This window comes from Janthinobacterium sp. Bl 1 (assembly GCF_058215535.1).
Window position 1 is genome coordinate 3,530,991 of the sequence record NZ_CM177086.1, and the last position, 56,573, is coordinate 3,587,563.

At 63.1% G+C, this 56,573-nt stretch carries 51 protein-coding genes (2 of these 51 cut by a window edge); 34 read left to right on the forward strand and 17 right to left on the reverse strand.

Translation table 11 applies throughout. The features are described 5' to 3' along the window. Together AC4BCN_RS15705 and AC4BCN_RS15710 are read right to left on the reverse strand one after the other, a co-directional pair. Positions 1 to 170 carry the beginning of a toll/interleukin-1 receptor domain-containing protein gene (locus AC4BCN_RS15705; protein WP_219329057.1) on the reverse strand. It extends 604 nt beyond the left edge of the window, so the window shows 170 of its 774 coding nt (coding positions 1-170); its start codon is at positions 168 to 170; its stop codon lies off the left edge, out of view. Positions 171 to 183: 13 nt separating this feature from the next. Next, positions 184 to 960, reverse strand: coding sequence for a hypothetical protein (locus tag AC4BCN_RS15710; protein WP_219329056.1), 777 nt, complete (start codon positions 958 to 960; stop codon positions 184 to 186). A gap of 1,120 nt (positions 961 to 2,080) precedes the next feature. Here AC4BCN_RS15710 and AC4BCN_RS15715 point away from each other — a divergent pair. Beyond that, the gene (locus AC4BCN_RS15715) at positions 2,081 to 4,240 is read left to right on the forward strand and encodes a TonB-dependent receptor (RefSeq protein WP_490491171.1); all 2,160 of its coding nucleotides are present in this window, start codon (positions 2,081 to 2,083) and stop codon (positions 4,238 to 4,240) included. Positions 4,241 to 4,283: 43 nt separating this feature from the next. Here AC4BCN_RS15715 and AC4BCN_RS15720 read toward each other — a convergent pair whose 3' ends face one another. Then, positions 4,284 to 4,697 (reverse strand): MerR family transcriptional regulator, encoded by a 414-nt coding sequence (locus tag AC4BCN_RS15720; RefSeq protein ID WP_485882790.1) that lies wholly within the window; start codon positions 4,695 to 4,697, stop codon positions 4,284 to 4,286. A 194-nt stretch (positions 4,698 to 4,891) separates the two neighbouring features. Here AC4BCN_RS15720 and AC4BCN_RS15725 point away from each other — a divergent pair, with 194 nt between their 5' ends. Together AC4BCN_RS15725 and AC4BCN_RS15730 are read left to right on the forward strand one after the other, a co-directional pair. After that, on the forward strand, positions 4,892 to 6,121 hold the full coding sequence (locus AC4BCN_RS15725; protein ID WP_490491172.1) for an NADH:flavin oxidoreductase/NADH oxidase family protein: 1,230 nt from the start codon (positions 4,892 to 4,894) through the stop codon (positions 6,119 to 6,121). 43 nt (positions 6,122 to 6,164) lie between these two features. Then, entirely contained in the window at positions 6,165 to 7,148 is a 984-nt protein-coding gene (locus AC4BCN_RS15730) for an acetoacetate decarboxylase (ADC) (protein ID WP_490491173.1), read from the forward strand. Between the two features lie 19 nt (positions 7,149 to 7,167). Here the strand turns inward: AC4BCN_RS15730 and arsH are convergent, their stop codons facing one another. Then, entirely contained in the window at positions 7,168 to 7,899 is a 732-nt protein-coding gene (gene arsH / locus AC4BCN_RS15735; protein WP_490491174.1) for an arsenical resistance protein ArsH, read from the reverse strand. Between the two features lie 186 nt (positions 7,900 to 8,085). Then, entirely contained in the window at positions 8,086 to 9,351 is a 1,266-nt protein-coding gene (nhaA, locus tag AC4BCN_RS15740) for a Na+/H+ antiporter NhaA (protein ID WP_490491175.1), read from the reverse strand. 505 nt (positions 9,352 to 9,856) lie between these two features. Between nhaA and AC4BCN_RS15745 the strand changes: the two genes are divergently transcribed. The 3 genes from AC4BCN_RS15745 to AC4BCN_RS15755 all read left to right on the forward strand — a co-directional run bounded on the left by AC4BCN_RS15745 (position 9,857) and on the right by AC4BCN_RS15755 (position 13,786). After that, a complete protein-coding gene (locus AC4BCN_RS15745) occupies positions 9,857 to 10,894 on the forward strand; it encodes a zinc-dependent alcohol dehydrogenase (protein ID WP_230515961.1) in 1,038 nt (345 codons plus the stop codon). 92 nt (positions 10,895 to 10,986) lie between these two features. Next, the gene (locus tag AC4BCN_RS15750; protein WP_490491176.1) at positions 10,987 to 11,700 is read left to right on the forward strand and encodes a hypothetical protein; all 714 of its coding nucleotides are present in this window, start codon (positions 10,987 to 10,989) and stop codon (positions 11,698 to 11,700) included. Between the two features lie 142 nt (positions 11,701 to 11,842). Further along, positions 11,843 to 13,786: an FTR1 family protein gene (locus tag AC4BCN_RS15755; RefSeq protein ID WP_490491177.1), complete on the forward strand. Its 1,944-nt coding sequence runs from the start codon at positions 11,843 to 11,845 to the stop codon at positions 13,784 to 13,786. A gap of 40 nt (positions 13,787 to 13,826) precedes the next feature. Here AC4BCN_RS15755 and AC4BCN_RS15760 read toward each other — a convergent pair whose 3' ends face one another. Continuing rightward, positions 13,827 to 15,215 carry an amidohydrolase family protein gene (locus AC4BCN_RS15760; RefSeq protein ID WP_490491178.1) on the reverse strand — a complete coding sequence of 463 codons (1,389 nt, stop codon included), beginning with the start codon at positions 15,213 to 15,215 and terminating at the stop codon, positions 13,827 to 13,829. Positions 15,216 to 15,363: 148 nt separating this feature from the next. Here AC4BCN_RS15760 and AC4BCN_RS15765 point away from each other — a divergent pair, with 148 nt between their 5' ends. From AC4BCN_RS15765 to AC4BCN_RS15795, 7 genes are all read left to right on the forward strand, one after another. Further along, positions 15,364 to 16,887, forward strand: a complete 1,524-nt coding sequence (locus AC4BCN_RS15765) for a LysR substrate-binding domain-containing protein (RefSeq protein WP_490491179.1) — start codon at positions 15,364 to 15,366, stop codon at positions 16,885 to 16,887. A gap of 104 nt (positions 16,888 to 16,991) precedes the next feature. After that, complete coding sequence (locus AC4BCN_RS15770) at positions 16,992 to 17,801, forward strand: oxidoreductase (protein ID WP_490491180.1); 810 nt, start codon at positions 16,992 to 16,994, stop codon at positions 17,799 to 17,801. Between the two features lie 35 nt (positions 17,802 to 17,836). Further along, positions 17,837 to 18,844: an NADP-dependent oxidoreductase gene (locus AC4BCN_RS15775; protein WP_490491181.1), complete on the forward strand. Its 1,008-nt coding sequence runs from the start codon at positions 17,837 to 17,839 to the stop codon at positions 18,842 to 18,844. A 132-nt stretch (positions 18,845 to 18,976) separates the two neighbouring features. After that, positions 18,977 to 20,134: an ABC transporter substrate-binding protein gene (locus AC4BCN_RS15780; protein WP_490491182.1), complete on the forward strand. Its 1,158-nt coding sequence runs from the start codon at positions 18,977 to 18,979 to the stop codon at positions 20,132 to 20,134. Between the two features lie 37 nt (positions 20,135 to 20,171). Then, positions 20,172 to 23,822 carry a response regulator gene (locus AC4BCN_RS15785; RefSeq protein ID WP_490491183.1) on the forward strand — a complete coding sequence of 1,217 codons (3,651 nt, stop codon included), beginning with the start codon at positions 20,172 to 20,174 and terminating at the stop codon, positions 23,820 to 23,822. Beyond that, positions 23,819 to 26,359, forward strand: a complete 2,541-nt coding sequence (locus AC4BCN_RS15790) for an EAL domain-containing protein (protein ID WP_490491184.1) — start codon at positions 23,819 to 23,821, stop codon at positions 26,357 to 26,359. The genes AC4BCN_RS15785 and AC4BCN_RS15790 overlap by 4 nt, the downstream gene beginning before the upstream one ends. Positions 26,360 to 26,378: 19 nt before the next feature. Next, the gene (locus AC4BCN_RS15795; protein WP_485882759.1) at positions 26,379 to 26,753 is read left to right on the forward strand and encodes a hypothetical protein; all 375 of its coding nucleotides are present in this window, start codon (positions 26,379 to 26,381) and stop codon (positions 26,751 to 26,753) included. Between the two features lie 28 nt (positions 26,754 to 26,781). On the opposite strand, the gene AC4BCN_RS15800 is transcribed toward AC4BCN_RS15795, so the two are convergent. Continuing rightward, complete coding sequence (locus AC4BCN_RS15800; RefSeq protein ID WP_485883332.1) at positions 26,782 to 28,287, reverse strand: anion permease; 1,506 nt, start codon at positions 28,285 to 28,287, stop codon at positions 26,782 to 26,784. A 287-nt stretch (positions 28,288 to 28,574) separates the two neighbouring features. Between AC4BCN_RS15800 and lodA the strand changes: the two genes are divergently transcribed. The 4 genes from lodA (at position 28,575) to AC4BCN_RS15820 (ending at position 33,703) form a co-directional block, all read left to right on the forward strand. Further along, a complete protein-coding gene (gene lodA / locus AC4BCN_RS15805; RefSeq protein ID WP_490491185.1) occupies positions 28,575 to 30,785 on the forward strand; it encodes a CTQ-dependent lysine 6-oxidase LodA in 2,211 nt (736 codons plus the stop codon). Then, positions 30,782 to 31,897, forward strand: coding sequence for a tryptophan 7-halogenase (locus AC4BCN_RS15810; RefSeq protein WP_490491186.1), 1,116 nt, complete (start codon positions 30,782 to 30,784; stop codon positions 31,895 to 31,897). The genes lodA and AC4BCN_RS15810 overlap by 4 nt, the downstream gene beginning before the upstream one ends. 245 nt (positions 31,898 to 32,142) lie before the next feature. After that, positions 32,143 to 32,916 (forward strand): ferredoxin--NADP reductase, encoded by a 774-nt coding sequence (locus AC4BCN_RS15815; protein WP_034748152.1) that lies wholly within the window; start codon positions 32,143 to 32,145, stop codon positions 32,914 to 32,916. Positions 32,917 to 33,127: 211 nt separating this feature from the next. Further along, positions 33,128 to 33,703: a type 1 glutamine amidotransferase family protein gene (locus tag AC4BCN_RS15820; protein ID WP_128141450.1), complete on the forward strand. Its 576-nt coding sequence runs from the start codon at positions 33,128 to 33,130 to the stop codon at positions 33,701 to 33,703. Here AC4BCN_RS15820 and AC4BCN_RS15825 read toward each other — a convergent pair. The 3 genes from AC4BCN_RS15825 to AC4BCN_RS15835 form a co-directional block, all read right to left on the reverse strand. Next, positions 33,700 to 35,145 carry a serine hydrolase domain-containing protein gene (locus AC4BCN_RS15825; protein ID WP_490491187.1) on the reverse strand — a complete coding sequence of 482 codons (1,446 nt, stop codon included), beginning with the start codon at positions 35,143 to 35,145 and terminating at the stop codon, positions 33,700 to 33,702. The two genes, AC4BCN_RS15820 and AC4BCN_RS15825, sit on opposite strands and share 4 nt — an antisense overlap. An 85-nt stretch (positions 35,146 to 35,230) precedes the next feature. Beyond that, positions 35,231 to 35,560, reverse strand: coding sequence for an immunity protein Imm33 domain-containing protein (locus AC4BCN_RS15830; RefSeq protein WP_490491188.1), 330 nt, complete (start codon positions 35,558 to 35,560; stop codon positions 35,231 to 35,233). A 7-nt stretch (positions 35,561 to 35,567) separates the two neighbouring features. Continuing rightward, on the reverse strand, positions 35,568 to 35,948 hold the full coding sequence (locus AC4BCN_RS15835) for a hypothetical protein (RefSeq protein ID WP_490491189.1): 381 nt from the start codon (positions 35,946 to 35,948) through the stop codon (positions 35,568 to 35,570). A gap of 302 nt (positions 35,949 to 36,250) precedes the next feature. Here AC4BCN_RS15835 and AC4BCN_RS15840 point away from each other — a divergent pair, with 302 nt between their 5' ends. The 11 genes from AC4BCN_RS15840 (at position 36,251) to AC4BCN_RS15890 (ending at position 43,648) form a co-directional block, all read left to right on the forward strand. Continuing rightward, positions 36,251 to 36,439: a hypothetical protein gene (locus AC4BCN_RS15840; RefSeq protein ID WP_034748143.1), complete on the forward strand. Its 189-nt coding sequence runs from the start codon at positions 36,251 to 36,253 to the stop codon at positions 36,437 to 36,439. Between the two features lie 224 nt (positions 36,440 to 36,663). Further along, a complete protein-coding gene (locus AC4BCN_RS15845) occupies positions 36,664 to 36,858 on the forward strand; it encodes a hypothetical protein (RefSeq protein ID WP_490491190.1) in 195 nt (64 codons plus the stop codon). A gap of 66 nt (positions 36,859 to 36,924) precedes the next feature. After that, complete coding sequence (locus AC4BCN_RS15850) at positions 36,925 to 37,938, forward strand: ATP-grasp domain-containing protein (RefSeq protein ID WP_490491191.1); 1,014 nt, start codon at positions 36,925 to 36,927, stop codon at positions 37,936 to 37,938. After that, a complete protein-coding gene (locus AC4BCN_RS15855; RefSeq protein WP_490491192.1) occupies positions 37,920 to 38,786 on the forward strand; it encodes an SDH family Clp fold serine proteinase in 867 nt (288 codons plus the stop codon). Before AC4BCN_RS15850 ends, AC4BCN_RS15855 begins: the two co-directional genes overlap by 19 nt. Then, positions 38,780 to 39,295, forward strand: a complete 516-nt coding sequence (locus AC4BCN_RS15860) for a MauE/DoxX family redox-associated membrane protein (RefSeq protein ID WP_139089065.1) — start codon at positions 38,780 to 38,782, stop codon at positions 39,293 to 39,295. The genes AC4BCN_RS15855 and AC4BCN_RS15860 overlap by 7 nt, the downstream gene beginning before the upstream one ends. Next, entirely contained in the window at positions 39,295 to 39,849 is a 555-nt protein-coding gene (locus tag AC4BCN_RS15865) for a thioredoxin domain-containing protein (protein WP_490491193.1), read from the forward strand. The genes AC4BCN_RS15860 and AC4BCN_RS15865 overlap by 1 nt, the downstream gene beginning before the upstream one ends. Continuing rightward, positions 39,846 to 41,618, forward strand: coding sequence for an ABC transporter ATP-binding protein (locus AC4BCN_RS15870; RefSeq protein WP_490491194.1), 1,773 nt, complete (start codon positions 39,846 to 39,848; stop codon positions 41,616 to 41,618). Before AC4BCN_RS15865 ends, AC4BCN_RS15870 begins: the two co-directional genes overlap by 4 nt. A gap of 10 nt (positions 41,619 to 41,628) precedes the next feature. Next, positions 41,629 to 42,030, forward strand: coding sequence for a GFA family protein (locus AC4BCN_RS15875; RefSeq protein ID WP_490491195.1), 402 nt, complete (start codon positions 41,629 to 41,631; stop codon positions 42,028 to 42,030). A 160-nt stretch (positions 42,031 to 42,190) separates the two neighbouring features. Beyond that, positions 42,191 to 42,505, forward strand: a complete 315-nt coding sequence (locus AC4BCN_RS15880; protein WP_051990946.1) for a hypothetical protein — start codon at positions 42,191 to 42,193, stop codon at positions 42,503 to 42,505. A gap of 33 nt (positions 42,506 to 42,538) precedes the next feature. Further along, on the forward strand, positions 42,539 to 43,345 hold the full coding sequence (locus AC4BCN_RS15885; RefSeq protein ID WP_139089072.1) for an OBAP family protein: 807 nt from the start codon (positions 42,539 to 42,541) through the stop codon (positions 43,343 to 43,345). Between the two features lie 54 nt (positions 43,346 to 43,399). Further along, positions 43,400 to 43,648 carry a DUF3297 family protein gene (locus tag AC4BCN_RS15890; RefSeq protein WP_010398340.1) on the forward strand — a complete coding sequence of 83 codons (249 nt, stop codon included), beginning with the start codon at positions 43,400 to 43,402 and terminating at the stop codon, positions 43,646 to 43,648. Positions 43,649 to 43,713: 65 nt separating this feature from the next. Here the strand turns inward: AC4BCN_RS15890 and AC4BCN_RS15895 are convergent, their stop codons facing one another. The 7 genes from AC4BCN_RS15895 to AC4BCN_RS15925 all read right to left on the reverse strand — a co-directional run bounded on the left by AC4BCN_RS15895 (position 43,714) and on the right by AC4BCN_RS15925 (position 51,110). Continuing rightward, complete coding sequence (locus AC4BCN_RS15895) at positions 43,714 to 44,565, reverse strand: HvfC/BufC family peptide modification chaperone (RefSeq protein WP_490491196.1); 852 nt, start codon at positions 44,563 to 44,565, stop codon at positions 43,714 to 43,716. After that, positions 44,555 to 45,484 carry an MNIO family bufferin maturase gene (bufB, locus tag AC4BCN_RS15900; RefSeq protein WP_490491197.1) on the reverse strand — a complete coding sequence of 310 codons (930 nt, stop codon included), beginning with the start codon at positions 45,482 to 45,484 and terminating at the stop codon, positions 44,555 to 44,557. The genes AC4BCN_RS15895 and bufB overlap by 11 nt, the downstream gene beginning before the upstream one ends. Beyond that, a complete protein-coding gene (locus tag AC4BCN_RS15905) occupies positions 45,484 to 47,508 on the reverse strand; it encodes a ferritin-like domain-containing protein (RefSeq protein ID WP_490491198.1) in 2,025 nt (674 codons plus the stop codon). Before AC4BCN_RS15905 ends, bufB begins: the two co-directional genes overlap by 1 nt. Before the next feature lie 269 nt (positions 47,509 to 47,777). Further along, the gene (locus AC4BCN_RS15910) at positions 47,778 to 48,425 is read right to left on the reverse strand and encodes a hypothetical protein (protein WP_070302371.1); all 648 of its coding nucleotides are present in this window, start codon (positions 48,423 to 48,425) and stop codon (positions 47,778 to 47,780) included. Beyond that, entirely contained in the window at positions 48,422 to 49,276 is an 855-nt protein-coding gene (locus tag AC4BCN_RS15915) for a hypothetical protein (protein ID WP_490491199.1), read from the reverse strand. The genes AC4BCN_RS15910 and AC4BCN_RS15915 overlap by 4 nt, the downstream gene beginning before the upstream one ends. Positions 49,277 to 49,357: 81 nt before the next feature. Then, a complete protein-coding gene (locus AC4BCN_RS15920; RefSeq protein ID WP_485882720.1) occupies positions 49,358 to 50,176 on the reverse strand; it encodes a glutaminyl-peptide cyclotransferase in 819 nt (272 codons plus the stop codon). Positions 50,177 to 50,201: 25 nt separating this feature from the next. Next, positions 50,202 to 51,110 (reverse strand): LysR family transcriptional regulator, encoded by a 909-nt coding sequence (locus AC4BCN_RS15925; RefSeq protein ID WP_490491200.1) that lies wholly within the window; start codon positions 51,108 to 51,110, stop codon positions 50,202 to 50,204. 103 nt (positions 51,111 to 51,213) lie between these two features. On the opposite strand from AC4BCN_RS15925, the gene AC4BCN_RS15930 reads away from it, so the two are divergent. The 6 genes from AC4BCN_RS15930 to mnmH form a co-directional block, all read left to right on the forward strand. Continuing rightward, positions 51,214 to 51,672, forward strand: a complete 459-nt coding sequence (locus AC4BCN_RS15930; protein ID WP_490491201.1) for a CidA/LrgA family protein — start codon at positions 51,214 to 51,216, stop codon at positions 51,670 to 51,672. Beyond that, complete coding sequence (locus AC4BCN_RS15935) at positions 51,669 to 52,358, forward strand: LrgB family protein (protein WP_139089087.1); 690 nt, start codon at positions 51,669 to 51,671, stop codon at positions 52,356 to 52,358. The genes AC4BCN_RS15930 and AC4BCN_RS15935 overlap by 4 nt, the downstream gene beginning before the upstream one ends. 94 nt (positions 52,359 to 52,452) lie before the next feature. Beyond that, a complete protein-coding gene (locus AC4BCN_RS15940; protein WP_490491202.1) occupies positions 52,453 to 53,544 on the forward strand; it encodes a hypothetical protein in 1,092 nt (363 codons plus the stop codon). A 64-nt stretch (positions 53,545 to 53,608) separates the two neighbouring features. Continuing rightward, complete coding sequence (locus AC4BCN_RS15945) at positions 53,609 to 54,694, forward strand: HBL/NHE enterotoxin family protein (protein WP_485882709.1); 1,086 nt, start codon at positions 53,609 to 53,611, stop codon at positions 54,692 to 54,694. A 5-nt stretch (positions 54,695 to 54,699) separates the two neighbouring features. Then, complete coding sequence (locus tag AC4BCN_RS15950) at positions 54,700 to 55,503, forward strand: hypothetical protein (RefSeq protein WP_490491203.1); 804 nt, start codon at positions 54,700 to 54,702, stop codon at positions 55,501 to 55,503. Between the two features lie 90 nt (positions 55,504 to 55,593). After that, a protein-coding gene (mnmH, locus tag AC4BCN_RS15955; RefSeq protein ID WP_456149806.1) for a tRNA 2-selenouridine(34) synthase MnmH crosses the window boundary here: on the forward strand, positions 55,594 to 56,573 show its 5' portion. The gene runs 112 nt beyond the window's last position; 980 of the gene's 1,092 nt are visible here — the first part of the coding sequence; it begins with the start codon at positions 55,594 to 55,596; its stop codon lies beyond the right edge, outside the window.

The following is a 56,573-nucleotide window of genomic DNA, read 5'->3' on the forward strand; positions in this document are numbered from 1 at the left end:
AAAAATTTACAGCTCGACAATCCGGAATTCATTCTGTCAATAATTCCGTCTCCTGGTTGAATTGACCAGGAATCATAAAAAACTTTCTCTTGGCCGAAAGATTCACTAAGCGCCACGGCAAATCGTTCAACAATTGCTTTATCGTTATAGTTGTGAGAGACAAAAATCATATATCATTCCATTTTAATTATCATCATCTGGGTTATAACGATACTCAACCTTCAAAGGAAGTTCAGACATCGCATAGTGGACAAATTGTGAGCCAAGCTCGGTAAGTTCGTACAGTTCAGACATATCGAATGCCGACATTAATGTTTTAGTACTTCCAGCGGGGCTACGTTTAACTGGTTGCTTTGCCAAGAAATTCCCGTTGTAATCCGTTTCTCTATGCTGGCGCATAATTCCACCAGTCGTCAAATCTCGGAAAAGTAATTTATAGAGATCGGCATCTGCGGAGTCTTCACGCACATTGGGTCTGCCAAGTGAAGTCCAAATTGCCCCCCGTGATGTACCTCGACCTCCGGAACGGTAAATGTTTGCAATAACTTCAAAGTGTAATTCTGAATAAGATCCGATCCAATCGATAAATAACCGAACAACGTCGTCACTAGCCTGGGCTGATGTTGCTGAATTTGATAAAATGTTACGTATCCAAACTCTCTTGGCCTCACTTTCAGCACCGGCCCACTCCCGGAAAGTTTTTCTGACCAAGCTTTGATATTCTCGACTTTCTACTCGATTTGAAATTCTTTCGTCGTGCAAATCAATTCTTGCCATTATTTCCAAAATTGTAGCTTCTTTTTCACGAAGCTCGTCATGCAGCATACGAACCCACTCCTCAATGAAGCGATTAACCTTTTCTTGGTCTTTATCGTTCCATTTTTTCACAACTGTCAATGATAAGGCGCCCAGTATTGCAGCCCCATTTTCTGAATTTATTTCATTAGACTGATTGGTCATAATATATAGAAAGTTAATAGATCAAGAGGTTGTTAAACGGAAATAGCTTAATGCGAAGTCGAAAAATATCAGCGTTACCACTGTATGCTCAGTCTTGCGGAAAAGCAAACAAACTTTCAAAAATCAGTCAAGAAAATTGAAATTTCTACCTAGGTATCGAAATACACTCACGTGCTAAAATCACCTCAATCTTGTGTGCCCCGGCCACACCAAAGCCGAAACGGTGTGGGGGCGCGGACGTGACTTGGCCTAGAAGAACAGCAAGCTGGACTCCAATATGACCATTGTAAAAATGGTCGGGACGGGGGCCGCCACATCAGCTTTTTTTTGGTGGAAATCAGCACGGGTCAAGGCTATGTGGATAAATTCTAATTTGGACAGACGGACTGGCCTGCTGCATTGACAGAGGCGTGACACCAACAGATAAAGATGAGGCAAGAATATGGGCTCAACAATACAACGTGTTGCTCAGTGGGCTGCGCTTCTCGGTGGCATATTCTTCGCCGGTACCTTCGTACTCGGTGGGGCCGTCACAATGCTGACTGATCAGGCACTCTACTCGAAGGCACTGGAACAAATTCCAGCGACAATTGGGCTACCGTTGGCTGCACTGTGTCTAGTGATGGTTCTTGAGAACACATCCGGTCCGATCGAATTTGAAGGCTTAGGATTCAAATTTAAGGGTGCATCAGGGCCGATTGTCCTATGGTGCATAGTGTTCTTATGTATGGCTGCAGCCATTAAGCTGGTGTGGCTGAACTAATCCATCCGTGGTGTATTGAACGGGATATATATCGCCAACCGGGCATGGACAGTTTCATGTTTCGACAAAATGCCTTCCAGACTTTGTCGCGCGTCTGCAGGTCGGCTCTCCGATGAACCAGCCCAATCCGCCACACCTATTATGGCGGCACCGAGACGAGGCACACTGCCTATGCCCCCATGAAGGGAGACGCCGGCAGATCAAACGGAAATTGCTGATCCTTGCAAGGCCAAGCCGAATCGGCTTCTCGACCAGCATTCAGAGCACGTCATGTCAGCAAATATAGAACGTAATGATTCTCATTTATAGTATAGTGCGCACAGTTTTCCTTCTTATAACCTTGCGCCCATGCCATCGATGCCATCCTCACGCCCTACTCCATTCCCAGCCCACCATCCCCTCGCCGCCCGCCTGATCCTCGCCGGCCTGCTCATTGCCAGCGTGCCACCCTCCGTCTACGCGCAAGCAACGTCCAGCGCGCCCAACCCGCTTGCCACCGTGGTCATCACCGGCCAGGCCGAAGCGGATGCCGGCGGGCAGATTGCCAAGAGTGCGCGTGCTGGCTTGCTGGGGGAAAAAGACTTGCTCGATACGCCGTTCAGCGTCAACAGCTACACGAGCCAGCGCATGCTGGACCAGCAGGCGCTGACCCTGGCCGAGGTGCTGGGTGGCGATCCGTCCACCCGCTTCACGGGCCAGATCGGCGGCGTCACGGATTCGTTTTTCATCCGCGGTTTTCCCCTCAACGAGGGCAATCTGAGTGAAGTGGCGTTCGACGGCGTGTATGGCGTGTCGCCCAATTACCATTTGTTTACGGAATACCTGCAAAGCGTCGAGGTGCTCAAGGGGCCGGCCGCCTTGCTGTACGGGATGTCGCCGAATGGCGGCGTGGGCGGCGTCGTCAATGCTGTGCCGAAACGCTCGCTGCCGCGCGATCTGACGCGATTGACGCTCGACTACGGCTCGGGCTCGCAGGCTGGCGCGGCCATCGACGTCAGCCGCCGCTTCGGCGAGGAGCGGCGTTTCGGCATCCGCTTCAATGGCTTGCACCGCCAGGGCCACACGCCGCTCGACCACCAGACCTCGCGCGCGGAAGTGGCGGCCGTCGCCCTCGATTACCAAGGCCAGCGGCTGCGCGCCTCGCTCGACGTGATCGAGCAATACCAGTGGATCGACGCGCCCACGCGCCCTTTCCTCGTGGCCGCGCGCCTGCCCGTGCCGGAAGCGCCTGATGGCCGGCGCAACATCGCCCAGTCCTGGGGCTGGTGGAAGTCCAACGACCTGGCCACCTTGGGCAAGCTCGAATACGATGTGAACGATAAAGTCACCGTGTTCGCCGATCTGGGCGGCACGCGCTCCGACGTGTCGCGCTATTCGGACCAGACGCCGACGATCACCAGCGCGGCCGGCGACATGACGGTCACGCCGATGAACTGGAAATTCCGCGTGCGGCGCGCCAGTGGCGACACGGGCGTGCGCACGCGCTTTCGCACGGGCGGCATCGAGCATGCGCTGGTCGTGATGGGCAATGTCTACCGCGACGAGTTTGGCAGCATAAACAATTCAGGCAAGCTCATCACTTCGAACATCTACCATCCCGTGGCCGTGCCCGATCCCGGCATTGCCGCACCGGCCCGCGTACCGAAACTGTCCGCGTCCACCCTCTCCAGCCTGGCCGTGGCCGATACGCTGGACATGCTGGACCAGCGCGTGCAGCTGACCCTGGGCGTGCGCCGCCAACTGGTCGAATCGAAAAACTACAACGCCATCAGCGGCGCGCTGACCACGCACTACAAGCAAGGCGCCTTGACGCCGCTGGCCGGCATCGTCGTCAAGCCGCTGCGCCACGTGTCGCTGTATGCGAACTATATCGAGGGCCTGAGCAAGGGCGATATCGCCCCGAACATCGCCGACAACGCTGGCCAGGTCTTCGCGCCCTACAAGAGCAAGCAATATGAAGTGGGCACGAAGGCCGATTTCGGCGTCGTGCTGGCGACCCTGGCCGTGTTCCAGGTGACCAAGCCCAGCGGCCAGTTGTACGGCAAGGTCTACAGCATGGATAGCGAACAGCGCAACCGGGGCCTGGAGCTGAACCTGTCGGGCGCCGCCAGCAAGACCGTGCGCCTGCTGGCCGGCATTACCTTGCTCGACGGGCGCCTGGTGAAGACCAACAACGCCGCCACCATGGGCAAGCGCCCCGTGGGCGTGCCGACGTCGATGGCCAACCTGGGCGGCGAATGGGATCTGCCGTACTGGCCTGGCTTGACGGCCACGGGCGCCGTCAGCTACACGAGCAAGCAGTTTGTGGATCAGACGAATCTGCAATCGGTGCCGTCGTGGACCAAGGTCGACCTGGGCTTGCGCTACCGCACGGCCATCGCCGGCAAGGCGACGACCTTGCGCGCCGGCTTGATGAACGCTTTCGACCGCCATTACTGGGCCGGCGTGGCCTCGTATGGCACCGTTTCGCAGTCGGCACCCCGCACCATGCAACTGTCGGCCGCCGTCGATTTCTGACGAGTTCACGCGCTTTCTACGGGCTTGAAAACCAGTCCTTGCTTTAATCTTTACTGCCTATCCCCAGGCTTTCCATCACCCTGGCGGCATTGTCCTTGCAGTCCACATCGTCCGGCTTTGCATCGATCAGCTGAATCAGCGACAAAAGATGGGCCTTGTTCTGCGCCAAGCGCACTTCCAGCGATTCGATATCGGCAATCTTCTTTTTCAGCGCGGCCATCAGTTCATCATGTTTCCATGATGAACTATCCTCGGGCAAGACTTGCCTGATTTCATCCAGGGAAAAGCCCGCCTGCTGCGCGTCGCTGATAATGGACAGTACCGCCACCGCTTCCAGAGGATAGTCGCGGTAGCCATTCGATTGCCGGCTCACGGCTTTCAACAGGCCCCTGGATTCGTAGAACCGAATCGTGGAGGCCGCCAAGCCGCTGCGCTTGGCCAATTCGCCAATTTTCATCACTTCCCCGCTGATTTTTTGTGCTTGCCTGTCTGTGTCATCACGACGCCATGCTCGACTATAAGCTTAAAGCCAGCTTGAATGTCAAGCGGCGGACGAGAGCGAAAAGAATATGGCGGTTTTTCCGATTCAGGGCTTGACCTTCAAGTTAGCTTAAAGCTTATCGTGGGGCTATCGCAACCTTGGAGATCAGCATGAAACCCTTTACCGCACTGACATTGCCCAACGGGACAGTCGTTCCGAACCGTCTTGCCAAAGCCGCCATGGAAGAGAACATGGCCGACAACGATCACGCGCCCTCGGACGAGCTGATACGCCTGTACCAGTCGTGGGCGGACGGTGGCGTGGGTCTGATGATCACCGGAAACGTGATGATCGACCGCCGCGCCATGACGGGACCCGGCGGCGTGGTGCTTGAGTCTGACGAATTTGGCGCCCGCTTCGAGCAATGGTCGCGCACCGCCCGTTCACGCGGCGCGCAGGTCTGGATGCAGATCAACCATCCAGGGCGCCAGATGCCCGCCGCCCTGGGACAGGAAACCATCGCACCGTCAGTTGTGCCCATGGACCTGGGCAACTTTTCAAAGCAATTTTCGGCGCCGCGCGCAATGACGGAGGCCGATATTGCCGACGTGAAGCAGCGCTTTGCCAACAGCGCCCGGCTGGCGGAGCGCTTTGGCTTTACGGGCGTGCAAATCCATGCCGCGCACGGCTACCTGATCAGCCAGTTCCTCTCCCCTCTGACCAACCAGCGCACCGACCGCTGGGGCGGTTCGCTGGAAAACCGGGCGCGGCTGCTGGTCGACGTCGTCAACGAAGTGCGGCAGGCCGTCGGCAAAGGCTTTGCCGTTGCCGTGAAGCTCAATTCGGCGGATTTCCAAAAAGGCGGCTTCAGTGCGGATGACGCCAAGCAGGTCGTTTCCATGCTCAATACCCTGGGCGTCGACCTGATTGAATTGTCCGGCGGCAGCTATGAAGCCCCTGCCATGCACGGCCAGACCCGCGACGGCCGCACCCTGGCCCGCGAAGCCTATTTCCTCGAGTTCGCCAAGGATATCGCCACGGTGGCCAGCATGCCCATCATGGTGACGGGCGGCATACGCCGCTACCAGGTGGTGCAACAAGTGCTGGACAGCGGCATTGCCATGGCGGGCATGGGAACGGCCTTGGCGCTCGACCCGCAACTGCCTGAAGCATGGCGTTCCGATCAATCGGCAAGCCCCTTGCTCCGGGCCATCACCTGGAAAAACAAGGTGCTGTCGTCCATTGCCTATATGGCGATGGTCAAGTATCAGCTGCGGCGCCTGAGCCAGGGCAAGCATACGCGGCCCAACGTGGCGCCTGCGCTGGCGCTATTGATACAGCAATGGGATACCGCCATCCGGAACCGGCAGTATCGCCGCCGGATGCATAGCGGCTTTTAATGGAGTTTTTCCCAATCAAACATGGAAGGTGCAAGCAATGAACATGAACATCGCCGCGGCGGTATCCGCATTGGTATTGAGTATTGCCGCAAGCCCGTCCCGGGCGGAACACGCTGTCGAAAACAGGCAGGTCATCATTGATATCGCCGGCCATGCCGTCCCGGTGGCCGCTGGCGGCCTGTATGACCGCTTTCGCTCGAATCCCCCTTTATCCGTCATCGCAGCGGAAGCGCCGGAGCTTGACCTGAGCTGGTTCAAGGACATGCAAAAAGAAAAGGTGTCCATCGGCTTTGACTCGTACTCGCCGAACTTCTATTACAGGAACCGCAAGATCACGGCCGTATTTACGGCCGACCTCGCGCGCCTGAAGGAGCTGATGCCGGCAGACATACTGAAGCAAGTCCAGCCCCTGCAAGTGTGGCCAGGCCGGGGCGCGGTGGCATTGACGGCCTATGCGTATGAGTACTGCGACAACGACAGCTACAATGAAATTTCACTGGCGATTGTCACCAGCAAGCCCGGCAGCGCCAGCTTTGGCCCGTTCACCTTGCTGGGCCAATCGCTGGCCAAGGATTTCTGGGGCTATGTGCTCAAGCTTCCCGTCAACACGGAACTGGCCAGGGTGCGTGGCGTGGTTGGCTACAATCTGCCCAAGTGGCTGACCGGTATCGAGGTGAGGGAAACTGACGCAAGCGTTTCCTTTGAAGTCATGGATAGCGCAACGGGCAAGCTCGATTTTGTTTTTGCAGGCAAAAAACTGGGCGACCTGTCGCACACGGCCGATGTGGTGAGCAACAGCTTCACCAACAAGGATGGCGCCGGGAAACTCACGTATGGCTATGCCGTTTCCCGCCAGCTCAGCCATGCGTCGAGCACGAGCGCGGAATCGGTCGAACTGAAGCTGGGCGACGGCAGCTTTTCCACCTATCTCAAGTCATTGAAGCTGGGGAAGATGATGAAATATGAATACGTGCCGGAATTTCAAAGCGCGCTGTATGCGCCGAAGCCATTATTGACAGGTCATTAACAAACAGGCCATTAACGGCCTACTCGCCCGGCGTTTCGTGATCCATGGCCGCCGTGGCGAGGGCGCGCACGTCAAGCGGCATGGATTCCTTGCGCTCGCTGTAGCGGCTGGTCAGGTAATCGGAGCGGTCGCGCAACACCAGGGTGAATTTATACAGTTCTTCCATGACGTCGACCAGGCGGTCGTAGTATGGCGACGGCTTCATGCGGTCGTTGTCATCGAACTCCTGATATGCCTTGGCAACGGATGACTGGTTCGGGATCGTCACCATGCGCATCCAGCGGCCCAGCACGCGCAAGCCGTTGACGGCGTTGAACGATTGCGAGCCGCCCGACACTTGCATCACTGCCAGGGTACGCCCCTGCGTCGGGCGCACGCTGCCCATTTCCAGCGGCAGCCAATCGATCTGCGACTTGAACACGCCCGTCACGGCGCCATGGCGTTCCGGGCTGCACCAGACCTGGCCTTCCGACCACAGCGACAGTTCGCGCAGCTCCTGCACCTTGGGATGGTCGGGGCTGACGCTGTCGACCATGGGCAAGCCATGCGGGTCGAACACCCGTGTCTCGGCGCCGAAATGCTGGAGCAAGCGCTCCGCTTCCAGGGTCAGCAAGCGGCTGAATGAGCGTTCACGCAGCGAGCCATACAGCAAGAGGATGCGCGGCGCATGCGTGGACACCGTCGGCGGCGCAAGTTTATCGAGGGTCGGCGTGTCGAGGTGGGCGGCGCTGATGTTGGGCAGCTTATTCATGGTAAATCCTTTCTTGATTAGCTCAGGCGCAGTGCCAGCCAATACGGTGACAGTTAATTCTATAATTCCATAATAATCGAAACATGAAATTAATGTAAACCTGTTTTTCTGCGTACGAGCTACCTGGAAAGACCGTTTGACATGGGATCCGTCGAGACCAGGTGCAGACCTCGACGGAGTGCCGCATTACATAGTCACAACGTCTCCATCGCGACGAATTTCGTCTGCCTGCACACTTTCATGCTCACACTGGTCTTTTGCCTTCGGGGCAAAACGCAGAATCAGGCAAGCAACGATGGCCGACAGGAGAGAGCCAAGCAGGATGCCGATCTTGGCTTCCTCGACATACGCTGGATGGCCAGGAAATGCCAGGCCACTGATGAACAGGCTCATCGTAAAACCGATACCGCAAAGCATCGAGACCGCATAAATTTGCAGCCAGGTGCTGCCGCGTGGCTTGCCAGCAAGTCCACTCTTGACCGCCAGCATGACACCAGCGAACACGCCCAGTTGCTTGCCGAGGAAGAGACCTGCGGCAATGCCAAGCGGGAGCGGCGCCCACATGGCCGATGGCGAGAGTCCCGCAAACGAGACGCCAGCGTTGACGAAGCCGAATACCGGGACGACCAGGAAACCGACCCATGGATGCAAGGCGTGTTCGAGCCGGTGCAGGGGCGAATCAGGCGCATCCGGCGTGCCTGGAGACGAAATGTAGGGGATCAGGAAGGCGCCCACCACGCCGGCAATCGTTGCATGCACGCCCGAGAGCAGCGTGACATACCAAAGCAGGGCCAGGCCGATCAGATATGGCCACAGTTTCATCACGCGAAGCTTGTTCAATGCAAATAACACCACGACGATAGCGGCCGCGGCGGCAAGTGCGCCGGCATTGATGGAGGCGGTATAGAAAACGGCGATGATGGCGACAGCACCCATGTCATCGATAATGGCCACTGAAACAAGCAGCAGTTTCAAGGACAAGGGCGCATGGCGTCCCAGCAGCGCCAGCACTCCCATGGCGAACGCGATGTCCGTCGCGGCAGGTATCGCCCAGCCATTCATCAGCAAGGGCTGTTTCGCAGTCAGTAAAACGTAGATCGCGGCCGGGAATGCCATCCCCAGCAGTGCAGGCAATGCCGGCAGGCGTCGCTGCTCCCACGTCGAGAGCCGGCCATCGACCAGTTCCCGTTTGATCTCGAGCCCGACCAGGAGGAAAAAGACCGCCATCAGCCCGTCGTTGACCCAGAGGTGGGTTGTCATCGGGCCCAGTTTGTCGCTGAGCACGGGACCTGTTTGCCAATGCAGAAAATGCTGGTAGGCGCTGGCCAGCGGACTGTTGGCGATAATCAGGGCGGCAACGGCCGCTGCCATCAGCAGGATGCCGCCCGCCGCGTCACTGGCGAGGAAGCGCTGTAGAACGGAATGGTGTTTCGGTGATGTAGTGGTGCTCATGCCGCATGCTCCTTGAACGAATGGATGTCCACGACGCACCAGGCCCTCCGGGCGCAAGCACGCTCGGCGAGGTCAATGACGGAAGAAGTGCCAATACAAGCGCAAGCACAAGCAGGCCGGGCAGGCGTAGACGAGGAGTGGGAAAGGAAAAAGACAGCGCCCGCGGAAAGCGGTGCTTCAATCAGTTGACGCCAATAGAGATGGAACGCTGCGCGCATCATAAAACCTCACGGAAAACGAAAATGTCGTTCTCCGTATTCGGGGTAGCCCCGGGCGCACGCAGCACACGCCGAGTTGTCATTATACCTCAGGCCCGGCTTTCCTTCAACGCGACAGCAGCGGACTGAATCGTCGTCCAGGGTGGCTGGCTTCCCGCTCAGTATGTTGATGTAGATCAATCAATTTTTGTATCGTGTGCAGCATAATATGATCATTCGCAAGCTTCTGTTCAGCAAATCATGGCTTGCGCCCTGCTCTACGCCCTACCCACTTCATAAGGAATACCATGACACCCACTACCATGAAAGCCGCCGTTGTCGAGCAACTGGGCCAGCCGCTGGTGCTGCGCGAGGTGCCCGTGCCGGTACCCGGCCCTGGCCAGATCCTCGTCAAGACGGAAGCGTGCGGCGTTTGCCACACGGATTTGCATGCGGCGCGCGGCGACTGGCCCGTCAAACCGTCGCCACCGTTCATCCCTGGCCACGAAGGCATCGGCCTGGTGGTGGCCGTGGGCACGGGCGTGACGGAGGTGCAGCTGGGCGACCGGGTCGGCGTGCCCTGGCTCTATTCGGCTTGCGGCCATTGCGAACATTGCCTGGCAGCCTGGGAAACCGTGTGCGCCGAAGCGCAGTTCGGCGGCTACACCAAGAATGGCGGCTTTGCCGAATACATCCTGGCCGACCCGCGCTACGTCGCGCATATCCCGGCGGGACTGTCCGCCGTGCAGGCCGCTCCCATCATCTGCGCCGGCGTGACCAGCTACAAGGGCATCAAGGAAACGGGCGCGCGGCCGGGCGAATGGCTGGCCGTGTCCGGCATCGGCGGACTCGGCCACCTGGCCATCGAGTATGCGCTGGCCATGGGCTTGCGCGTGGCGGCCGTCGACATCGATGACGGCAAGCTGGAGCACGCGCGCGCCCTTGGCGCCGAAGTGACCATCAATGCGCGCCAGGGCGACCCCGTCGCTGCCTTGCGCGAGGCGACCGGGGGCGGCGCCCACGGCGTGCTGATCACGGCGCCATCGCTCGATGCCTTCCAGCAAGGCGTGGCGATGACGCGCAAGCGCGGCACGTGCGTGCTGGTCGGCTTGCCGCCGGGCGACTTCCCGACGCCGCTGTTCGACGTCGTCGCCAATTGCGTGACGATACGCGGCTCCTTTGTGGGCACGCGCCAGGACATGGCCGAGGCGCTCGCCTTTGCCGCCACGGGCAAGGTCAAGGCCGACGTGGAATTGCAGCCGCTGTCGGCCATCAACGACATCTTCAGCCGCCTGGAACACGGCAAGGTTGCCGCGCGCGTCGTGCTCGATTTCAGCGCGAAGTAAACGCGACGCCAGCATTCCGGTGTGTCGTGCGACGGCAATTTAATTGCCGTTGTTATGATGGCTTATCATAAAAACACAACAAGGACACACCGATGAAGCAATCCCTCTCCCGCCTGCGGGCCTGCGCCACCCTCGCCTTCTCCATTTCGGCCAGCTGGGCCAGCGCGGCCGAGCCAGCCGCGTCGTCACTGCCTGGCCACTATTATCTGCAAGGCGTCATGGAAACGGGCTCCGAACTGCTGCTGAAAAAGGACGGCACGTTCGAATGGATGCTCAGTTATGGCAATACCGACCAGCAAGCCAGCGGCGAGTGGCGCGCTTTGGGCGACGTAGTCACCCTGGTGGCGGGCAATGGCGGTAAGGAGCCGCAGTTCCGCGTGTTCGAGGAATCGGAAATGCGCATCCAGAAAGCGGCCGAAGCGGGCCTGTGGGTCGCCATCGTCGGCTTTCCCCGGTTGGGACCGATGGCCGGCGTGGAAGTGAAATTCGAAGCGCAAAGCGGCAAGACGGCCACGGCCGTGAGCGTGGCGAACGGCGACGCCATCGTCCGCATGCCGGCGTCGGAACGCTGGGTGCGCGCCGGCTTGCGCCGCCAGGGGGCAAAAGCCGACTATCAATGGCTGCCAGTGCCAGCGGAGCGCGCGCAGGAACGCATCGCCGCGTTCGCCGTCACCGATCCGCAATGGCTCAGGGGCCAGGCATTCCAGAAGCTGGCCCTGCGCGTCGTCGAGGGCGGCCTGCGCGTGGACGATGCGGACAACGGCCTGGCCAGGGGGCTGTACGCGAAGCAGGCATCTGGCCAGTAGCACGCGTTTTCCGCTTTCTCAGCCTCTGCCGCATCCTGGCGCATAGTCCCCGCCATCGCCCGTGACTTGCTCCGTGCGCCGTTGACACCCCGCACGGTCTGTCCTATAGTCGCCGGGTTAACGACAAATGAGAATGAGAATCATGTTCAGTTCTATGAAGAAATGGCTCGTGTGCTATCCGCTCGTGGCCGCCAGCCTGTTGCTGGCCGGTGGCGCGCAGGCGCAAACGACCGATCCTGGCGCCGGCGCCAAGCAGTTGTGGCAATTGATTGACTACGTTGCCGTCGATTACAGCGGCGCCGTCGAGCACGGCAAGGTGATCAGCGAGGCCGAATACGCGGAAATGCTCGATTTCACGGACAACGCGACGACCCAGATCGCCGCCCTGCCCGCCCATGCCTCGCAAGCGGCCATTGCCGCCGCCATCGCCGACCTGCGCAAAGCCGTCGTCGACAAGGCGGACGGCGTGGAAGTCAAGCGCCTGGCGCACCATGCGAACGGCTTGCTGATCGCCGCCTACCCGATACCCGTGGCGCCGAAAGTGCTGCCGAACCTGGCGCGCGGAGCGGCCCTGTATGCGGCCCAGTGCGCCTCTTGCCACGGCGTGGCCGGTGGGGGCGATGGTCCGCTGGCAGCCAGCCTGGAACCGAAACCGATCGCCTTCACGGATGGCGAACGGGCGCAGTCGCGCAGCCTGATGGCGCTGTACCAGGTCATTTCGCAAGGCGTGGCTGGCACGTCGATGGCCAGTTTCGGCCAGCTGTCCGAAAACGAGCGCTGGGACCTTGCTTTCTATATCGGCGGCATGTCGCACGATGCGGCGGCCAGCGCGCACGGTGAAAAGCTGTGGCAGGACGATCCACGGGCCAAGAAGCTGTACGCGGACCTGGCCGCCGTGACGACCCTGACGCAGGAAGCCGTTGCCGCCAAGCTGGGCGCGGACGAGGCCAAAGCGCTGACGGCGTATCTGCGCAGCCATGCCGGCAAGGCCGAGGCGCACAAGCCGGCCGGCCTGGCCCTGTCGCGTCTGCGCCTGGCCGAAAGCCTGGCCGCCATGCACGCGGGCGACCGCGCGGGCGCGACGCGCCTGGGCCTGTCTGCCTACCTCGATGGTTTCGAGCCGATCGAGCCGATGGTCGGCGCGCGCAACAAATCCCTGCTGCTGGCCGTGGAAAACGCCATGCTGGCCTACCGTTCCGCCGTGGCCAAGGGCACGGCGGCCGACGCCGAAGCGGCCGGTGAAAAACTGCAGCAACTGTTTACCCACGTGGAAGCGGAACTGGGTGACGCCAAGGCCGACCCGATGACGACCTTTATCGGCGCCCTGACGATCTTGCTGCGCGAAGGCGTGGAAGCGCTGCTGATCGTGATCGGCATCATTGCCTTCCTGCGCAAGGCCAAGCGCAAAGACGTGCTCGCCTACGTGCATGCGGGCTGGGCCAGCGCCTTGGTGGCGGGCGGCCTGACGTGGGTGGCGGCGACGTATCTGGTGACCATCAGCGGCGCCAGCCGGGAAGTGAGCGAGGGTCTCGGTTCCGTGTTCGCGGCCCTGGTCCTGCTCAGCGTGGGCTTGTGGATGCACCAGAAGAGCAGCGCCGGGCGCTGGCAGGAATACCTGCACGAGAAACTCACGGCCGCGATGAGCCGGCGCTCCGCCTGGGGCCTGTTCGCACTGGCCTTCATCGCCGTCTACCGCGAAGTCTTTGAAACCGTGCTGTTCTATTCCGCCCTGGCGGCGGACGGCAATGGCGGCGCCCTGCTGGGCGGCTTCCTGGTGGCCATCGTGCTGCTGGTCGTGATCGCCTGGGCCTTGCTGCGCACGAGCGCGCGCATGCCGATCGGCAAGTTCTTCTCGTGGACCTCCGCCTTCGTGGCCGTGCTGGCCGTGATTTTGATGGGCAAAGGCGTGGCCGCGCTGCAGGAAGCGGGCTGGGTCGGCGTCACCCCCGTCGATTTCGTGCGCATCGACTTGCTGGGCATCCTGCCGACCATGGAAACCCTGCTCGCGCAGGCGGCCATCGTGGCCATCATCGTCGCCGGCTATGGCTGGAACCGTGTTTCGGCAGGCAAGCGCAAGCTGGCCTGATCCTGAAATGCCGGCGTAGGCAGAGCTCACATGGCGCTGCCTACGCCTGGTGGATAGTTGCGAACGACTGGGCAAACAAATCAGGCTGGTAGCCGGCGGCACTGAACAGGTGGCCACAGGACTCGTCGATCGCGGCGCGCAGTTTTGCCTGATCCACGCCCAGCACGACGCCACCGCGTTTGCGCACGCGCCCGCCAATGATGACGGTATCGATATTGCTGCGCTCAGCCGCATGCACGACGGTACCGATGGCGTTGTTGACAGGATATACGTTGAGGTCGCCGGTGCGTATCAGCACCAAGTCGGCCTGCTTGCCTGGCCTCAAACTCCCGATGCGCTGTTCCAGCCCCGCCACCGCGGCGCCGTCGATCGTGGCGGCCTCCAGCAAGCGGAAGGCATCGGTGGGCGCCGCCGCATGGCGATGTCCGTGGCGATGCCCCTGGCGATGCCCCATCACCCGCTGCAGGTAGAACGCCACGCGCATTTCCATGAACATGTCGCCGCTATACGAGGTCTCGTTGTCGACACTGAGGCCAGGGCGTATGCCGTGCTGGTGCGCCGCCTGCCAGGCGTTCATGCCATCCTCGATGCCGTAGTGGGCATCCGAACGCGGGCATACATTGACGCGCACGCCCGCCTCGCGCAAGATGCGCCAGCCCGATTCCGGCAGACAAGTGCAGTGGTTGAAGATGTTGTCGCTGCCGAGCAACCCCTGCCGGTGCAAGCCTTCCAGCTCGGCCGCCATGCCAGCGCCAAAAAACTCGGTCACGATGGGAATACCCAATTTACGGGCGACGGCCCACTGCTCCGGTTCCAGCTGCGCCATCATGGCCAGCGTCACCAGGCTGTCGGGATCGCTAAAATACTTGGCCTGCAGGCGCGCGAGGTTGCCTGGCCAATGCGCCTTGTCCCACTCGCCCGACACAGGCGCCCCCGAGGCGTGCACGGCGCGGATGCCCGCATCGAGCAGCGCTTCGACTGCCGCGTCGGCGTGCGCCCCCGTGCGGCTGTTGTGGGAATTGTCGATCACGGTCGTGATGCCGGCATCGATGGCGCCCAGGGCCGTGAGCAGGTTGCCCACGTAGATATCGCGGGGCCGGTAGTATTTGGCGAACGAGAAATGCGTGGCGTTGCAATAGTCCTCGAGCGTTGCCGCATTCGGGTTGATGCGGCGCAGCTGGCCTTCCCAGGCATGGCGATGGGTGTCGACCATGCCGGGAATGGCGATCATCTGCGCGGCATCGATCACTTCGGCGCCGTCGGCCTGCAGATGCTGGCCGATGGCGGCAATGACGCCATCGGCCATCAGGATATCACCCTTGGGCACATTGCCAACCTTGCCATCCATGCTGATGATGGTGGCGCCTTTGATCAGCATCTTGCGGGGGGGCGGGGCCAGTGGCCCCAGTAGTTGGTCTTGTTCAGACATGCTTGATTCCTGCTATAGCTAATGAGTTGCACGCAGTCTAGTGCAGGCAAGCACGGGGGAAAAGTGGCGCCGTGTGTTTTCAGCATGCAGAAAAACCGAATAATGTTGGGTTATAGTGCCGTTTCCCCTACTGCTACGAAGACAAGATATGGACCGCGTACAAGCAATGCAGGTATTCCTTCGCGTGGTCGAGAGCAGGAGTTTCGTGCGCGCGGCGCAGACTCTGGGTTTGCCCGCATCGTCGGTGACCGCCATCATCAAGCGGCTGGAAAAGCATTTGCAGACGCGCCTGCTGAACCGTTCCACCAGAAACCTCAGCCTGACACCGGAAGGCGAGCGCTACTTCCACCGCTGCCGCGAGATCCTCGAGCTGATCGCCGATACCGAAGCGAGCTTGCAAGGCGCTAGCGATCGCCCGCAGGGACGTTTGCGCGTCGATATGCCTGGCGGCATTGCCCATGCCGTGATCCTGCCGCAGCTGGCGCAATTCCAGCAGCGCTACCCCGACATCTACCTGATGATCGGCGTCAATGACCGCCAGGTGGACTTGATACAGGAAGGCGTCGATTGCGTGATCCGCACCGGCAGCCTGGAAGACTCGACCCTGGTCGCGCGCCGCCTGGGCGAGCTGCGCTGGATCACCTGCGCGGCGCCGTCCTACCTGGCCGAACACGGTGCTCCCGCAACCCTGGAGGATTTGCCGGGACACCGGGCCGTCCATTACTTTTCCAGCACGGCGCGGCGCGGCAGCGATCTGCATTTCATCGAAAACGGCATCCGCGTCGCCGTGCCCCTCCCCGGCACGGTCGCCGTCAACGAGACGGGGCTGTACATCGAGCTGGGCCTCGCCGGCCATGGCTTGATGCAGCTGGCCGAGATCCTCGTAAGCAGCCAGCTGCAGGCCGGGCAACTGGTCGAGGTGCTGGCCGACAGGCGGCCTGCGCCGGTTCCGGTATCGCTGCTCTACCCCCATCAGCGCTTTCTTTCCCCTGCGATGCGGGCGTTCAGCGAGTGGACGGCCGAGCTGTTCGGAACGGCTCGCGTGCAAGCTGTTGAAAAGTGCGATATGATGATCATCATGCAGAACTCACCGAACAAACCGGCGGCGCAAAGCCGCAAGGAAGCCACCCACGAACGCATCGTCGAGGTGGCCACGCGCGCCATCCGCCGCAGCGGCTATGCGGGCACGGGCGTGGCCGACATCATGAAGGAAGCGGGCCTGACGCACGGCGGCTTCTATGCGCACTTCGCCTCGCGCGACGCGCTGCTGGCCGAAGCGGGCGACCGCGCGGGCGCCGAAGCGGTGGCGCTGGCGGCCCGGGTGGCCGCTGCCGCCCCACCGGGCCAGGCGCTGCAGGCCATGCTGGCCGCGTATCTGTCGCCAGAACACATCGCCGCCATCGAGGTGGGCTGCCCCGTGTCGGCGCTGGGTTCGGAAATGCCGCGCCAGGCGCCCGAAGTGCGGCGCGCCGCCACCATCCACATCAAGGAAATGATCGACCTGTTCGCGCGCCAGTTGCCGAACTGGGGCCAGCCCGAAGCGCATGCGCAAGCGATGGCGACCGTGTGCGCCATGATCGGCACCACCATTCTCGCGCGCGCCGTGGACGAGCCAGCCCTGTCGGAGGCGCTGTGCGCGGCCACCCTGGCGCAGTTTCAAACACCCAGCTAATTGCACCGCCCGTGGCCTTGATCCGTCCCGGGCTTTTTTTGAAACAACAATATGATGATCGTCATATTTTATATCCAACGCTGTCAACCACTGAAGGAATTACCATGAACAACAAGAAGATTGCCCTCGTCACCGGCGCCTCGTCCGGCATCGGCGCGGCCACGGCCCAGCGCCTGGCGCAAGCGGGTTACACGGTGTACGGCACCAGCCGCCGCGGCGGACAAGCGGCCGCAGCCGGCCATGCGATGCTGGCGCTCGACGTCACCAGCGATGCGTCCGTCGCTGCGGCCGTGGCCGAGCTGATACAGCGCGAAGGCCGCATCGACCTGCTGGTGAATAACGCCGGTTTCGGCGTGGCTCCGGGTGGCGCAGAGGAAAGCAGCGTGGCACAGGCGCAAGCCATCTTCGACACGAATTTCTATGGCGTGCTGCGCATGACCCTGGCCGTGCTGCCGCACATGCGGGCCCAGGGCGGCGGGCGCATCCTCAATATCGGTTCCGTCCTGGGCTTTTTGCCCATGCCTTACGGCGCGCTGTATTCCGCCACCAAGCACGCGATCGAGGGCTACACTGAATCGCTCGACCATGAAGTGCGGGGCTGGGGCATCCGTGCCAGCGTCATCGAACCGGCCTACACGAAAACCACGTTCGAAGCCAATCTGCTGGCGCCCGATACCCCGCTGTCCGCCTACCGGCAAGTGAGCGCGGCCGTCACAAGCCGGCTGCAAATGCTGATGGCCGGCGCCGATGACCCGGCCATCGTGGCCGACACCGTCCTGGCGGCGGCGCAGGCAAGCCAGCCCAAGCTGCGCTACACGGCCGGGCCGCTGGCGGCGCGCTTGCGCCTGATGCGCCGTTTCATGCCGGCCGCGCTGCTGGACGCCGGCTTGCGCAAGGACCTGCGCCTGGCCTGAGCGCCGGCGCCTTTTCAGTCTTCAGAGAGAACATCATGCAAGCTTTGCAACTTAAAAAATACGGCGGCCTCGATCACGTGGCGTTTGCGGAACTGCCCCGCCCCACGCCCGGCCCCGGCGAATTGCTGGTGCGGGTGCACGCCGTCGGCCTGAACCCCATCGACAATCTGATTCCCAAGGGCGACTTCAAGCCGATCTTGAAAACGCGCTTGCCGGCCACCCTGGGCAGCGACCTGGCCGGCGTGGTCGTGGCCGTGGGCAGCGGCGTCACGCGCTTTACAGTGGGCGACGCCGTGTATGCGAGTATTTTCGACACGCCGCACGGCAGCCTGGCCGAATTTGCCGTCGTGCCCGAACAGGCGGCCGCGCTGAAACCGGCCAACCTCGATTTCGTGCAGGCGGCGTCGATACCCATGGTGGGCCTGACGGCGTGGCAAGCCATGCATGAGCGCATGCAACTGAAGCCGGGCCAGAAAGTGTTCATCCCGGCCGGTTCCGGCGGCATCGGCACGTTCGCCATCCAGCTGGCCAGGCACCTGGGCGCCCGCGTGGGCACCACCACCAGCACGGCGAACGTGGAACTGGTGCGCGGCCTGGGGGCCGATGAGGTCATCGACTACAAGAAACAACCGTTCGAGGACGTGCTGCGCGATTACGACGCCGTGCTGGGCACGGTGCGCGGCGACGGCCTGGAAAAAGCCTTGCGCATCATCAAGCCTGGCAGCCGCGTCGTCTCGCTGGTCGGCCCGCCCGACGCCGCCTTTGCCCGTGCGCGCGGCATGAACGTGGTGCTGAAACTGGTGTTCGGTTTGCTCAGCCGCAAGATCATCGGCCTGGCGAAGCGGCGCGGCGCCAGCTATGCCTTCCACTTCGTGCGTCCCGACGGCGGCCAGCTGGCGCAGATCGCCGCCCTGATTGAGGCGGGAACCATCCGCCCCGTCATCGACAAGGTGTTTCCTTTTACCGAGGCGAAACAGGCGCTGGCCTACCTGGCGCAGGGCCGCGCGCGGGGCAAGGTAGTGGTGCAACTGCCCGTGTCCTGAGGCGTATTTAACCTGCTTTCCGCGCCGTGACCATGACTGTGATTATGTGTGAGTTTTGCGTTGGCAATTTCCTCCATACTCGTTGTCAACCGTGTGCTTCTTGACACCGGTCAACCTCCATAAAGGTAGCTCATGCGCGCTTTCCCGGAATGCTGCTGGCTCGCCATCACCCTCGTGGCCGGCATGGTTCATGCCGCCGAACCGGGCGTCACCGAGACGCACATCCGTCTGGGCATGGTCAATGCCCAGACGGGGGCGGCCTCGGGGCTGGGGAAAGCCATGCTCGACGGCGCGACGGCCGTTTTCCAGGAAGCGAACCAGCGTGGCGGCATCCATGGCCGCAGCATCGAGCTGGTGGTTGCCGATGACGGCTACGATCCTGACCGGGCCATCAGCGAAACGCTCAGGCTGGTCGAGGAAAAACAGGTGTTCGCCCTGTTCGGCAACGTGGGCACGCCCACGACCAATGCCGTCATACCGATCGTCCAGGAAATGAAGGTGCCGCTGGTGGGCGCGTTTACGGGCGCAATGACCTTGCGCCGCCCCGTGGTACGTGAAATCATCAACTTCCGCGCCAGTTATGACGATGAATCCGATGCCCTGGTGCAGTATTTCGCCAGCCGCGGCGTCAAGCGCTTTGGCGTGCTGTACCAGGACGACGGTTTCGGCAATGCCGTACTCGACGGCACAGTGAGAGCCCTGCAACGGCGCGGCCTGGAACTCGTTGCCAAGGGCTCGTTCCAGCGTGGCACCACGGCCGTCAAGGCGGGACTGGCGGCCCTGATCGGGCACGACCTGCAAGCGGTGGTCATGGCCGGCCCCTACACGCCGGTGGCGGCGTTCGTGCGCGAAGCCAGCCAGGCCGGGTTGAAGGCGGCCCTGTCCACGGTGTCCTTTGTCGGCACGGACAGCCTGCTGCAACTGCTGGGCAAGGAAGGCAACAACATCGTCATTTCGCAGGTAGTGCCCCTGCCGGACGACCGCCAGTTGCCGATCGCCGCCGACTGCGCCGCGCTGCTGGCCAGGCATGTGCCGGCGGCCACGCTGTCTTTCGTCAGTTTCGAAGGCTGCATTTCGGCCACCCTGATGGTGGCGGCGCTGCGCCGCACGGGCGCGGACCTCACGCGCGAGCGCCTGATCCAGAGCTTCGAATCGTTCGACCGGCTCGATCTGGGCGGCATGCGGGTGACGTTGCGACCCGACAACCACCAGGCGTCGACGGCCGTTTTCCTGACCCGCATCGCCGACGGCAAGATCGTGCCGGCGGACCCGGGGCCTGGCGCGAAGTGATGCGCGCCCACTTTTCCAGCCCGCCCTGGAGCCAGGCATGAAAATCAGGACCAAGCTGATCATCAGTACCACCGTCCTGCTGGCGGGCGTGGCGGCCATGGCGGCGGCCAGCCTCTTGCTGGTGAAAGGCATAGAAACCCATGTGCACGGTTTGACCGACCGGACCGTGCCGATGTACACGGACGTATTGCGCCTGCGCTATACCGTGCAGGACATGGCCTCGGATTTTTTCGAGCTGGGCAAGGCGCAAGACCTGGCGCAGCTGGAACAGGTATCGAACAAGATCGTCGCCAATATCCAGGCCGCCGAGGGCATCCGCAAGCAATTGCGGCGCCATGGCGAGTCGCAGTCGACCCGCTACCATACGGCCTTCGAACAGGCATTCGAGCGCATGCGCGTCGCCGTGCGCAAGCGCCTGGAAAACGAGGCCTACTACAAGGCGCAGGCGACGGAGATGGGCCAGGTCCTGGCGCAGATCAAGGCCGCCGCCAAGGCCGCGCGCGGCAAGATCCGCCTGATCGACAGCCAGGCCCAGGCCACGGCCGCCGAGGTGCAACTGGAAAGCCAGCGCCTGAACGAGAATGCCCGCTACCTGGCCGACTTGCGCAATAGCATCCTCGACATGCAGATTGCGCTGGCCGAAACGGAGGCCGTGAAGAGCCGTTTCCGCATCGCGCCCCTGCGCGAAAGGCTGACGGCGGCCGTCGCGCATCTGGACGGAAGCGGCGAGCGCGACATCAGCCCTGCCCAGCAGGCACTGCGGACAAAACTGCTGGCCACGGCGCGCCAGTTGCTCGATCCCGCCGCCGGCCTGATGGCCTTGCGCGCCGGCTTGCTGGCCGAAGGCGGCGCCAGCGCGGCGCGGCAGGCGCAATATGCGGCGCTCAAGGAACAAGTCAGCGCCACCCTGGCTGCCGCCCACCTGCGCCTGGCCGAGGAACTCGATCCCATCGAACTGCAGCTGGCCATCGGACGCGACCGGCTGGCGCAGGCCAACCGCTACATGCGCACCTCGTCCCGCATCGAGGACGCCAGCGGCGAAATCAACCTGGCCGTCGACGCCATCAGCATCGGCGTGGGCGAAGTGATGCTCGCCACGGCCGCCAGTGACGTCAAGCGCCTGGGCGACGATATCGCACTGCACATCAGCGCACTGCACCGCGACATGGGCACCATGCAGACCTTGCTGCAAAGCATAGGCCAACTGGGCTTGCTGGCTGAAACGCGCAGCGTCGACACCTATCTGGACGCGGTGGAACGGTCGGGACAGCGGCTGGTGCAAGCCAAGGGCAGCGTGCTGGACAGCCAAGCGGCGCTGGACGAAGTCATCGGCCACGTGCGCGCCTTCGAGCGCGAACAGGCCGCCTATTCCGCGCAGCAGGTGTCGCGCATCACGGGGCAGCAGCAGGACGCCGTGACCCAGGTGCGCGATGGCGTGCGCCATGCCTTCATGCTGATCCTCGGCATCGCGCTGGTGCTGCTGCTGGCCTGCGTGGCCATCACGGGGCTGATCAGCGCATCCATCGCCAGGCCGCTGGCGCACCTGTCCCATGCGATTGCCCATATCCGCGGCGGCAAGGCGCTGTCGGTGCGCGTGGCGCAGCATGGCAGCGATGAATTGGGGCAATTGATCAAGGGCTTCAACGGCATGCTCGAGCATGTGGAACAGCGCGACCTGGCGCTCAAGCAGGCCAAGGCCGAGGCCGACGCCGCCAACCGCGCCAAGTCGGAATTCCTGGCCAAGATGAGCCACGAGATCCGCACGCCGATGAATGGCGTGCTGGGCATGACGGAATTGCTGCAGCGCACGGAACTGAGCCCCAAGCAGCAGCGTTTCGTGCACACGGTGCACCGCTCCGGCGAAAGCCTGCTGAGCATCATCGACGACATCCTCGACTTTTCCAAGATCGAGGCGGGCAAGCTGGTGCTCGAACATATCCCCTTCGACCTGCGCCAGGTGATCGACGATGTGGTGGCGCTGTTTGCCAACGGCATCCAGCGCAAGGCCATCGAATTTACCTGCCGCGTCGCCTCCGACGTGCCGCAGCACGTGCGCGGCGACCCCGTGCGCCTGCGCCAGATCCTCACCAACCTGCTCAATAACGCCACCAAGTTCACGGAACGGGGCGAGATTTCCGTCGATGTCAGCTGCCCCGCCGCCGGCCAGATCCGCATGGAAGTGCGCGACACGGGCATCGGCATGGCGCCGGAAGCGGCGGCGGCCGTCTTCCAGCCTTTTCGCCAGGCCGACAGCACCACTTCGCGCAAATACGGCGGCACGGGACTGGGCCTGGCCATCATCAAGCAGCTGGTGGAAATGATGGGCGGCAACATTGTGCTGAAATCCGTGGCGGGCCAGGGTTCCAGCTTCGCCGTCACCGTTGTCGTGGGCACCGTGGCGCCCGAGGACGCGCCGCCGGCGCCGCCGCCGCGCGTGTCGCTGGACGCCTTGAACGTGCTGATCGTGGATGACCATGCCACCAACCGCAGCATCCTGCTGCAGCACGCGATCGAGTGGCAGATGGCCGCCGCCAGCGCCGCCGACGGCGCCGAGGCGCTGGACCTGCTGCAAGCCGCGCTGCGCGGCGAGCGCCCGTTCGACCTGGCCATCATCGACATGCGCATGCCCGTCATGGATGGCGCCGAGCTGGTGCGGGCGATCAAGGCCGACGCCGGCATGGCGGCCCTGAAAATTATCATACTCAGTTCGCTGGACGCTTCGGCCGAGCTGCGCCAGGTGACGGCGCTGGGCGTGGAATACTGCCTGACCAAGCCCGTGCGGGCGGTGGAACTGCGCCACTGCATCGAAGCTGCCTGCGGCTACGGCACCCTGGCGCCAACGAGTGCTGCCATGCCTGCCCTGCCCGCTCCAGCGGACACCGCGGCCGCAGGCCAGGCGCCGCTGCGCATGCTGCTGGTGGAAGACAACGCGATCAACCAGGAAATCGCCCTGGCCATGCTGGAAGATAGCGGCTACGAAGCCACGCCGGCCGACAACGGGGCGCGCGCGCTGGCCCTGTGGGAGCGCTCCCCGTTCGACGTGATCCTGATGGATTGCCAGATGCCGGAAATGGATGGTTTTGAAGCGACCCGGCGCTTGCGCCGCATGGAAAGCGAGCAAGGCCGCAGCCGCACGCCCATCATTGCCCTGACGGCCAACGCCATCCTCGGCGACCGCGAACTGTGCCTGGACGCGGGCATGGACGACTACCTGGCCAAGCCGTACACGCGCGCCGCCCTGCTGGCCATGCTGGCCCGCTGGCGCCCGTCCCCCGCCGCGCCGGCCCCAGCGGAGACGGCTGGAGTAACGGTGGAGACAGCGGCAGCGCCATCGGCCGCCATCCTCGACGCCACCGCCCTGCAAAACCTGCGCGCCATGCGGCGTCCCGGCCGCCCCGACGTGCTGGGGCGCATCATCGACCTGTTCTACAGCGACGCCCCGCGCCTGCTGGGGCAGCTGGAAGTGGCCGCCGAGGCCAGCGATGCCGCGGCCCTGCAGCTGGCGGCGCACACGCTCAAGTCCAGCTGCGCCAACGTGGGCGCACTGGGCTTGTCGGCCACCTGCCGTGAAATCGAACAATACGCGCGCGGCAACGACGTCGGCAGCGCACTGCACCATATCCGCGGCATCCAGCAAGAACTCGACCGTGTCCTTGCCGCCCTGGCCATTGAGAAGGAAGCCATATGAATACCGCACTGCCCCCGCAAGCACTGGTCCTGGTGGTCGATGACGACACCATGACGCGCATCCTCGTGACGGAAGCGCTGGAGCCGGAAGGCTTCCGCATCGAGGAAGCGGCCAGCGGCCTGGAAGCGCTGGCCGCCTTCCAGCGCGGCGTGCCCGACCTGATCCTGCTCGACGTCGCCATGCCCGGCATGAGCGGCTTCGAATGCTGCCAGCAGCTGCGCCGGCTGCCCGGCGGCGCGCACGTGCCCATCGTCGTACTGACCGGCAACGATGACGACGACTCCATCAAGCAGGCGCTGGAAGCGGGCGCCAGCGATTTCATTTCCAAGCCGATGCAATGGCGGTTGCTGGCGCACCGGCTGCGCTACCTGCTGCGGGCCAGCAGCGCGCTCACCGAACTGAGCCGTATCCAGGAAAGCCTCAACCACGCGCAGGCGCTGGCCCGTCTGGGCAACTGGGAATACCGCGTCGCCGGCGGCGACGGCTACTGGTCGCCGGAGCTGTTGCGCATCCTGGGCCTGGACGCCGATACCGGCCCCACCAGCTTCGACCGCCTGCTGCAGTGCCTGCCGGAAGACCAGCGCCCCCTGCTGCTCGATGCCTTCATGGAGCTGCATGCGAGCGGCACCAGCTACGGCCTGGAACACAAGGTGCTGCGGCCCGACGGCGGCGAGTGCATCGTCTTTCACCAGGCCGAAGCCGTGCGCGAAGGCCGCGAGGTACTGCTGATGCGCGGCACCGTGCAAGACATCACGGACCGCAAGCTGCAGGAATTGCGCATCGAATACCTGGCCAACCATGACGCGCTGACGGACTTGCCCAACCGGCAATTGCTGAACGACCGCATCGGCCAGGCCATCGCCCATGCCCGCCGCACCCGCTTGCACCTGGCCACCCTGATGCTGGACCTCGACCGTTTCAAGTTCGTCAACGACAGCTATGGCCACCCCGTGGGCGACGCGCTGCTGCGGGAAGTGGCCCGCAGGCTGAAGCTGGCCGTGCGCGAGGGCGACACCGTGGCTCGCCAGGGCGGCGACGAGTTCGTCATCCTGCTGACGGACCTGCCCGACATCGAGACGGCCGAACAGATCGTGCAAAAAGTGCTGGCGGTGTTCATCGAGCCCTTCGTGCTGGGCGAACATACCTTGCACGTCAGCACCAGCATCGGCGCCAGCGTGTTTCCATCCGACGGCGACAGCGGCGACATGCTGCTCAAGACGGCCGATGCGGCCCTCTACAGCGCCAAGGACAAGGGCCGCAACGGCTACCAGTTCTACAATCACAAGATGGGCGTGCTGGTGGAAGAGCGGGCCGAAATCGAACACGCGCTGCACCAGGCGCTGGCGCTGGGCGAGCTGGAATTGCACTACCAGCCCAAGGTCGATCTCACCAGCGGCAAGATCTATGGCATGGAAGCGCTGCTGCGCTGGCGCCGCGACGGCATCGGGCTGGTGCCGCCGGACCGCTTCATCCCCCTGGCCGAGGAAACGGGCATGATCGTGCCCATCGGCGAATGGGTGCTGCGCACGGCGTGCGCGCAGCTGGGCGTCTGGCATGCCTACGGCTTTACGCACCTGACGATAGCCGTCAACGTGTCGGCGCGCCAGTTCCGCCAGGTCGACATGCCTCAACTGGTGCGCGAAGTGCTGGCCGACAGCGGCGTGCCGGCCCACTGCCTGGAGCTGGAGCTGACGGAAAGCGTGCTGATGCAGAACCGCGACCTCGTGGTGAAGGCGCTGGAAGAATTGAAGGAAATCGGCGTGACCTTGTCGCTGGACGACTTCGGCACCGGCTATTCGAGCCTGTCCTACCTCAAGCAATTCCCCATCGACGTCGTCAAGATCGATCAATCGTTCATCCGCGACGTGACCGACAGCGTGGATGGCGCGTCGCTGACCCGCTCCATCATCGCCATGGCCAAGTCGCTGCACATGACGACGGTGGCCGAGGGCGTGGAAACGGAGGGACAATTGGGATTTCTCAATACCAACCAGTGCGACGCCATGCAAGGCTATTATTTCAGCCGTCCCCTGCCCGGCGCCGAGATGGATCTGATGTTGCATGCGGGCACCCATTTGCCGCCCGACAGCTGCCATGCCGAAGCACCGCAGCGCGTGCTGCTGCTGGTGGACGACGAGGAGCATATCCTGTCCGCCCTGCGCCGCTCGCTGCGCAAGGAGGGTTACCAGATACTCAGCACCAGCCAGCCGCAGGAAGCGCTGGAACTGGTGGCCGCGCATGCCGTGGGCGTGATCCTCACGGATGCGCGCATGCCGGGCATGTCCGGCAATGAGCTCTTGCGCCGCATCAAGGGTATCTATCCGGAAATCGTGCGCGTGATGCTGTCCGGCTACCCGGAACTGCATTCGGTCACGGCGGCCATCAATGAAGGCTCGGTGTACAAGTTCATCACCAAGCCCTGGGACGAGACCTTGCTGAAAGACCATTTGCGCGAAGCCTTCGTGCGCTTCGAATCGGGCGTGCAGCGGCCACCGGTCGGTCCGCATGGCATCGAGATCAGCAACCGTGCCGCCTAGCGCGTCGCCAGGAGCCGCCATGCAGGACCAGCTGTTCTTCGAAGGCTTGCGGGCGCTGGCCGAAGCCGCCTTCCCCAAGCATTGCGCCTGTTGCGGGCGCGAATTCGCCACGGCCGACGAGTTCATTTTGCAGACGCAATCGATGCGCCAGAATGTCTCGGGGCTGAAACAAAGCTTCGACGACAACAACGTGGCCATCGTCGAGGTCTACCGCAACTGCCTGTGCGGCTCGACCCTGATGGATTTCTTTTCAGACCGGCGCGACACCTCCGAGGCATCGCTGCAGCGGCGCCAGTTGTTTGAGCGCCTGTTGCCGCCGCTGATGGAAAAAGGCATGGAACGGGCCGCCGCGCGCGAATATCTGCTGCATGTCGTGCGCGGCCAGCTGCCGTGACGAGGCAGCTGACTGCTGGCCGCTGGTATTACCAGTAGCCCAGTACCTTCCACCACGTCGTGCCGACGACGGCAAAGATCAGCAATTCGATCACGCACATGATGAAGCCGACCCGCCACCAGTTGCCCATCGTCACGAAACCGCTGCCGAAGATGATGGGTGAAGTACCCGTCGCGTAGTGGGTCAGGGTCATCATGATGGCCGAGCCGGCCGTCATCATGAGCATGAACGGCACGTGGTATTCGGCCGGGATCAGGTGCAGGCCCACCGTCAGGAAGGCCAGCAGCATGGCGCTGATGTGGGCCGTCGTGCTGGCGAAGAAGTAATGCGAAAAAACGAATACCAGCACCAGGACGCCGGCGATCGGCAGCCAGTCCATGCCGCTGGCGACGATGGCCGCTTTCATGCCGGCCGAGAACCAGGCGATCACGCCCGTCTTGTTCAGCTGCTCGGCCATCATGACGAGCGCGCCGAACCACACCAAAGTATCCCAGGCGCTCTTTTCCGACAAGACGTCATCCCAGTCGATGGTGCCGGTAATAATCAGCACGAACAAGCCGACAAAGGCGACCACCGTCGCATCGAGCGAAAACGCGGGGCCGAACAGCATGGCCGGCACGTTGGCCCACAGCAGCAGCAACAGGGCGAAGGTGCCCAGCATGACTTTTTCCGACGGCGACAGCGGGCCCATGCCTTTCAATTCCGCCTTGGCATAGGTGACGGCGTCGGGCGTGGCTTTGAGTTCCGGCGGCGACAGCCAGTAAATAATCAGGGGCATCACCAGCAGACAGACGAGGCCCGGCAGCAGCATGCACAGGGCCCAGGTGGTCCACGTCAGGTGAAAACTCTGGCCGCTGGCCTTGGCCACGAAGTCGACCACGAGCGGGTTCGGCGCCGTGGCAGTGAGGAACATGGCCGACGTAATCGGATTGGCGTGGTAATTGACGAGGGCCAGATACGTGCCCACCTTCTTTTCCGTGCCCTTGGCCGGGTCCGAATCGAAGGCATTGGCGATCGATTTCATGACGGGGTGGACGATGCCGCCGCCGCGCGCCGTGTTACTGGGAGTAAAGGGCGCCAGCACCAGCTCGCAAATCGCCAGGCCATAGCCGATGCCCATGGTGCGCTTGCCCAGCAAGGAAATGAACAGCAGGCCGATGCGGCTGCCCAGCCCCGTCTTTTTCAAGCCGCGCGAAATCAGAATCGCCACGACGATCAGCCAGATCAAGGGATTCGAAAAACTGCTGAGCGCATCCGTGATGGCGCCCTTGGACGAGGTCGACGTCACTTGCGACAGCGAAACGATGACGATGGCCATCATGGCCATCACGCCGATCGGCATGACTTTCAGGATGATCGCCAGAATCGTGGTGAGGAAAATCGCCACCAGGCCCCAGGCCTTGGGCGTCAAGCCATCGGGCGCCGGCAGCAACAGCATGCTGACCAGCAAGACCGTGCAGATCAGGGCGGGGACGAGGCGGAATGGGACGGCTTCCTTGAAATGCAGGAACAAGTCGCGCACTGTTTTATACATCATGATTTCCTTTGCTGGACAGGCATCCTGGCGGGCGGTCGCCCGCTTGGATTGGTGATAATTCTTTTTAGCAACATCATACAAGCTCAGGCGCCAGTACCCTGCTCCATTACGCCTGCGCCTGCCAGGAAATTCCCGAATCGTTGACTTGAGCGCTATCAGAGTGCCGGAATATATTGACGAGCAGTGACAATGGGTGACTTTTTTGTCAATTTTTCTCTGTATCTTTCCCCGTAGCCGCCGCCAGATATGCCACCAGGATTGCCAACCTTTCAGGGGAAAACTTGATGAATAGCACGGAACAGTATTCGATACACCCATCGATCGGCGTTGCCCGCGTGGGCAACAGCCATGATTCGTTTTATCTGGCGCCGGAAACGATCGGCGGGCTGCCGATCGAAGTCGACAGCAATAACGATCCGCAGGTAGTCGATGGCAAGCCGGTCCACGTTGCCCAGTTCAAGGATGCGGCCGGCCGCGTGCGGCGCCAGGCAGCCAGTTTCCGCATTTACAAGACGGTGGCGGGACGTCCCGGCGAAAAAGTCCTCGTCGACCTGCAAGACCCGAGCATTGCCAAAATCGAGTGGACGGTGCACGTGGCAAACAAGAAGGCAGCGTGGTGGAACTTCATTCCCCTGCTGGGCGACTTGATGTTCGGCCCATACAACAGCTATGAAACCTGGGAAAATACGCCGCCCGCCTGGAATCTGACGCCCACGTCATGGACCAATCTGCGCAATGACACCGTCAAGGGAGATGTGGCACGGCAAAAACTGATCGTCGATCCGGGACCGCGCACACTCGATGCGCCGCTGGGCAAGGCACATTTCGACAAGGATGGCGCCGGTTCCTATGCGCACGTCTCCTTCCCCGATCCGCAGGCCATCACGCAAGGCTATCCCGTGCGCACCCTCGGTGAAATGCGCACGGATTCGCGCGGCAACCTGCTGGTGATCGGCGCCTATGGCCGCGCCGGCGGCTCCGAAAGCATCACGGGCTTTGGCGGCGGCGACACGTGGAATGACGACGTGGGCGATGGCCCCGTCAGCGCGACCATCCATTTTACGGATGGCAGCCCGTCCGTGGAACTGAAAGCGTGGGTGGTCATCGGCTCGCCGAAGTTCGCGCCAGAACTGGTGAACATTTCCACCTGGGATGACGTCGTGGCCGACATGGCCATCAAATACAAGAACGCGCTGCCCGAGGCCTACGACACCGCCCGCTGGAGCGGCAGCGAGGGCTGGAATCCCGACTATGTCGTCAATTACGCGCAGGACATCCAGCCATTTCTGGCCAGAATAGGCGATTACCAGTGGGTGGCGACGGTGCCGTCGATGACGGCCTTCATCCGCCCCAACTTTGACGTGGCCGATGCGTCGGAAGCGAACCGGCCGCAGCGCGAAAAATTCTTCAGCTATTTCAGGAAGCCGTCGGCCATCCGGCCCGGCACGGAAGAACAGGCACCGGGATTCACCGGTGGCCAGGGCGGACAATTGTTCAGCGAAGCCACGACGGAAAACCCCGGCGCGGGCATACCGCTGATGCCCTTGAATTCGGGTAGCAATTCCGTGCGCAACAACGTCATCAGCAAATTTTCCGTGCTGACGGATACGCAATACTTTGCCTTGCAGCAATGGGCGGCCGGCAAGTTCGCCGCCGATGCGCCGGGCCTGGCGCTGCCCGGCATCGACCCGCTCGATCAGGCGGCCATCGGCAATTGCGTGGGCGAACCCATGTGCCCTGGCATCGAAGTGACGTGGAGCGTGCGCAATCCCATCATCTACGGGAAACCGTACGCCATCCTGCACCGCGTGGATGCCGACTACGCAAAAAATGGCCTGTCGGCGGGCCGCGACGAGTGCGAACCGCTGGACTGGAACGCCCCGACCGTCGGCACCGGCTGCGAACCGGGCGACCTGACCAAGCGCATGGCCATCCCGTGGCAGGCCGACTTCTATGACTGCTCCGTGCAGATGATTAACTTCGACAATCCGGACCTCGTCAAGAATCCCGACACGCTCATCCCCGTGCCGCCCACCTACTACGCCTACTGGTGGCCGCCGCAAAGCCCGTGGAACGTGATCAACGGCGCCACCACCAAGGAAGAGCAGGCGCTTGCCGGCGTGCCGGCCGGCATGCAGGTGATGTACAGCCGCGGCATGAACAGTTTTTCGCAAATGATCAGCTCCTGGCACTACCTCGGTTTCATCGTGAACCAGAACCAGGATGCCGAATCGGGCCGCCAATACCCGTACTTTGTCGAGAAGGAGCGCAATCACGCCAAGTTCGTGGCCGCCAGCGTCGGGGTCGGCAATGCCAGCAGTTTCATCACGGGCGACGATTCCAACTACCTGCCCGCGTGGTTCCTCAAGGACGAGGATCCGCAGACGGCGCCCGAAAAGGCATCGCAGCTGTTTGCCACCGGCGGCGCGCAAGTGGCCGTGCACGACACGCCGAAGAAAATCCAGCCTGCCAACCGGCGCCGGTTTTCCCATTGAGTGTCACGCCAAACACGTCGTCATCGCGCGATTACGACGTCGTCATTGTCGGCGGCGGTGCCGCCGGCACTGCCGCCGCCCTGACCCTGGCCCGCTACACGGGCTTGCGCATCGCCTTGATGGAAAAGCAGCTGTTCGACGATTACCGGGCTGGCGAAACGGTATCGTCATCCATCTTTTCGATGCTGGACTTCCTGGGCGTGGGCCGCGACCTGCTGGACGGCGCCCAGCTGCCCGCGTTTTCCCACGCGGCCGCGTGGGGCAGCGCGGAGCTGATGTCGCGCGACGCCATCTTCAGCAGCCACGGCCACGGCTTGCACCTGGACCGCAGGCAATACGACGCCATCCTGCTTGAGCAGGCGCGGCTGGCGGGCGTGGACTTGTTGCGCCCTGCGCAACTGGTGCAGCTCGAACACGGCGACCCGTGGCGTCTGCGCGTGGCGAGCGAGGGGCAGGAAACGGACCTGACGGCCCGCTACCTGATCGATTGCAGCGGCAAGCAGGCGGCCATCGTGCGCCAGCGCAAGCGCCCGATCCACACGGAAGACTCGCTGGTGGCGCTGTACGCCTATTATCAGCTGGACGCGCCGCAATTCCTGCCGCACCGCACCCTGGTGGAAACCACGCAGCACGGCTGGTATTACGCGGCGCCCCTGCCTGGCGAGCGCGTGGCGCTGGCCTTCATCACGGATGCCGACATCCTCAAGCGCCTGCGGCTGAAGGAAGCTGCGCCCTGGCGCGAGGCCGGCATGGGCACGCGCCATGTGGGCGATATCCTCGCACGCCTGCCCGCGCCAAGCGCCCTGCGCCATTACGCCATCCACAGCCGGGTGGCGTCGCTGCCGGCCGATGAAAACTGGACGGCGGCGGGCGACGCGGCCGCCTGCTTCGACCCGATCTCGTCGCTGGGCATCGGCCAGGCCATGGCCTCGGGCATCCATGCGGCGCGGGTGGCGGAAGCGTTTCTGGCCGGCGACCGGGGCATGGCGGCGGGCTACCGGCGCAGCGTTTTCGCAGCGTTTGAAACCTATCTGCAGATGCGGCGCGGCTTTTACGGCGCCGAGCAGCGCTGGCGGGAGGCGCCGTTCTGGCAGCGCCGCTCCGCATCCTGACGCCCCCGGCAAAAAAGTGAGCCAGGTCAAGAGAGCGCAGGTCCACGGTCCGTTTCCGGCCCAATTCCAGCCCCGCCTTGCCATTCGCACTATAATGTTGGCACCGCGTGCGGCAGCAATGGCGGCGATAGACGGTAACAATTTCGTGCGGAGGCCGGTACAATAGCGTCTGGGCCTACACAGGGTTTCACTTTTGCCAGCAGTTGCCAGCAACTAACCATTTTTTTGACCAGCCAATAAACACTATGAGTTCGATGAATGAAGAGCGCGTATTAAGCGTGCACCACTGGACGGATACCCTGTTCTCCTTTACCACCACGCGCGACCCGTCGCTGCGTTTCTCGAATGGCCATTTCACCATGATCGGCCTGCGCGTCGACGGCAAGCCTTTGCTGCGTGCCTACAGTATCGCCAGCGCCAATTACGAAGACCATCTGGAATTTTTCAGCATCAAGGTGCCGGGCGGCCCATTGACGTCGCGTTTGCAGCACTTGCAAGTGGGCGACACCGTCATCGTCGGCCGCAAGCCGACGGGCACCCTGGTGTCCGATTACCTGCTGCCAGGCAAGCGCCTGTACATGCTGTCGACGGGCACGGGCCTGGCGCCTTTCCTCAGCATCGTGCGCGATCCGGACATCTACGAGCGTTTCGATCAGCTGATCCTCGTGCACGGCGTGCGCCAGGTCGATGAACTGGCTTACCACGACTTGCTGGAAGAGCATTTGCCGAAGCATGAGTTCCTGGGCGAAATGGTCAGCGACAAGCTGCGCTACTACCCGACCGTGACGCGCGAAGACTTCCGCAACATGGGCCGCATCACCGAACTGATCGAGAACGGCAAGCTGGCCGAAGACTTGGGCGTGCCGGCGCTGAACCCGGCCGAAGACCGCGTGATGATCTGCGGCAGCTCGGACATGCTGCGCGACCTGAAGGAAATGCTGGAAGCGCGTGGCTTCAAGGAAGGCAATACCTCGACGCCTGGCGACTTCGTTGTCGAGCGCGCGTTCGCCGAGAAGTAATCCGCAGCAAACTCGTAGCAAATACAGGGGCCCGGCCCCGCCGCTTCCCGCGGCGGCGCCGGGCCTTTTCATTGCAACTTGTGCCATCAACTTGTGCCATCATTTCCTGCGCGCTCCTGACAGAAATTGTCAGTACTTTTTATTATGATTTCGGCACCAGCTGGCTAGCAAGCCGGTACTATTGATATCTCCACCTGAGACAGGACTTTTCATGACACGTGCCATCACCATTCTGACCGAGAACTTTGCCGATTGGGAAACCGCCCTGCTCAATTCCACGGCGCGCCTGTACTACGGCTTTTACACGCAGTTTGCCACGCCGGGCGGCTTGCCCGTCACCTCGTCCGGCGGCATGCTGGTCACGCCGCAACTGGCGCTCGAAGAAATCGTGCTCGACGAACTCGACTTGCTGATGGTGTGTGGCGGCAGCTTCTGGCAAAGCGGTAAGGCGCCCGATCTGGGCCCGCTGCTGCGCGCGGCCCGCGACAAGGGCGTGGTGCTGGCCGGCATTTGCGACGGCACGCGCGTGTTGGCGCAGGCGGGCGTGCTCGACACCGTGCGCCACACCTCGAATTCGGCCGAGAACCTGACGGATACGGGCTATGCGGGTGCGGCCCTGTACCAGGACGTGCCGTGGGCCGTGGGCGACCAGCGGGTCATCACGGCACCGGGCACGGCGCCCGTCACCTTCACCAGGGAAGTCTTGCGCGCCCTCGGCATAGACGATGAGAATCTGGCCGCTTACCTGGCCATGCATGGGTCAGAGCACGGCCAGGCAGCCCGCTAATCGGCACCCAGCACGCGCAGGCGCGCCACGGCGTGCGCATTGCCCGGGTCCAGTTCCAGCGAACGGCGGTAATGCGTGACAGCCAGCGCCTTGGCGCCGTCCGCCTCGCAGGCTTCGGCCAGGCTGTCGTGGCCATTCGCCCCTTGCGGGTACAGTTGCACACCCAGCTGGAAGACGGCCACGGCCTGTTTCGGCTGCTGCCGGCCCAGCAGGCGGTAGCCCCAGGCATTCAGGTCGTCTTCCGTGGGTTCCGGCAAGCCGTGCTGGCGCAGGATGGCCGCCAGTTTCTTGTCCAGCCCGTCGAAACCGGCGCTGGCCGCCTGCTTGCGCAGCAAGTGCGCGGCATACGCGCCGCCGCGCTGCTGGCGCAGGGCGGGAAGATAGAAGCCGGCGACGGTATCGATCAGCTGTTCCGGCTGGCCGCCGGCCAGGTTGCTGAGGATAATGACGGCCAGACCATCGTTCGGATACACATAAAAGGCCGAACGGCCACCGCCGATGCCGGCCACGGCGCGGTGGCCATCGCGGCCGATGGTGGGCCAGCCCAGCGCCCACGGCGCCGGCTTGCCGTCATTCAGGCTGGTCGGCTGCCACAGCCGTTCCAATCCCGCGGGCGCCAGCAAGCGTCCCGACTGCAGCGCGATGAGCCAGTTGGCCAGTTCGCCCGCATTGCTGTTGATGCCGGCCCCGGCGCGCATGTATACGGGAAAGTCTTCGATCACGTTGCGGTAGCCGTTGCCGCCCCGGCCCAGCACGTAGGAACTGGCCTTGTTGGCAACCACGTCCTTCGCGTCGCCAAAGCCGCTGTGCCGCATGCCGGCCACGTCAAACTGCCGGCGCTGGATAAAAGTAGTAAAGGGCTGGCCGCCTAGCCGCTCGATCAATTGCGCCAGCAACACATAATTGGTCTGGTTGTAGCGGTAGCGCTGGCCTGGCGGGGCTTCCACGGCCAGCGCCTGCACGGCTGTCCACGCCGCATCGGCGTCGTCCGGCAGCGGCCCCACCAGCTTGCCGCTGCGCTGGTCCAGCACGTCGGGCAAGCCCGAGGTATGGTTGAGCAATTGCGTCACCGTCACGGCTCGCCAGGCGACAGGCAAGTCCGTCAGGTACTGGCCAATCGGTGCGGCCAGGTCAACCTTGCCCTCTTGCACCAGTTGCATCACGGCCACGCCCGCAAACGCTTTCGTTGCCGAATTGATGGAAAACAGGCTCGTGTCCGTCACGGGCACCTGGTATTGCAGGCTGGCCAGGCCAAAGTTGCGCTTCAGCACAACCTTGCCATGCTGTATCACGGCCAGTTGCAGCCCTGGAATCTGGCGCTCCTGCATTTCGCTGCGTACGAAGGCGGCAATATCGTGTTCGGCACGCGATGCCTGCGCATGGCTGGCGGGAACGGCGGCAAGCGCCATGACGAGCAGGACGGACGGGAGGCGTGGCTTCACGATGCGGCTTTCGGCAGGAGAAAACGGAACCGCAGCATCCCATACCTATTTGTCAACGTCAACGACAATCTTGCCAGTCAGAAAGTTACTCGTCCAGCCACACATCCTCGTACCCTTCGCGGTCGAGAATGAACCTGGCACCGCTGGGCAAGGCCAGGTAATCGACCACCTGCGGCAGCATCTCGTGCAGGTGTTCCGCATGCAGGGGCTGGTAAAAGCCGCTGGCGTCGTCGTGTTCGCCGCAGTGGATGAACCAGCTGATGGTGCCGTTTTCCGGCAACTCGATGCGTGTGCCGTAGATCGGCGACTGCGCCAGGCTGCCGATGGCCAGGGCCACCATGGGCTCGGGCGCTTGCGCCGGCAAGCCGAATTTGTCGCAGATGCGCTGCTGTTTTTCGCTGATCAGTTCAGTCATTGTTTCTTCAGGATCCGATGTAGCGGTAATGGAGACGCAGCGCGCCATCGTGGCCAGACATTTCCAGGTGCAAGATCGCTTCGCCGGGCTTGCCATCGGCCAGCAGCCGGCATTCCAGGCCCAGCGACCCGACGTCGGTGGCATACACGTCGACGGGGAGACGGCCGCCCTTGCCCGGCACGAAGGCTTGCGCCAGCGGCGCCAGTGACAATGCCTGGTCCGCCGCAAAATAGCTGTCGAGCATTTCGATGATCTCGTCGGCCACGCCCGGCGACAGCCCCCAGTCGCGTTGCAGCGCAACAGGATCGCGCCCGTCGAGCGTCTGCACGAAGGCCGCTGCCTGCGCGTATGCCAGCTGACGCAGGCTGTCGGTAATGGCCCTGTCCATGCTGCGATTCCTGCCTCGTCTATTCACCAGGCGCCATTATAGTGCGTGGCCGCGCGCCTAGGCTATCCGTTTGCCATCCATAATCAAACGGCTTTCCGCTCATTTAAAATTCCATGCTTATTGTTTATCGCACTGCAATAATATAAATGGACCGCGTGATATTTTGTGAGTATTCCTAAAAGATAATCTCGAATACGATTGATTTTCAATTGACGCTTATTTATTTCGGCGCTAATATCGAATGGCCATATACCATGGCATACAGCGCAGGCCGTACTTAACCATCACAAGAGGATAGTACAATGCAAAATCAAACCAAATTGTTTGCGTTCAAACTGGCTGAAAAACAGGTACAAAAACAGGCGGCGCCCGCCACTGCCTGGAAAGTGCGCGACGGCGTCGCCGTGGCTGGCTGCACCGCCGTCGGCACCCATGATCAATATCGCGACTCTTCGCGTCTCAGGCCGAACGACAGCGGCCAGTATTGCTGATCTTCACAGCACCCTGGAACCTCGCCCCTGGCGGGGTTTTATTCCAATCCCGACTTGATAAATTGGCGCCAATTGCGACGCAGTATATTTCTGCGCGCGGCATTCATAATAAATACCAACATTAACTGATTCTTTATCGATGAAGAATTTTAAAATCCGGCATTTAAAAACCGGCGCCACTGGATATTCAATAAGCGGTACTTAACCACGACAAGAGGATGACAATGCAAAAACAGAATCAAACCAAGCTGTTTGCTTTCAAACTGGCGGAGAAAAAGGCAGACAAGGAAGTCAAGCAACCATGGCAGGTGCGCGATGGCGTAGCCGTGGCCGGCTGCACGTATTACGGCGATCCGGAAGATTACAATCTGCGCGACAGTTCGCGTTTTTCCCCAAACGATACGGGCGTGTATTGCTGATACCTTAGCCAACTGAAGGCCTTGCCACGGCAAGGCCTTTTACTTTCCTTCGCCGCAGGCCCCTGAATGCATAAAAAGGTATTGATTATCAGCCATAGCGGCGATCTGCACGCCGACCTGGTTTCCCCTATCCTGGCCGAGCGCGGCCATGCCCCCTTCCGTATCGATCTCGACGCCTTTCCCCGCGATTACCAGCTGTGCCAGCGTCTGCTGGACGGCCGCGCCAGCGCGCGCCTGCGCCGTTTGCCCGATGGCGACTGGATAGATTTGCAGCAAGTGGGTGCCGTCTGGCTGCGCAAGCCGGCCGACTATGCCTACGCCAGCGCCGACCTGACGCCGCAGGAACGCGCCTACGCCCAGCTGGAAACGGAGCAAGCGATCTTCAGCGTACTGTACGGACTCGATTGTTACTGGCTCAGCCATCCGCAGGCCCTGCGCAGCGCCCAATGGAAAGGCGAACAGCTGGCGCGGGCCGCGCGCATGGGTTTTCGCGTGCCCGCCACCGTGATTACCAACGTACCCGACGACGTGCGCGCTTTCCGCGCCACCGTCGGCGGCCCCATCATTTTCAAATCCATGTCCACGCCCAGCCTGGCCGCCGAAGCCGTCGAGGACGTGGACAGGGTCAGCGCCGGCCTCGGCACCACCATCGTCGACGACGCCATGCAGGACAGCCTGGACGCCGTCAGCGAGCTGAGCTGCCAATTCCAGGAATATATCGCCAAGCAATATGAATTGCGGGTCACCGTAATCGGCAAGCAACTGTTTGCCGCGCGCCTGTATTCGCAGGACGATGCGCGCACGGCCATCGATTCACGCGACATGTCGGCCCCCATCCGCTATGAAGCCTGCACCTTGCCCGATGACATACGGCAGCGCTGCCTCGCTTTCGTGCACAGCTATGGGCTCGAGTATGGCGCGCTGGACCTCATCGTCACGCCCGAAGGCGAATATGTTTTCCTGGAAAACAATCCTGTTGGGCAATTTCTGTATGTGCAACAACTGGTGCCCGCCTTGCCCCTGCTGGAAAGCGTGGCCACTACCCTGATCGAAGGAGTCTTATGCCGCAGCCAGACCTGAACCAGATTCCCCACCAGCTGCGCGAACTGGAGCTGGCACGCGATAGCCGCGCCATCGTCCTGGCCGCCTCGCACCTGGACATGGAACTGCTGCCCGCCCTGTATGAACTGTGCCAGGGCATCGGCCCCGTGGCGCGCCTCGACGTGGTGCTGCACGGCCGCGGCGGCATCGTCAACGCGGCGCGGCGCATCGCCCTTCTGCTGCGCCAGCATGCGCGCCACCTGAGCTTTATCGTGCCCTTCCACTGCCAGTCGGCCGCCACCTTGCTGGCCCTGGGCGCCGATGAGATCATCGCCGGCGACCTCGCCCTGTTCTCGCCCATCGACCCGCAGCTCGATGGCGCCGACGGCGGCTCCATGTCCAGCCTGGACATCAAGGTGTTTGGCGACATGGCGCAGCAGTGGTTCGGCGTCGATGCGGCCGAGGCGCGCCAGCAATCGCTGTCCTTGCTGTGCGGCAGCATCTTCCCCCCTTCCCTGACGGCCTTTTACCGCACCACGCTGGAGCTGGCGCAGATCGGCGAGGAATTGCTGGCCTGGCAATTGCCCGATGCCACGCCAGAAGCGCGGCGCGCCATTGTCGCGCAACTGGTGACCGGGTACCACTCGCACAACTATGCGTTGACGCGCGAAGAGCTGGCGCAGCTGGGCTTGAACATGGCCCGCGATGTCCACGCCGAACGGCTGGGCTGGGCCATCTCGACGCAGTTGCAATCGAGCATAGGCGGCGCCCTGCGCAGCGCGCCCGACGAGCCGTGGAACGATGCCCTGCTGGCGTCGCGTGACGGCGTGCAGCTGCGGCGCCAGCGTCCGGGCGGCTTCGCGCCGCTGTGGAGCACACAATGCTGACATCTCTCACGTTTTTGTCCGATATCGCGCGCTATGTCATCGCCTTGCTGCTGCTGGCGGCCAGCGTAGGCAAACTGCGTAGCTACGGGGACTTTCGCGGCAACCTGTCCACTTCGTTCGGCGTGGCGCCCGCTGCCGCCAAAGCGGCTGCCCCGGCCCTGGTGACGGCGGAACTGCTGCTGGCCGGCTGGCTGCTGGCGGGCGGCACGCAGCTGCCGATGCTGCTGTCGCTCGTGCTGCTGAGTACCCTCACGGCCGTGCTGGCCTGGCGCTACTTCACGCACAGCGTGGTGCGCTGCAGCTGCTTTGGCGAAGCGGCGCGGCCCGTGTCGCAGTACGACCTGCTGCGCAACGTGCTGGCGGTCGGCATCAACGGTGCCTATTTCGCATTTGAGCAGACGGCATCCCTGCCCGTCGCCACCTCGGTCCTGGCCGCCGGACTGGCGGCCATCGTCTGCGTGGCCGTCATTTCCCTGCACGACATCGCCACTCTGGCAAAGGCCGGCTGATGGATGATACGACCGTGCAACTGGCGCTGGCGGCGCTGGCGTTCGCTCTCGCCGGCAATATCTGGCTGACCCTGGCCGTGCTGCGCGCCAGCCGCCGCGAACGCATCGCACCCACGGCGCTGGTGCCGGGCGAGCCCCTGCCGGCAGTGCAAGCCCGTCCACTGGCTGGCGGCGCGCGTTTCCAGCCGGGCGCCGCGGGCCAGGCGGCCGTGCTGCTGTTCCTGGCCAGCCGCTGTCCGAAATGCGCGGAAAAGCTGGCCGGCATCGAACAGTTGCTGCCGCTGGCGCGCGAGGCCGGTCTGGCCCTGTGGCTGGTCAGCGAAGAGCCGGCCCGCCGGCTGCGCACGTTTCTGCCCAGCAGCATCTTGCGGGAAGCCACGGCGCGGCTGACGCTGCGCGATTACCGGCGCGTGAACCCGCTGATGAGTTCGCCTTCCTATGTGTTCGTCAATCACGAGGGCACGGTGGAAGCAGCCGGCCTGATCGGTGATGAAGACTGGCTGGCCCTGGCCGAACAATTGAACGCCGAACCGTCGCAGGAGCGCGCCGCATGAACCATGTAAACATCGGCCCCCATCTGGAACGCCTGCGCCTGCTGTACGCGGTGCGCTGGCGCATCGCCGCCGGCCTGCTGTGCATGGCCCTTACCGTGGGCGCGCAACTGGCCTTTCCGCAAGCCATCGCGTATTTCATCGATAACGTGACGGAACTGACGCGGCGCGGCGTCGCGCCGGGCATGGTGGCGGCCATGCTGGCCTTCAGCCTGCTGTATGCGCTGGCCTCTGCCGCCCGCTTCTACCTGCTGCAATCGGGCGGCCACATGATCGTCATGGGCGTGCGCCGGCGCCTGTTCGACGTGGTAATCAATCAGCCCATCGCCTTTTTCGACAAGCACCATGGCGGCGAGCTGAACAGCCGGCTCACGTCCGACGTGTCGGCCCTGCATGAAAGCCTGACGATCGGCGCGGCCAATGCCTTGCGCTCGCTGTGCGTGTTTTTGGGCGGCATCGCCATGCTGCTGCATCTGTCGCCCATGCTGAGCTTGCCGCTGGCCCTGTTCATTCCCATCAGTCTGTATCTGGGCAAGTTATCAGGCAGTAATTACCGGCAGCGCGCGCGGGCCATTTCCGCCACCCTGGCCGCCAGCGGCAAGGTGGCGCAGGAATACTTTGCCCATGCGCGCCTGGTGCAGGCGTTCAACCAGCAAGGCGGCGCCATGGCCCGCTACGCGCAAGCGATGCGCGAGCTGCTGGGCGTGTCCCTGGCCGGCACGCGGCTGCTGGCCGTGTTCCAGGGCGCGCAAGGCTTGCTCGCCTTCGTTGCCCTGCTGACCACCTTGTGCTTCGGCGCCCACCTGATCGGCCAGGGCCGCTTGAGCGTGGGCGAGCTGACGGCCTTCGTCATCTATGCCAGCATGGTGACGGACACGGCCGGCTCCATCAGCGAATTCTGGAACACGTGGATGCGCACGATGGGCTCGACCGACCGCATCTTCGAGATCCTGCGCAGCCACCGCGCCGTGCCCGAAGCGGCGCCGCAACCGCCGCTGGCCGGCCATATCGCACTGCGCGACGTGCGTTTTTCCTACCCCGAGCGCACCCAAGTGACGGCCCTCGACGGCGTCAGCCTGTCCATCCGCGCGGGCGAAAAAATCGCCCTGGTCGGCGCTTCGGGCGCGGGCAAGTCCACCATCGCCAGCCTGGTGCTGGGCCACTACCAGATAGACGCGGGCAGCCTGCAGTTCGACGGCATCGATGCGCACGTGCTGGGCGTGACGCAGCTGCGGCGGCAGATGGCCGTGGTGGAACAGGAACCGGCCCTGTTTTCCGGCAGCATCGCCGACAATATCGCCTTTGCCGTGCCGGACCGGGTCGTGGCGCACGAAGCGATGGTGGCGGCGGCGCGCCTGGCGCATGCCCATGATTTCATTGCGGCCTTTCCGGACGGCTACGAGACCCTCGTCGGCGAACGGGGCGTGCAATTGTCCGGCGGACAGAAGCAGCGCATCGCGATTGCCCGCGCCATCCTGCGCGCGCCGAAAATCCTCGTCCTGGACGAAGCGACGAGCGCGCTCGATGCCGCCAGCGAACAGCAGGTGCAGCTCGCGCTCGATACCCTGATGCAAGGATGCACCACCATCATCATCGCCCACCGTTTTTCGACGATTGTGAAAGCGGACCGCATCATCGTCATGGACAAGGGCCGGATTTGCCAGCAAGGCACGCACGCCGAGCTGCTGCGCGCGGGCGGCCAGTATGCGCGGCTGATGCAGCAGCAGCTGTCGCAATTCCAGCAGTTGCATGACAGTACGGCAACCCTGTAAAGTGGCCCAGATGAAAAAAACCTACCATGGCAGTTGCCACTGCGGCGCCGTGCGCTTTGCGGCCCAGATCGACCTGGCGGCCCCCAGCCTGCGCTGCAACTGTTCCTACTGCCTGAAAATCCGCTGCTGGGCCAGCCTGGTCCCGCCTGCGGATTTTCGCCTGCTGGCCGGTGAAGGCGGACTGAGCGAATACCGCTTCGGCGAGCGCCGCGAACGCCATTATTTTTGCCGCCATTGCGGCGTGCGCCCGTTCGGCCGCGGCGATTCGCCCCGCAGCGGCCCGTTCGTCGGCATCGGCGTCAACTGCCTCGATGACGCCTCGGCGGCCGAGCTGGCGCAAGTGCCCGTCACCTTTGTCGATGGCCGGCATGACGAGTGGGATGCGCCGCCGCAGGAAACGCGGCATCTGTAGTAGCAATCTAGAAATGGTTGTCATCCACCACGGAGTTTTCCTACGTGGCGACAAGTCGTGTCCCTATGGCTAAGCCCGACGCAGGCAGCGAGAATGGTCTCAACGGTGCAGCCAATGTTGAACCGGATGATTACGCAAACCAACCATAGGGGACATGACCATGACTTCGAACAGCAACGACAAATCGGGCGGCCAATCGGACAAACAGCAATCGGGCCAATCGGGCAGCCAGCAGTCGGACAAACAGTCCGGCACCCGCCAATCGTCGGGCGGTACCCAGGGCGGCACGCACGAGCAGCATGTCGAGGCAGGCCGCCAAAGCCACAAGAATGACGGCGACAAGCAATCGGGCTCGCAGCAATCGGGCCAACAGTCGGGCCAGCAATCGGGTTCCGGCACCGGCACGCGCGGCGGCACGCATGAGCAGCACGTGGAAGCGGGACGTCAAAGCCACAAGAATGACGACAAATCCTGATCCCGGTGGCATGGCCCGATGCGCCTTCTTGATATGAAAGCACTGACGGCCATGCTGTGCGCCGGGCTGGCCATCGGCCTTGCCGCCTGCGGCGCCAGGAATACGGCATCAAACGTGGAGGCTCCGGGCGCACCGGCCGGGGTCTCCACGCGCGTGCTGGACGCGGGTGCCGACGCATTGCAAGCCCGGCCGCCGATTGCGGCGCTGAACGCCTATCTCGATGGTTTTCATTTCTACAATGGCAATCTGCGCGGCCAGATGGAAGCGCACCATTATTGCGCCATCGTCAATGAAGAGCTGATCCAATGCGTGATCTACGATGGCAATGTCAAAGATGCCAAGCTGATGGGCGTCGAATATATCGTCAGTGCGAGGCTGTACCAAGGTTTGCCTGCGGCGGAAAAAGCGCTGTGGCACAGCCATGTCCATGAAGTCAAATCAGGCCAGCTGATCGCCCCCGGCATTCCCGCCGTGGCCGAGAAGGCCTTGATGCAAAAACTCGTCGCCACGTATGGCAAGACCTGGCATACGTGGCACACGGATGTACACAAGACCTTGCCCCTGGGCGTGCCGCAACTGATGATGGGTTTTACGGCCGATGGCCAGGCCGACGCCGCCATGGTTGCCGCGCGCGACCGCCGTTTCCGCATCGATTCGGCCGAAAAACGCCGGCAGCGGGCCGATATCGCCGCGCCCGCCATCATAGACGGGGCCGATGCCTGGCAGCACGGCACGACCATCCAGCTGGCCGACCCGACCGGAACGCAGCACGGTTCCTCATTACCACCGTCACCGTCCACGCACACGGCCGAACCCGCCATTTCGCGTCCAGCCAGATAGCCGGCACGCGAAAGGCCGTTGTCTGGAACCGCATTCTGGGCGATAATGACGGCCATGAACGATACCACCACCTTACCCCCATTGCCCGATCGCCTGTCGATCGACCCCAGCAGCCCTTATCACGTTGCAGCCGTGTTCGAGAACGACGTCGGCATCCGCTTCAACGACAAGGAACGTCTTGACGTGGAAGAATATTGCATCAGCGAACGCTGGATCAAGGTCGCTTCCACCAAGTCGCTCGACCGCCGCGGCCGTCCGCTGCAGATCAAGCTCAAGGGCAAAGTCGAAGCGTTTTACCGTTAAGTAATACTTGCACTGAGCATCGAGGCCGATTTTCATCGGCCTTTTTTGCGTCCGCCGCCGTCCGCTCACGCATTGCTGGTGACCAGCCCGGCCGCAGCCGCCATGGGCAGCCACAGCATCGTGTCGGCCAGCACTTCGTCCGGCTCCCTGCCACTGGACTGCGCCGCCTGCCGCGCGCATTGCGCCAGCGGCGCGCCGCCGGCCAGCGCCTGCAGGCAGTAAAACTGCCACGGCTGCAACTCCTGCATGGCAAGCCGGTAATGCAGGCGCGAAATGGCGACAAAGGCAGGACTGGCATCCGGCTGTGCCGGCACGGCGTCGTCGGGCGCGGCTTGCGCCTGCTGCCAGTAGGCGCACAGGGGGAACGACAGCGCCAGCAGCCGCGTGCACGGCGCCAGACGCCAGGCCGGTGCCATTCCCAACATCAAGTCCAGGCCGGAAGGCAACAGGGGCGGCGCCAGCTTTTCCAGCCCCGGCGCCCTGCCCACCTCGCTGCGCGCCCGCTCCAGCTGCGCCAGTTCGACGGCAAAGCGCAAGGCGTCTCCCTGTGCCCCGGCGCCACGCTGGCTGGCGGCGAGAAAATCGGCAAAACCGCCGCCCAGCTCATACAAGGTGGGCGAAGCGGATGGGTGGCGCCAGACATAGGCGCGGGCAAAGAAGGCGAACAGCTCGCCACCCATGACCTTGCGCAAGACGGGATAGTCGGCCTGCAGGCATTCGAGCAGGCGCTGCACGTAGCCGTCCGCATGGATGTGCAGCGGTGCCGGCCCGCCCCGCGCCCGTTTCAACACTTGCTCCTGCGTCAGGCCGTGGCGCTCGCTGGCCAGCTGCGCGCCGTGCACGGCGCCGCCGGGCGCTGTCATGGCCGTCAGGAACCAGGCCTGCAATTGCGCCAGCGGTGCGCCGTTACCGCGCATGGGCAGCCTCCAGGTGAAAGCCCAGCGGCGTCGAGACGGCGGCGGCCACCTTGGCTGGCTGGGCGTCCGTAAATTCGCCCCGCACCGCCGCGCGCGCCTTGTCCAGTTCGGCCAGCAGTTGCGGATACGGGGGAATCTCCGCATCCCATTCCAGCAAGGCCGACACGCCGCCCGTCATCTGCTGCGCCAGCGCGTACAGGCGCCAGACGGCGGCCGGCACGGGCGCATCGTGGGTATCGATCAGCATGGCGCCGCAGACGGTCGGCCCGGCCAGGTGGATCTGCACGATGTGGTCGTGCGGCAACTGGCGGATGTAGGCGGCCGCATCATAGCCGTGGTTATGCGCGCTGACGTGGACATTATTGACGTCGAGCAATAGCCCGCAGCCCGTGTCCTCGGCCAGGCGCCCCAGGAATTCCCATTCCGGCATGCTGGACTGGGCAAACTCCACATAGGTGCTGGGGTTTTCCAGGATCAGGGGACGTCCGAGGAATTCCTGCACCTGCCGCACGCGCACGCCCACGTGGCGCAGGCTGGCTTCGTCCAGCGGCAGCGGCAGCAGGTCGTGGCTGTTGAGCGAAGCGGCGCCCGTCCAGCACAGATGGTCGGAAATCCACGCGGGCCGGATCTCGGCGGCCAGCTGGCGCAGCTTGCGCAGGTAGGCCAGGCTCAGGGGATCGCTGCTGCCGATCGACAGCGACACGCCATGCATGACGATGGGCACCTGCGCCGCCACCTGCTCGAGCACGTGGCGCGCATAGCCGTGGTTGTCGATGAAATTCTCGCTGATGATCTCGAACCAGTCCACCTGCGGCCCGTGGCGCAGGATGTGCTCGTAGTGCGGCGGGCGCAGCCCCACGCCCAGGCCCAGGTTCGGCAGGCCCAGGCGCGGCCGCGCCTCGTGCAGGATGCCCCGCATCAGGTCGACGGCGGCAAGGCCAGGCGCAGGTCGGTGGGCGCCGGCGGCGCTCCCACCGGCGTGCCGCGCGCCGCCATCACCTTGCCGTAGGCTTCCCAGGCCTTGTCGTAGACATTGTCGCCCAGCGCAAAGCTCATCGTCTGGCCCAGCGGCTTGCTGCGGTGCTCGGGCGCGGGGCCGAAATCGTACAAGGTCATGGTGGCGGGCTCGGGCGGTTCCTTGCCCGTGGTGTTCGGATACAGCTGCGAGGCCGAAATCGGCACGGCGCAGCCGCCGAAGCTCGCGCATTTGTTGTCGCTGGGCGCACTGTAGACTTTATCGTCCGCCGGCGGGGGTGGCGGCACGTAACATGGCGAGCCCGGCGCTGCGGCGGCCTTGACCGAGTGGCCGCAGGACGATCCGCCCGTATCGGCCTGGGCAAAGCCGCAGCCGCCCTGAGCGTGGCAGCCATTGGAGCCGCGGCACGTATGGTAGACGGCCAGCGCGGCGCAGGTGGACGATGCTTCGCCCTCGAGGTGCATGCCCTGGCAAGCGTGGTACAGCACGCTCTTGTCGGCCAGCGGCACGCCCGTCGCCAGGTTGGGCGCCTGGCCCAGTACGGCCCAGCAAATGGCCATGCGGTCGCCCGCGCCCACCATCGACGGATACGGGAAGTCCAGTTGCTGGTTCAGCCAGTACTGGTCCAGTACGGAAGTGATGCCGTAGATGGCGCCCGTGGCCACCGTGCTCAGCATTCCTAGGGTGCCGCTGGTATCCTTCAGGCGGTTCAGGGCGCCCGCCACGTCGGCCGGCGCGGGGATGTTCTTCGGCGCGGTGGCCGGGTTGTAGCGCTCGTTGGTCAGCATGGCCTCGCTCCAGCGCTGGCCTTCCCTGTGCCAGCCGGCCCAGGTCTTCACGGGCAGCATGGACTTGACTTGGCCGAAGCGCTCGTAATGGTCGAACGGGGCGCTGTCGTGGCGCGCCTGGGCGTCGCGCGATTCGGCCTCCTTGCCATTGTTCGTGTAGGACGGGTAATCGCACTGCAAGGCGGCCAGGTCTTCGCGGTAATCGGGCTGCACGGCCATCAGACGCTGCGCCGCTTCGCGCCGATAGCGCTGGATGGCCGCTTCGCTGCCCTCACCCTGGTCCGTGATGGCCGCCATCATGTCGATGGCCTTGTTGAACGAACCCGTCTGGCCGCCATCCTGGTCCTGCGGGCTGAAGCAGGTATCGAAGCGGGGAAATTCCGCCCGCGCATGACCCTGGACCCGGCTATTGAACATGTCTTGCTGCACCGAGCCGTTGACGAACAATTTTTGCCACAGGGTCTGGCCATCCGTGTATTCGATGCTGATGTAGCGCGCATAGCATTCGTACATATAGCCGATGGTGCCGAACAGGGGCAGATCGTGCACGTGCTTGCCCGGCGTCCAGCCCGGCAGCGGCACCTCGGGGAAGTATTTCGTGTGGTCCTGGCTGTCGAACTCGGCCAGCTGGGCGCGCGCCTGCGCCTCGGGCTGCTCGATGGCGAGGAACAGGTCGCACTGGTTGTCGTTCAGTTCTTCCAGGTTGACGCGCACGTGGCGGTAGCCGGACGTGTCCTGCAAGTCGACGATGTGCGGGATCACGGTGCAGTGCTCGCCGTAGCAGGTCCAGCCGTGGTCCTGCGATTGCAGCTCCGACCCCGTGAAGCATGGCGCCGTGCCGATGGCCGTGGCCAGGTTGGCCGCCATCTGCAGGTGCAGCATTTCCTGGATGAAGACGCTGAAGATGATATTGAAGGCTTTCTGCTCGGCCAGTTCGGGGCGGGCCGTCGTGCCCATGCCCGGCCACTGGCGGCCTTCGTAATAGGTGATGCCTTTCGAGTTGATCTGGTGCGTGCCCTGGATCGAATACATGGTGGCCATGTACAGGGGAATGGTGAACAGCTCCACGCTGACGGCCGCCTGGGCGATGGCGCGCACGGCCGCCGTGTCGGTGGCCAGCATGTCAAGCGGACGGTTGCTGATGGCGGGCTGGGTGCTTCCTAAAACGGGCATTTTCATTCTGTCTCTCCACAGGAAGGATGCGTTTCGGATATCGGGCCGCACCGCGCCATCTGCGCGCGCTGATTACGGCAAGAAATCATACGCCTGGGAAAGATACTTTTGCGGCAAGATTTATGCGCTGACCGGGAGGCAGCGCAGCCTGCATTACGCCATGAAAATAGGCGTTTTCGGCCCACATTCGATGACAATTGAATAGAATCGGCAAAAGCACTGCGTGTATAAGCGCCGCACCGGCAGGCGCCGGCGCGTGGCTTGCATGGTGATAGTCAGGCGGCCGGCGGCGGCTGGAAGGCGCAGAAACCGGGCCACTGCTCGCGGCTGTCGCATACTTTCAGGCAACCTTTATTATCCTTGAACGTGGCGACAACCTTGATGGGAAAACCATAGTGTGGCGTGGTGGCCAGGAAGGCCGATGAGCAGCTTTGCTCGTTGCTGAAGCGGAAAGTGATTTCTTCGCGGCGGCCCTTGCGCTCAAAGCTCAGCATGAAGGTTTCATTGCTGTTCCACTGCGCCTTGCCCGGCACGCGGAAGCGGTAGCGCGGGTTGCCCGCCTGCTGGCCATCCAGTTTCTGGCCAAAGACGCGGCTGCTGGCGGTGGCCGTCTCGACCTTGGCAACCGGATACACGACGCCAAAGATATAGGTGCCGGCAAACCCCTGGTCGAAGCCGAGTCCCTTCTGGTAAAACGGCACGACGATGTGCGGCGCGCCCGTGTACTCGACGGTATTGCGGGCCGTCGTGCGCGACGTCAGCTTGTCATCGGGCTCTTTGCCGAAGACGACGTCCAGTTCCAGCAAGGCTTGCTGCTTGTCGATATCTTGCGCCAGATAATCCTTGGGGAACGTTTCGCCATGCACGCAGCCGGCCAGCAAGGAGGCGGCGCAGCAGCCGGCGATCAGTTTGGATATTGTCATGGCTGTTTTCCTTCCGGCGGCGCGGAAATGAGGCCCAGCCCCGTCACTTGCAAGCCGTTCTTGCCTTGTTTCCATTCAAATTGCTGGCCGAACCAGGCCAGTTCCAGTTCGCGCCGGATGCGGATCGAATCCGTGCGGCCCTTGCCCGCCTTGATGGCGGCGCCCGCCTGCGCGGAAGCGGCCTCCGACAAGGGTTTGAGCCACCGTTGATAGGTATCGGGCGGCAAGGCCAGCACGCCGGCCACGCCGTCGTCGCGCGTGGCGACAATAATCCCCACCTTCGTCAGCGCATTCGTCAGATAGGCGCCGCGCCGCCCGTCGGGCGAGACGGAGACCAGCATGGCATGCGGATAGTCGCCGCTGACGTTGCCCGGCACGTCAAACCACAGCAGTTCGCCCGTGCCCGTATCGAGCGCGCGGCCGTCGCGGGGAAACAGCAGCATCTCGGGACGGCCTGGCTGCGGCACGCCCCATTCGGGGTCGCGCTCCGTGCGCACCATATTGTCGCGCTGCAAGGGACTGATGGGGCGCATCAGCGGTTCGCCATTCTGCAAGCCGATCAGTATCGTGCCCTGGCCCGTATAGCCCTTGGTAAAGGCCAGCAGCATGGGCTGGCCTTCGCGCGTGGCCTTGATGGGCCGCACTTCCACCACTTCGCGCGCGCCGCCGGGCCAGTAGCCGTGCCGGCGGAAAGACAAGGTGAGGAGAGAGTCGTAACGGCCATTCGTGACGGCAAAGTCGCCGTATTGCCTGACCACCGGCATGTTGGGCGTCTGCGCCTTTGCGGCGGACCAGACGGCGGCAAGCAGGCTGGCGGCGGCCGCCAAACGGCATAAAGAGAGAGACAGCATGGCATCCTGTATAGGTCGCACTGGGCGAAGAATCAGAATTCTAAACGATTCCTCGCCAGCAACACTGCCCAATTGAAAACATCAACGGCGCTGGATTTCGATCAGCTCGATCTCGAACAGCTTGGGCCACAGTTTGCCCGTGACAAACAGGCGCTTGCCGCGTGCATCCCAGGCGATGCCGTTGAGCACGGCATCGGGATTGGCCGTGCCCCGCTGTTCCGGCGGCAGCAAGCCCGTCAGGTCGATCCAGCCGACAACCTTGCCGCTGGCTGGGTCGATGCGGGCGATCACGTCCGCGCCCCACACATTGGCGTACAGCTCGCCGTCGACCATTTCCAGTTCGTTCAGACGCTCGATGGCACGGCCTTCCGCCTTGACTTCGAAGCGACGCACCTCGGCCAGGGTTTTCGGATTGAGCACGCGGATGGCGGAGCTGCCGTCGCTCATGTAGACGAATTTGCCGTCACTGGCCAGGCCCCAGCCTTCGCCCTGGTAGCTGAAGGTGCGCTTGAGTTTGAAGGTTTTCTGGTCGAAGACATAACCGGTCTTCGACACCCACGTCAGGCCCAGGATTTCATCGCCCACGTCCGTGATGCCTTCGCCAAACACTTTTTTGTCGAGCATGCTTTTCTGCAGGACCTTGCCCGTCGTCAATTCCACCTTGCGCAAGGAAGACTGGCCGTTCTGGCCCGTGCTTTCATACAAATGACCATCCTTGAACAGCAAGCCCTGGGTAAATGCCTGAGGGTCGTGCGGATAGGTATTCTTGACGAAATAGCCATACACGGGGATGGCAGCCTGGGCGTAGCCCATTTCGCTCATCAGGCCCACCGTGCATAACAATCCCAGCAACAGCGAGCCGGCCGTGCGTTTCAGTCTGGTTTTACCTGTGTTCTTCATATGCTTGGCGGTGGTTGGCGAGCGGCTATTGTAATCGCCCGGGCTGCGCCATGCGCACCCTGACGAGCTCGAGCCAGGCGCGGGCCGCAAACGACAACCGCCCGCCGCGGCGCCAGGCCAGCATCAGATTCCACTCCACGGGCGGACCATCGAGAGGAATGACTGTAAATTGCGTTTGATCCAGGGTATCGCAATACATCTTCGGCAGCAGGCAGATACCCACGCCCAGCTGCACCAGCGAAGCAATAAAATCCCACTGCCCGCTGCGGCCCGTGATACGGGGCGCGAAACCGGCCCGCTGGCAGGCATCGAGCACGATGTCGTTCAGGGCAAACGCGGCGCCGTAGAAAATGAAGGGACTGTCGGCCAGCTCGGCCAAGGCCACCGAGGAGCGGCCCTGCCACGGCGAGCCGGGCGCGGCCAGCAGGCACAGCGGCGAGCGCACGAGGGGCAAGGCTTCGAAATCCTGCCAGGTGGCCGCATTGCCCGGGTAGTCGAGCATGGTGCCCAGTTCCACCGTGCCGGTGCGCAAGTCGCGCTCGATCGCCTGCGTGCCGCTTTCGTACATCTTCAGCTCGATGCCCGGATAGCGCTGGTGGTACTCGGCCAGCCAGGGCGCCAAGGTCGAGTGCGTTTGCGGCGACACGCCGACTCTTAATTCCCCCCTTTCCAGATGTTGCAGGTCGCGCAATTCCACCTTCAGTTCCGCGTGCAGGGCCAGCAGTTCATGCGCGCGCGACAGCACCACCTTGCCCGCGTCCGTCAGGGTAAAACGTTTACCGGCCCGGTCCAGCAAGGCCAGGTCCAGCGACTGTTCCAGTTGTTGGACCATCTTGCTGACGGTGGGCTGCGTCACGTGCAGCTTGGCGGCCGCGCGTGTAAAACTGTTCTGTTCCACCACTTCGACGAAGTAGCGCAGGGAGCGGATATCCATAATGCATTCCAAACTCGAATGATAATCATGAGTTTAAGTCATTTTATCTTTTGATGCAGGGTCCCTACAATGAAACCTTCCCCCTGCCGTTAGAAAGCCCGCCGTGAAAGCCTTGCACTGTTCCACCGCCGCCCTGTCCTCCATCCCAGCCTGGCGCCAGCCCGCGCAAACCGTCTGGCAAGTGGGCATTTTGATCGCAGCCTGGTGGCTGGCCGACGAGGCCGCCTCCACCCTACACCTGCCATTCTCCGGCGGCGTCGTGGGCCTGTTCGTGCTGGTGGCACTGTTGCTGGCCGGCTGGGTGCGGCCTGCCGCCATCGAACTGGGCGCGAACTGGCTGCTGGCCAATATGCTGCTGTTCTTTATCCCGCTGGTCGTGTCCGTGGTGCAATTTACTCAGCTGTTGAAGTCACAGGGTGTAATGCTGTTCGTAAATATTGGCCTGGGCTTTGCCAGCGTGATGCTGGCCACGGCCTTCACCGTGGAATGGGTGTGCCGCTATGAACGCAGCTTGCGCCTGCAAAAACTGCTGCGCCAGCGCGCAGCGAGGACGCAGACATGAACACCGTGCTCCTGTCGCTGCTGTTCTTGCTGTTGACCCTGGTGCTGTTCTACGCCAACCAGGCGCTGCATCGCCGCCATCCGCACTTCTTGCTCACGCCCGCCATCTGCACCTCGGCGTTACTGATCATCATCGTGCAGGCCACCTCGACGCCGTTCGCCACGTATTTCGGCGAGACGCGCTGGCTGCCGTGGCTGCTGGGACCGGCCACCATCGCCTTTGCGCTACCTATCTTCCAGGAGCGCAAGCTGATCCGCAAGCACTGGCTGGCCCTGTCGCTGGGCAGCTGCGCCGGCATCGTCGCGTCGGTCGCCGCCACCTTGCTGCTGGACCGGGTGCTGGGCGTGCATGGCGACATGGCGCGCAGCCTGCTGGCCAGGTCTGTCTCGACGCCGTTCGCGCTGGAAGCGTCGCGCCACATGGGCGGCTCGGCCCAGCTGACGGGCATCTTCGTCGTCATGACGGGCCTGTTCGGCCTGATGCTGGGCAAACCACTGTTGAAACTGCTGCCCTTGCGCATGCGCATCGCCCGTGGCGCCCCGTATGGCGCGGCCGCGCACGGCTTTGGCCTGTCCGTGGCGCGCCGGGTCGGCACGGAAGAAGGCGCCGTGGCCAGCCTGACGATGATTTTCTCGGGCGTCGTGACGGTGCTGCTGGCGCCGCTGCTGGGCAGAGTATTGGGCTAGGGTTCCCTCGGCGCGATTGCGGCAGGTCAAAGCGGCAAGCGCGGGTTGGGCGATAGTGTGCGGACTCCCGTTCGCTCACCCTCCCGGAAACCCTATGGCAAGCACATCCAATCCAGGGCCGCAGGCCCTACAAGTCGACTATTTTTCCGCCAGCGACCAGCTCCTGTTTGCACAGACGGCCGCCAATCTGCTGGAGCAGCAGGCCAATCTCGACCTTGACGCCCAAGTCGATGCCGGCCTGGCCTACCAGGTCAGCCAGTTCCAGTCGCAAATGAAGAGCCGGGCAATGACCGCCGGCGACCGCATCTTGCCCGCCTACATCGGTTTGCTGAGCCAGGCGACGGCCTTTGCCGCGCTATGGAACGCCGCCTACCAGCTGCAACGGCCCCGGCTGGCGCAAGCGGCGCAGGACGCCGCCACGCGGGCCGACCTCGCGCAGGTCTACCAGCAGCTGGCGACGCAATCGGGGCACATCAACCAGCAGGCCCAGGCGCTGACGGGTGACATGCGCGTCATCGCCGGCGAACTGGCGCCGCTCAACGCGGGCTTCAACACGGCGCTGTCCGCCACCATCGCCGCCCTGGGCGCCGCTGCCAGCGCATCATCGGCCAGCATCGACCAGCTGAAGGCCGCCATCAACACGAATATCGCCGATATCGTCGCCGGCGCCAACAAGACGGGCGCTGCCGTCACGGAATTGATCGTCAAGACCATGACCACCATCAGCGATGCGCAGGGCGATGCAAAGACCGCGCCATCGGGCGACTTCGTGGTGCAAGGCATTGATGCGGCGGAACAGGGCGTGGCCGAAACGGCCCAGGCCCGCGCGGCCCTGAACGCCAACAATGCGCTGCTGGCCAGCGCCTATCAGCAGCTGGCCGGTGCCGATGCGCTGGTGGCCGTGGCCAAGGTGGTGCAGGTACAGAACAGCCAGTTCAGCAGCGCCTTTCACAACGCACTCGATACGGCCCAGGTGCTGGCCGAGGACTGGGGCCAGTCGCCGCAAGCACCGCCAGCGACGGGCGTCAGCGCCGGCCTGGCCGCCTTTGCCGATGCCGTCGCCGGCATGGCCAGCAGCGCCGACGCCGAAACGCTGGGCGGTCAGCTCGATTACGCCAACACGGCGTGGCAGTTGCTGGCCGCCAGCCTGGCGCCACTGGAGCAAGCCATGACAGGCGCTTCCTGAACGGCGCGCCACCGCTTGTTTATCCGACCGCTCACACAATGACCCATCCGACCAGGAGCCGCGCATGTCGAATCAAAACCAGGCAGCACAAGGCATCAGCACCGCCAACAAATCGCAGTGTTCACAAGCGTTGCTGATACAAACCTACGCCAACAGCATCAACGAGCAGCCCAGCGTGGACTTTTCGGGCGACGCCAATTTGCTGAAATACCAGTCGCAAATCAACGATGGCCTGAGCCAGGCGCAAACCCACGCCACGGCCTACCTGAATGTCATCCAGCCCACGATCATTGCCAACATCGCCAATATCGGCAATTACTACGCGCTCAACAACGCCGTGCTGACGGCCTTGCCAACCGGCTCGACGGAGGCGCAATGGATCGCCACCCTGACGGCGCTGCAACAGCAATCCCAGCAATACCAGACGGCCGCGAATGGCGTCGTCAGCAGCCTGCAGACCTTGCACGACAACCTGACCACGGATTCCGCCTCGTTCGCCACCACCGTCAGCGACTTGAACGCTGCAGTGAATGGCGACAATGGCGTGCTCAATTCCATCAACAGCCAGCTCGGCACTATCCAGGGGCAGATCGACGGCGCCATTGCCGGCACCGTGCTGAGCGGCCTGGCCATCGTGGGCGGCACCTTCATGGTTGTCGTCGGCGGCGTGGCCGATTTCGTCACGGCAGGCACGTCGACGCCGCTCGTGGTGGCCGGTGTTGCCGTCGTGGCCGCCGGCATAGGCGGCGAAGTGGCGTCGGCCATCACCCTGAAAAACCTCAACGATGAAAAGGCAACCTTGCTGGGACAGGAAGCGTCGCTGACGGCCGAAGTCAAGCTTGCCACCGGCATCAGCAGCGGCTATGCCAGCCTGTCGAACCAGGTGCAGGCCGCCGTGCAATCGGCCACGCAGATGGAAAACGCGTGGGAATTCCTCAGCAGCGACCTCGGCAGCCTGATCAGCGACCTGCAGCAAGGCATCCAGAACACCGACACCATCCGCACCCTGTTCCTGACGGCCGCCAACACGGAAATGCAAGCCGTCACCACGGACATCACCACCATCAAGGGCCAGATGACGGGCGTCACCAGCATCGTCGCGCCCAAGGGCCAGACGGTGGGCGAAGCGGCCGTTGCCGCGGCGGCGTGAGCGCCATGGCCGGCCTGCTGACGCAAACCATCGCCAACCTGCTCGCCGCGCAGCAGCAGATCGCGGCCCTCGGTGGCTTGCCGCCAGCCGCCCAGCAGATCCAGGCGGGATGCAATGCCTTGATCCAGCCCATGGTGGCGCAGACGCGCGCGCTGCAACAGGCTGTTGCCGCCTTCGTCCAGATGGCAACGTCGCAGCTGGCGCAAGTACAAACCATGCTGTCGGCGCAGGCGCCGCTGCCCGATATCAAGGCGGCGATGTCGGCCCTGCAGCAGCAGGCACAGCAGCTGCAAGGCACGGCCAATGGCACGGCTGGCACGCTGACGGCGCAAACGGCGCAATTGATGGGCTATTTCAACCAGCTTGCCGGTGTCGAAGCGGGCTTGCAAAGCCAGGTCACGGCCTTGCAGGGGCAACTGGGCGACGCGCAAAGCGAACTCGATGCGGCGCAGAAGCGCTATTACTATCTGCTGGCGCTGGGTCCGTTCGGCCTCGTCGGCCTGGCCGTGGCCCTGGGCCTGTACTTGAAATGGAAGTCCGATGTCAGCGACCTGCAAGGCCAGATCGGCGGCTTGAACGGCCAGATCGGCGCCTTCAATGGCATGAAGGCGGCATGCCAGCAACTGGGCGCGGATTGCCAGGGTCTCGCCGCCAGCATTTCAGGCGTGCGCAACGCCGTCAATTTTCTCGTCAGCGACTTGCTCGAGGTCAGCGGTGACCTGGACGCGGGCGATGCCGCGGTCGTCATTGCCTTGATGGCGACGGCCGCCAGCACGGAACTTGCCACCCTGGGCACGGATGCCGCTTGAGCCGCCTGGCACCCATTGCTTGCAGGGACTGACGGCACGGGCGTTTATCGGGGATAATACGTCTTTCCCCCGACCAGCACCCGCGCCACGATGAAATACCCCGCAGTTCAGCCTTTCAGCGATATCCTGCCCCGCTTGAGCGAGTTCGATGCCATCATCGATGTGCGCAGCCCGTCCGAGTTCGCGGAAGACCACTTGCCGGGCGCCATCAATCTGCCCGTGCTCGACGACGAACAGCGCGTACGCGTGGGCACCTTATATAAACAGACGAGCGCCTTCGAAGCAAAGAAGCTGGGCGCGGCGCTGGTGGCGAAAAATATCGCGCGGCATATCGAAGATGGTTTTCTCGGCCACCAGCAGCACTGGAAGCCGCTCATCTACTGCTGGCGCGGCGGCAACCGCAGCGGCGCCATGGCGCACATCCTCGCGCGCATCGGCTGGCCCGTCACGCAACTCGAGGGCGGCTACAAGGATTACCGCCGCCACGTGAACGCCGAGCTGGCCACCCTGCCCGAGCGCTTCGACTTCATCAACGTGCTGTGCGGCCCCACGGGCAGCGGCAAGAGCCGCTTGCTGCAAGTACTGGACACGCAAGGCGCGCAAGTGATCGACCTGGAGCAATTGGCGGCCCACCGTGGTTCCGTGCTGGGCGGCTTGCCCGAGGAAGACCAGCCATCACAAAAAGCGTTTGAAAGCGCGCTGTGGCAGCAACTGCGCACTTTCGACCCGCAGCAGCCCGTGTTCATCGAATCGGAAAGCAAGAAAGTAGGCCGTTTGCGCGTGCCCGATGCGCTGATGGACAAGATGCGCGCGGCCGATTGCACGGACGTGCGCCTGGCCACGGACCAGCGCGTGCAATTGCTGATGCAGGACTATGAACATTTCGTCGGCGACCCGGCCCGCCTGAACGTGCAGCTGGCCCTGCTGACGCAGTTGCATGGCAAGGAGAAAATTGCTCACTGGCAGCAGCTGGCCACATCGGGCCGCATGGCCGAGCTGGTGGAAGAATTGCTGGTCCAGCATTACGACCCCGTCTACCGCCAGTCGATCGCCCGCAACTTCAGCCGCTA

What these genes read in the sequence shown, in the direction of transcription:
- AC4BCN_RS15755 (WP_490491177.1), top strand. Translation starts at nt 11,843, where the DNA reads ATGTTCAGTTCTATGAAGAAATGGCTCGTGTGCTATCCGCTCGTGGCC.
- AC4BCN_RS15725 (WP_490491172.1), top strand. Translation starts at nt 4,892, where the DNA reads ATGAAACCCTTTACCGCACTGACATTGCCCAACGGGACAGTCGTTCCG.
- AC4BCN_RS15710 (WP_219329056.1), bottom strand. Translation starts at nt 960, where the DNA reads ATGACCAATCAGTCTAATGAAATAAATTCAGAAAATGGGGCTGCAATA.
- AC4BCN_RS15870 (WP_490491194.1), top strand. Translation starts at nt 39,846, where the DNA reads ATGAACCATGTAAACATCGGCCCCCATCTGGAACGCCTGCGCCTGCTG.
- AC4BCN_RS15830 (WP_490491188.1), bottom strand. Translation starts at nt 35,560, where the DNA reads ATGACTGAACTGATCAGCGAAAAACAGCAGCGCATCTGCGACAAATTC.
- AC4BCN_RS15885 (WP_139089072.1), top strand. Translation starts at nt 42,539, where the DNA reads ATGAAAGCACTGACGGCCATGCTGTGCGCCGGGCTGGCCATCGGCCTT.
- AC4BCN_RS15840 (WP_034748143.1), top strand. Translation starts at nt 36,251, where the DNA reads ATGCAAAATCAAACCAAATTGTTTGCGTTCAAACTGGCTGAAAAACAG.
- AC4BCN_RS15760 (WP_490491178.1), bottom strand. Translation starts at nt 15,215, where the DNA reads ATGTCTGAACAAGACCAACTACTGGGGCCACTGGCCCCGCCCCCCCGC.
- AC4BCN_RS15780 (WP_490491182.1), top strand. Translation starts at nt 18,977, where the DNA reads ATGCGCGCTTTCCCGGAATGCTGCTGGCTCGCCATCACCCTCGTGGCC.
- AC4BCN_RS15945 (WP_485882709.1), top strand. Translation starts at nt 53,609, where the DNA reads ATGTCGAATCAAAACCAGGCAGCACAAGGCATCAGCACCGCCAACAAA.
- AC4BCN_RS15850 (WP_490491191.1), top strand. Translation starts at nt 36,925, where the DNA reads ATGCATAAAAAGGTATTGATTATCAGCCATAGCGGCGATCTGCACGCC.
- nhaA (WP_490491175.1), bottom strand. Translation starts at nt 9,351, where the DNA reads ATGAGCACCACTACATCACCGAAACACCATTCCGTTCTACAGCGCTTC.
- AC4BCN_RS15790 (WP_490491184.1), top strand. Translation starts at nt 23,819, where the DNA reads ATGAATACCGCACTGCCCCCGCAAGCACTGGTCCTGGTGGTCGATGAC.
- AC4BCN_RS15765 (WP_490491179.1), top strand. Translation starts at nt 15,364, where the DNA reads ATGGACCGCGTACAAGCAATGCAGGTATTCCTTCGCGTGGTCGAGAGC.
- AC4BCN_RS15730 (WP_490491173.1), top strand. Translation starts at nt 6,165, where the DNA reads ATGAACATCGCCGCGGCGGTATCCGCATTGGTATTGAGTATTGCCGCA.
- AC4BCN_RS15865 (WP_490491193.1), top strand. Translation starts at nt 39,295, where the DNA reads ATGGATGATACGACCGTGCAACTGGCGCTGGCGGCGCTGGCGTTCGCT.
- AC4BCN_RS15905 (WP_490491198.1), bottom strand. Translation starts at nt 47,508, where the DNA reads ATGAAAATGCCCGTTTTAGGAAGCACCCAGCCCGCCATCAGCAACCGT.
- AC4BCN_RS15835 (WP_490491189.1), bottom strand. Translation starts at nt 35,948, where the DNA reads ATGGACAGGGCCATTACCGACAGCCTGCGTCAGCTGGCATACGCGCAG.
- AC4BCN_RS15750 (WP_490491176.1), top strand. Translation starts at nt 10,987, where the DNA reads ATGAAGCAATCCCTCTCCCGCCTGCGGGCCTGCGCCACCCTCGCCTTC.
- AC4BCN_RS15745 (WP_230515961.1), top strand. Translation starts at nt 9,857, where the DNA reads ATGACACCCACTACCATGAAAGCCGCCGTTGTCGAGCAACTGGGCCAG.
- AC4BCN_RS15800 (WP_485883332.1), bottom strand. Translation starts at nt 28,287, where the DNA reads ATGTATAAAACAGTGCGCGACTTGTTCCTGCATTTCAAGGAAGCCGTC.
- AC4BCN_RS15720 (WP_485882790.1), bottom strand. Translation starts at nt 4,697, where the DNA reads ATGAAAATTGGCGAATTGGCCAAGCGCAGCGGCTTGGCGGCCTCCACG.
- AC4BCN_RS15880 (WP_051990946.1), top strand. Translation starts at nt 42,191, where the DNA reads ATGACTTCGAACAGCAACGACAAATCGGGCGGCCAATCGGACAAACAG.
- AC4BCN_RS15895 (WP_490491196.1), bottom strand. Translation starts at nt 44,565, where the DNA reads ATGCGCGGTAACGGCGCACCGCTGGCGCAATTGCAGGCCTGGTTCCTG.
- lodA (WP_490491185.1), top strand. Translation starts at nt 28,575, where the DNA reads ATGAATAGCACGGAACAGTATTCGATACACCCATCGATCGGCGTTGCC.
- AC4BCN_RS15910 (WP_070302371.1), bottom strand. Translation starts at nt 48,425, where the DNA reads ATGACAATATCCAAACTGATCGCCGGCTGCTGCGCCGCCTCCTTGCTG.
- AC4BCN_RS15940 (WP_490491202.1), top strand. Translation starts at nt 52,453, where the DNA reads ATGGCAAGCACATCCAATCCAGGGCCGCAGGCCCTACAAGTCGACTAT.
- AC4BCN_RS15920 (WP_485882720.1), bottom strand. Translation starts at nt 50,176, where the DNA reads ATGAAGAACACAGGTAAAACCAGACTGAAACGCACGGCCGGCTCGCTG.
- AC4BCN_RS15950 (WP_490491203.1), top strand. Translation starts at nt 54,700, where the DNA reads ATGGCCGGCCTGCTGACGCAAACCATCGCCAACCTGCTCGCCGCGCAG.
- AC4BCN_RS15855 (WP_490491192.1), top strand. Translation starts at nt 37,920, where the DNA reads ATGCCGCAGCCAGACCTGAACCAGATTCCCCACCAGCTGCGCGAACTG.
- AC4BCN_RS15890 (WP_010398340.1), top strand. Translation starts at nt 43,400, where the DNA reads ATGAACGATACCACCACCTTACCCCCATTGCCCGATCGCCTGTCGATC.
- AC4BCN_RS15925 (WP_490491200.1), bottom strand. Translation starts at nt 51,110, where the DNA reads ATGGATATCCGCTCCCTGCGCTACTTCGTCGAAGTGGTGGAACAGAAC.
- AC4BCN_RS15770 (WP_490491180.1), top strand. Translation starts at nt 16,992, where the DNA reads ATGAACAACAAGAAGATTGCCCTCGTCACCGGCGCCTCGTCCGGCATC.
- AC4BCN_RS15915 (WP_490491199.1), bottom strand. Translation starts at nt 49,276, where the DNA reads ATGCTGTCTCTCTCTTTATGCCGTTTGGCGGCCGCCGCCAGCCTGCTT.
- AC4BCN_RS15815 (WP_034748152.1), top strand. Translation starts at nt 32,143, where the DNA reads ATGAGTTCGATGAATGAAGAGCGCGTATTAAGCGTGCACCACTGGACG.
- arsH (WP_490491174.1), bottom strand. Translation starts at nt 7,899, where the DNA reads ATGAATAAGCTGCCCAACATCAGCGCCGCCCACCTCGACACGCCGACC.
- AC4BCN_RS15820 (WP_128141450.1), top strand. Translation starts at nt 33,128, where the DNA reads ATGACACGTGCCATCACCATTCTGACCGAGAACTTTGCCGATTGGGAA.
- AC4BCN_RS15845 (WP_490491190.1), top strand. Translation starts at nt 36,664, where the DNA reads ATGCAAAAACAGAATCAAACCAAGCTGTTTGCTTTCAAACTGGCGGAG.
- AC4BCN_RS15860 (WP_139089065.1), top strand. Translation starts at nt 38,780, where the DNA reads ATGCTGACATCTCTCACGTTTTTGTCCGATATCGCGCGCTATGTCATC.
- bufB (WP_490491197.1), bottom strand. Translation starts at nt 45,484, where the DNA reads ATGCGGGGCATCCTGCACGAGGCGCGGCCGCGCCTGGGCCTGCCGAAC.
- AC4BCN_RS15715 (WP_490491171.1), top strand. Translation starts at nt 2,081, where the DNA reads ATGCCATCCTCACGCCCTACTCCATTCCCAGCCCACCATCCCCTCGCC.
- AC4BCN_RS15775 (WP_490491181.1), top strand. Translation starts at nt 17,837, where the DNA reads ATGCAAGCTTTGCAACTTAAAAAATACGGCGGCCTCGATCACGTGGCG.
- AC4BCN_RS15875 (WP_490491195.1), top strand. Translation starts at nt 41,629, where the DNA reads ATGAAAAAAACCTACCATGGCAGTTGCCACTGCGGCGCCGTGCGCTTT.
- AC4BCN_RS15795 (WP_485882759.1), top strand. Translation starts at nt 26,379, where the DNA reads ATGCAGGACCAGCTGTTCTTCGAAGGCTTGCGGGCGCTGGCCGAAGCC.
- AC4BCN_RS15785 (WP_490491183.1), top strand. Translation starts at nt 20,172, where the DNA reads ATGAAAATCAGGACCAAGCTGATCATCAGTACCACCGTCCTGCTGGCG.
- AC4BCN_RS15935 (WP_139089087.1), top strand. Translation starts at nt 51,669, where the DNA reads ATGAACACCGTGCTCCTGTCGCTGCTGTTCTTGCTGTTGACCCTGGTG.